The sequence below is a fragment of the Peristeroidobacter soli genome (assembly GCF_004138485.1).
GTDB lineage: Bacteria > Pseudomonadota > Gammaproteobacteria > Steroidobacterales > Steroidobacteraceae > Steroidobacter > Steroidobacter soli.
In genome coordinates this window covers 634,386-692,056 of the sequence record NZ_RYEV01000006.1, presented here as the reverse complement: position 1 = coordinate 692,056, position 57,671 = coordinate 634,386, and the positions used below count along the sequence as shown (strand labels likewise).

Here is a 57,671-nt window from a genome sequence, read left to right as displayed (position 1 = left end):
AGGTCGACATCTTCGTGGGGCGCAACTACATCCTCACGGTTCGCAGTCGTGCCGAACGCGGCTTTTCCGATGTGCGCGCCCGTAGTGAAAATGAGCCGCAGCTGCTCAAGAATGGCCCCGGATATGTGTTGTACGCGGTGCTGGATGCGGTCGTGGATCGCTACTTCCCGGTGCTGCATGAGCTGGAAAACGATCTCGAGCGCATCGAAGAACAGATCTTCGCGGATGTTTCTCCTCGCGCCAACATTGAAGCGCTGTACGCACTCAAGCAGAAGTTGATGATTTGCCGTCACGCCGTCGGTCCGCTGCTGGAAGCTTTGAGCAACATCACCGGCGCGCGCTCACCGGTCATCTGCACCGGCATGCAGGAGTATTTCAGGGACGTCTCCGATCACCTGCTGCGGTTGAGTCAAACGATCGAGTCGGTTCGCGACACCATCGCGACCGCGATCTCGGTCAACCTGTCCATGATTACGCTGCGCGAAAGCGAGACCATGAAGCGACTCGCCGCCTATGCGGCGCTGATCGCCGTTCCGACGTTGATCGCAGGCATCTACGGCATGAACTTCGACTACATGCCGGAGCTACGCTGGCGCTACGGATACGCTACCGCGATCGGCGTAATGACGGTCGTGGACAGTTATTTGTTCTATCGTCTACGGAAGGCGAAATGGCTGTAGCCGACTTCCTGTCCCCCGCAATTATCTCAGCCGGACCGCTCTTGGCCGAGCCGATCTTGTTCACGCGCGCGCCAACGAGTACTCGTGGTGCAGTCCTCGAGAGCACGATCGAATTATTGCGGACCACCATCGCATGCGACGCCGGTGCAAAGGCACGCTCATGAGATCGCACCGGGCGGGATGACTAGTGTGGTGAAGCGTGTCAACGTGGGTACACCGGCCGTCCAGCAAGTGAACAAGTACGATCAGGACCGCGAGAACATCGATGGCTCGTACGTCTTCTCACTGGCGGCGGGCAAGCATACGATCTCCCCAGCAGCGCCGACACGCCATAGCCAAGGATGCTCGCCACCGCGGTAGCCCAGACCCAGGGCCCCGGCAGCGCCAGAATCGACAGCGCGATCGGCAACAGGAACAGCGACGAGAATGGATTTTCGACGCCGCCGCTCCAGGCGATCATCCAGGTGAGCGAGCCGATATCGACCAGCATGTGCGCGAACACGACCGCGTCGCTCAGCTCCTCGCTCTGGCGCGCACGCCACGTCGCGTACACGTTGAACGCCGCCAGGGCACCGATGCCGGCCCACAACGGCACCTCCGCCAGAGCCAGCTGTAGCGGTCCAGTGACGATGAGCACGGTCAACACCTGACCGACGACCGCGAGCCAGCGAAGGTTCGCGAGCAATCTGATGAAGGAAAGCGAGGCTCGGTAATCCACGATGCAATTGCGGCGGCGGCCGCAGCGCCGGAGAGCGGCATGATGCTGCAACTTGCCGGGGTCCGGCGATGGCGTCAAATGGGCCTGCTGGGCAGCCGTCGAATTGCTGACGCCAGCGATAGCGGCCGGAGCCTCTTATCGCACTGCCGGCGCGACATTTTGTCGCAGGCGGCGGACCGTCCGATTCTCCGATAATCCCGGCCATGCTCAACCCGCACTGGCAAGCGCCCCCTGGCGCTCCTGCCGGTGCGATCGTGCGCCGTCATCGCGTCGTTCAAAGGCGAAGTACGAATGGATCGTGGCGGCACGCATCCCGCCGCCGAAGCGCACGACGCCCATGACGGGCCGGCGCAATCGCATTGAGAGAGCCGCGCGGCCATGTCTGTGAGATGACTCGATGAACGATCTTTCCGATCCGTCACGTTCGACCTCGCGCCTCTATGCACGGCTGTGGCGCTGGCATTTCTTCGCCGCGCTGATCGTGATTCCCTTCGTGTTGTGGCAGTCAGTCACGGGTGTGCTGTACCTGTGGCACCGGGAGCTGGCCAGTCTCACGCATCCCGAGTTGATCAGCGTGTCGGTCTCCGATGAGCGAGTGAGCTATGACCGACAGCTCCAATCGGTACTCGCACACGAGCCGCGCGAGCGCTTGCAGTCCATCGAGCTGAGCGACGATCCCGCACGCTCGACCGTGTTTTTCTTCGGCGACACGAATGGCCTGCCCTACCCGGCCTTCGTCGATCCCCACAGCGGCGCCTATCTCGGCCGCATCGAATCCACGCATTGGGTTCGCGGCCTGAGTCGAGGACTCCATGGTGGCTGGCCGATTCAACCCTGGGGTAGCTATCTGCTCGAACTGGGCGCGAGTTGGGCCATCGTCATGACACTCACCGGCGTGTTCCTCTGGTGGCCACGCAACGCGCAAGGTCTGGCAGGCGTGTTGTATCCGCGCCTGCGCAGCGGCTCGCGCATTTTCTGGCGCGACCTGCACGCGACGGTTGGCATCTACTTCGCACTCATCCTCATGGCATTTCTGATCAGTGCCATGCCATGGACGACGCTCTGGGGCGGCGAAGTGCTGGGAAGCATCCAGCAAGCGACGAATCAGCAATCTCCCACGAGGTTTTTCTTCGCCGGGGGCGGCGATCCCAATCACGCCGCTCATCACAACTCCGCGCACGAGCAGGTCGCCGGCTCAACGCAGGCACAACGTGGTGTCACGCTGGATCAGTTGATACAGAAGGCGCGTGCTGCCGGTGCCCGTGGCAATCTGGAATTGCACCCGGCGCAGCACGGCGGACCGGTCAACGTTCGCGACGACCATCCTCGTGCGTGGGACGAAGTGTGGCTGCAGCTCGATGGCAATAGCGGCGAGGTGCTGACCCGAGTCGTGTGGAACGATTTCCCGCTGCTGCCGAAGTTCGTCTCGCTCGGTATCGATCTGCACGAAGGGCATTTCTTCGGCCGCCTGAATCAGATCTTCAACACGCTCTTCGCCACCGCGCTCGTCTGGCTGTCCGTCACAGGATTCATGGGCTGGTATAAGCGCCGCCCGCGCGGCGGCCTGTCGGCACCGCCCAGGCGAGAGCTCCAGTTTCCACGCGCCGTCATCGTGACGAGCGTGATCCTTTGCATCGCTCTGCCACTGCTGGGCGCCTCGGTCCTGGTCATCGCCTTGCTCGACCGCGCGTTGGGTCGTGCGTTGCCGAATGCCGCCTGAACCGGCGCAGCTTGTTGCTCGCTTCCACAGGGAGAATCATATGAAACAACTTCAAGACCACACCGGCATTTGCGCAGCACCTCGCGCACGGCGCTCTGGACTCGTGGCATCGCACGTCGCGCTGGCCCTCGCGATGGCGCAGACCAACGCAGTGGCCGCCCCCGCCGACAAGACGCTCGAAACCGTGACCATCACGGCACAACGCATCCGCGAGCAGATCGAAACCGAGCAGGCGCTCACGCCGGGTGGCGTCACCGTCGTCGATGGCGAAACGTTGCAGGAACGCAGTGTCACCAACATCACGGACCTGTTGCGCTACGTGCCGGGCGTCTGGTCGCAGAGCGGCTGGGGTTCGGATGAGTTGTTCTTTTCCAGCCGCGGCTCGAATCTCGATTCCACCGACTACGACAAGAACGGCGTCAAGCTGTTCCAGGACGGACTGCCGATCACGACAGCGGACGGCAACAACCACAACCGCGTCGTCGATCCGTTGAGCGCGCGTTACTCCGTCATCGCGCGTGGCGCGAACGCGTTGACTTACGGTGCGAGCACGTTAGGCGGCGCATTCGATTTCATTTCGCCCACCGCGCGCAGCACCGATCCGCTTTCGCTCTACGTGACCGGCGGCAGCGACGGACTGCTCAGCGGACGCATCACCGCAGGCGGCGTCGCCGACGCGCTCGATGGTCTCATCACGGTCGAAGGCAAGTCCTACGACGGCTATCGTGAACACAGCAAACAGGAGCGTGAAGGCGCGTATGCCAATGCCGGCTGGCAGATGTCCGACTCGGTATCGACGCGCGTCTACGCGACCTACATCGACAACGACGAGGAGCTGCCGCGCGGCCTGACGCTCGATCAGATCGCCGAAGATCCCGACCAGGCGGCGGTCAGCGCCATCACCGGTGAAAATCGCAAGATCGTCAAGACGGCGCGCGGCGCCTTCAAGACCACGTGGCAGATCGATGCCGCGAGCTCGCTGCAATTCGGCTTCTCCTATGAGAAGCAATCGCTGTATCACCCGATCGTCGACGTGCGCGGCCCCGACCCGGACGGCGCCGGCCCGCTGCTCGGACCGCAGTTCTTCAGCCTGCTCATCGACACCGATCACCGCACGCTGGGCGGCATGGTGCGTTATGACCTCAAGGTCGGCGCTCACGACCTGCTGTTCGGAATCAACTATGCCGACACCGAAGTCAAGGGCGGCAACTATGGCAACCTGTTCGGACGTCGCAATGGGTTGATGGAACGGACCGAGGAATACTCCGACGGCTACGAGGCGTTCGCCATGGATCGCTGGCGCATCGCCGATGCCATCACACTGGTGTACGGCGCGCAGTTCGTCGACACGAATCGCGACGTACGCACGACCAATGCCGCCACCGGCGACGTGGTCAATCCGAAGGGTGACTATTCGGAAGTGAATCCGCGCGTCGGCGTCATCTACTCTCTCAGCGATAGCAACGAGCTGTTTGCCAGCGTCAGCCGCCTGTTCGAGGCGCCCACCACCTTCGAATTGCAGAACGATGTCTGCCAGTGCAATCGGCTGCTGGATCCCATGAAGGGCACCGTCGTCGAAGTCGGCACGCGCGGAGCAACGGCGCAGAGCGCAAGCACGCGCTGGCATTGGGATCTCGCCGTGTACTACGCCAAGATCGAAGACGAGATCCTGTCGGTCGACGAACTGGTACCGGGCACGAACATTCCCACCGGCACCAGCCTGTCCAAGAACATCGACGACACCGTTCATGCCGGTATCGAAGCGCTGGTCGGTGCGAGTTTCTCGTTCGGTGGCGACACGCACCGGCTCGAACCGCTGCTCAGCCTGACTATCAACGACTTCTCGTTCGACTCCGATCCCGACTACGGCGACAACACCCTGCCGGCCGCGCCGAAGTATGCGGCGCGTGGCGAGCTGATCTATCGGCATCGCAGTGGCATCTTCGCCGGCCCGACCTTCGACTTCATCGGCAAACGCTACGTCGACTTCAAGAACACCACGACCGTGGATTCGTATCAACTGCTCGGCTTGCGCGGCGGCTTTGCCGGCAAGGGCTGGGAGGTTTTTGGGGAGCTGCGCAATCTCACGGACAAGGAGTACATCGCGACATTCAGCGTGTTGAACCAGACGAGCGGCAATGACGCGATCTACCTACCCGGCGCACCGCGCTCGGCATATGTCGGCGCGCGATTGTCGTTCTGAGATCAAGCGACAGCTTCATGGCGAGCGCCAGCCGATTTCCGGGCCGGTCATGTGGCTCAAGCGCCGCAAGTCGGGCTTGGGCGCACCGGAGCCGGACCGCGGGCAAGGCGTCGTGTGGAGCATCGCGGTGCTTTTGATCGTGTTGGGTATCGTCTTTCCGTCGCTAGGCTGATGGACCCGCGACATCCGGTCGCATGGAAGCGGCGCGGCAGCGGCACTACCATGCGCCCCGATTGAATGTGAGACGAATCGATCATGCTACGCGCCCTTCCCTCGTTGTTCCTTTGCCTCGTCGTCGGCAGCGGCTTTGCAGCCCCATCTGCAACGCCGGCAGCCAATGTGTCCATCGAACTGCCCTGGGCCCGCGCCACGCCGCCGGGAGTTCAGGTCGGTGCCGCCTACGCCGTCATCGCGAACCAGGGACCGGCGACGGATCGCTTGCTGAAAGTAACCACGCCCGCCAGTGCCCGAGTGGAAATTCACAGCACGACGCAAGTGGCAGGTCGCATGCAGATGCGCCCCGTCACCGAGCTCGACGTGCCCGCCGGCGCCCGCATCACGTTCGGTCCGGGAGGCATGCACCTGATGTTGGTGGATCTGAAGGCGCCGCTGCGAGCCGGCACTCAGTTGGAACTGACATTCGTATTCGAGAAGGCCGGGGCGATCGCGGTTCAGGCGACGGTGGCGCCGATCGGCTCGAGCCTGCCGGCGGAAGAAGACGCCTCGCACCATGCGCATCACTGATCGTCGGCGTCTGTGGGCACTGGCGCTCGGAGTCGTCGCCTTCTGTGGCGGCTTGTGGGTCGCGCACTCGTGGTACTCGGCGCAGACGCCGGCACAACCGGCCTTCATGCTCCCGCCACTGGAGCTGCGAGCTCCGACACCTGATTTCTCGCTCACGGACGGCAACGGCCACGTGCAGACACTGAGCAACTTTCGCGGCCGGGTCGTCGTGATGTTTTTCGGCTTCACACGCTGCCCGGATGTGTGTCCCACCGAGCTCTTCAAACTGTCGCAGGTGATGCAATCGCTCGGCGAGGATGCTGAGCACGTGCAAGTGCTGTTCATTACGCTGGATCCGGAGCGCGACACCCCCGAGTTGCTGAGCAACTATACCGCGGCCTTCAATCCGAGCTTCCTCGGCCTCACCGGCACGAGACAACAGATCGACGCGCTCGCCAAGGACTACTTCGTCGTGCACGCCAGGGTGCCGGTCGGCGACAGTTACGTCATCGACCACTCGACCTTCACCTACATTCTGGACCGGCAGGGCCGCCTGCGCCTGCTGGCCAGAATGGACACGCCGGGACCGACGCTGGTGCACGACCTCCGCCTGCTGGTGCACGACGCCACCCGGGATTCGAACTCATGACGCCTGCCGCGCCGGCTCGCAAAGCAACGCTGTTGCTGCTGGTCCTGTTGCCCGGATTGTTATATGCGGGTCTCGCGACCTGGCATCACTTGCTGCCCTCCGGCACAGATCGTTCCGAATCTTCCAGAACGACGTTCTCCAATGTTCCCAGTCCTTCAATCGCCACGGTGCAGACGTCTGCCGGGTTCAGGATTTCGATAGTGCGATCGGCGGTGGAATTGGCGTTCGACATCGGCGTGGTTCCCGGCAATCAAGCGACGCGGCACTGGATGGTATCTCATCGGCCGCGCTCGGCGAATTGCAATGCACCGACAGCAGCATGCGAGCGCTGATTTATCGCAGTTATTGTCGATGTTATGCCCAGCTCGACTGCAACCGGCATAGAACTCGCTCATGCCCATGCATCCGAGCCCCTGAACGCCGATCAGGGGACCTCCAGCACCGAGCTCGAATTGGGTAAGGCAGGTACTGCGTGTCATCCAATCTCTCCGACGTTGACAAAGACACCTTATAAGTGCGGAGTGCACTCCAGACTCAAGGGGTGGACCGTGTTGATATCGGAATTTGCCAGGCTGACAGGACTTTCCGTCGACACCGTGCGCTTCTACATCACCAAGGGCTTACTCAGACCGGAACGCGCCTCCAAGGGTGGCAGGCGTCCCTATCAAGTCTTCCGCCAGGATGACGTAACCGCCGTGCAGATGATTCGGTTACAGCAATCGCTCGGTTACTCGCTGGCGGAATTCGGCGCGCTCAACGAGGAGTATAGGAAGGGGGCTCGCTCGCTGGAGCGGACTGCGGAAGTCCTCAGGAACCAGATCGATCGATTGGCGCAGCGTCGACTCGAGCTCGACCATGCACTCACGTTTCTACGCGAGAAGCTCTCGTGGGTGGAAGCCGGCAAACCGGGCGCGGCTCCGAATCTCGACAACTATCATTGCTGACAGCCACCGGACCTGCTGGTCGCTGCAAGCCTATGAGCTCACCCAATTCATTTCCATGGCACGCGCCCCCAGCAGCAGCGAAGCGCCGAGCCTCGCTGCGCTTTCGAGGAGTGGCTGAGCCGCGCGTCGATCCGCCGAATTGCGCCAGCGTAAGATATAACTGAACTGCGGCAAGTCCTCGCCTGTGATCGCTTCCGCCAGCCACAGCACGTCGGCGCCACTGGCCCGCAGTGCCGGTACATAGACATCGGCAAAAAACGCTTCGACCGCCGCCTTCTGGCCGATGGCAACACGCTGATCGACCAACTCGTGAACGCCGCCGCTCCAGCGACGTGAGTCCAGTCCGTCACAAGCCGCGCTCGGCGATAGAAATGACAGCCCGGTTCTTTCAATCATCTCCGAGCCGGCGTTGGTGGACGTGCGGACCCGCTGCCACTGAGGGTCGATGTAGAAGCCCGCCCACGCAGACTGCCTGGCGTCGAGCCGCTCGAAGCCCAGCAGGTAGACAAACGATGCGGAGTCCTCGCTGGCCGTCGCCGTCCAACGCCCCAGGACATTGAGATGATGCCGGGCGAATAGTGGCGGCAGATGCTCGACGAAACGGTCGCGCACATCCGGCAATCGTCCCGATGCAACACGATAGCGTCGTAGTTCGAAGATCAAGAGCGGCGGCCTCGGTTCAATCCTCGGGGGCCAGCGTGACTCGCAGACCACCGAGCTCGGGTTCGAATGCGATCTGGCAGGACAGGCGCGACGTTGGCCGACAATGCGACACTTCCGCGAGCAGGTCTCGTTCGTCGCCGCCGGGCGGAATGAGCCGGGGATACCACGCCTCATCCACGAATACATGGCACGTGGCGCACGCACAGATGCCGCCGCAGATCGCGGCGACGCCGGCATCGAGATTGCGCAGCGTCTCCATCAGACTCGACCCGGCAACCGCCTCGACCTCCCGCTCGATTCCGTTGCGATCGATCACAATGACTTTGCTCATGACTGCTTTCTCAGGCTGCGCCACGCACATCGCTGGCCACGCGACGTGGTGTGATCGGGTCGAACACCAGGGCGATATGATCGCGCTGGAACGTATCACTTACCGGCATCACCAGCGATCCGGAGTCGCGGCGCAAAGTGTCCATCACGTGTCGCGCAGCCCCCGCCATCACTTCATAAATGGTGAGATAGCGATAAGGGAAAGGCGGATCACGGCGCTGCTCGGGCGCGAGCCGGAAGCGTTGCGCGGCAATCACGCCGTCGACCTTCAGTACGTCGACGACGTGCTGATTGGTGTACCAGTCGTTGAACTCGTCGTCACACCCTTCAGCCGCGTTGGACAGCACAATGTAGAAGTATTTCTGTTCGCTCAACTCACACCTCCGTCATTCGCACCGTGGCCCTTCAGAGCCACCCCACTGTCTCACCGCCATCGCACACGAATTCCGCGCCCGTGCAGAAGCCGCTCTCGGCAGCCACCAGAAACAACGCCAGCCGGGCCACATCGAGCGACTCGCCGTGCCGGCCCACAGGGAGCGTTAAACCTCGGTCGCGCACCTTCTCCAGGCCGTAGCGACCGCGAGTCATGTCGGTATCGATCAGGCCGGGCACGATCAGATTCACACGTACGCCGTAGCGCCCGAACTCCAGAGCGGCGGATTGGGTCAGTCCACGCACGCCCCATTTACTCGCGCCGTACGCCGCCAGGTTCGCCCGTCCACGGATGCCGGCAATGGAAGAAACATTCACGATGGCGCCGCCATTCGCTTTCAACGCCGACACTGCCGTCTTCATGCCGAGGAAGACGCCGGCCAGGTTGATGGATTGCATGCGCATGAAGTCCTGCAGCGAAGTCTCCTCGATGGAGCCGACGCCGAGAGCCGCGGCGTTGTTCACCAAAATGTCGAGTCGGCCGAATCGACTCAGCGTCCGCTGCACGGCGGCCTGCCACTGCTGCTCACTGGAAACATCGAGATGCAGGTACTCCGCCCCAGCAATCTCCGCGGCGCGTGTCTGCCCTTCGGCATCGAGAATATCCGCTAGCACTACGCGTGCGCCGTGACGAGCGAACAGTTCGGCTTCCGCGGCACCCTGTCCTCGCGCTGCCCCGGTAATCAAAGCAACTTTGCCCGTCAAGTCGAGCATGGATTTTCACTCCTCCTCCGGAATCGTCGCGGTCAAGCCATCGAGCGCTTCGGTCACGACGATCTGACAGCTCAGCCGGCTGTTCGGCCGCTTCGGTGCACGGGCGTATTCGAGCATGTCGATTTCGCCCGGCGTCGGCGCCGTGAGCCGAGGCAGATCTTCCTCGTTCACATACACATGGCAGGTCGCGCAGGCCATATTGCCGCCGCACTCGGCGAGAATTTCGTAGATCTGATTCTCGACCGCGCCACGCATCAGGCTCGCGCCCACCGGCACCTCGACTTCGGCGTTCGGCTTTCCGGACCGCAAGAACACAACCTTCGGCATGACAGTGCTAACCCTGTGCCGACGGGCGCACGCGTCGCGGCGTCAGCGGCTCAAACATCAATTGCAAATATTCCGGGGCGACCGCATCGCTGACAGGCAACGCCGGCGTTCCTGTATCGCGTCGTAACCTGGCCATCACGCCGGCCGCCTTCTCGGGGTCGATCTCATAGATCGCAAGATAGTTGTATGCGTGCGGCGGATCGGTTCGCTGCACAGGCGCCAGCCGGAACCGTTGAGCCGCAAGGACACCGGGAATGCGCAGTACGTCGGGCACATGTCGATCCGAGTACCACTCATTCAACGCGTCGTCCCGGCCCGGCAGCGCCGAGCACAGGACGATGTAGGTCCAGTGCGTCACCACGCCACCGGCAGGCGCCGCACGCCCAGCACTTGCCCGCTCTCGATGAACTCGATCTGCTCGAACGGACAGGCGAGTCGAAACCCGGGCAAGCGCCGCCACAGGGTCGAGTGCGCGATCTCCAGTTCCACCTTGGACAGGAAGGCGCCCAGGCAACGATGCGACCCGGTGCCGAACGTCATCAGATTGCGCGCGTTCTTGCGCTTCAGGTCGAGCTTCGCGGCTCCATCGAAGATGCGCTCGTCGCGATCCGCGATGTTGGTCAGGATGATCACGCCTTCGCCGGCGCGGATCAGCTGTCCATTGATCTGGACATCGGCGATCGCCACGCGACGGCGGCCCGTATGGGTGACGGAAAGATAACGAAGCAGCTCGTCGATCGCATTCGACAGCGTCGCCGCGTCCGTACCCGCGCGCAGGATCTGCGCTTGATCCGGGTTGATCAGCAATGCCAGCGTGCTCAGCGCGATGGTGTTGGCGGTCGTCTCATGACCGGCGATGAGAATCAGACGAGCGAGTCCGACCACGTCTTTGCGAGACAGCGCGCCGGTGCGCAGCTGCTCGACCACGAGCCGGCTCAGCAAATCGTTTTCCGGCGCAGCTTCCTTTACGTCGAGCAGACGGTCGATGTACTCGGACAGATTGCGTCCGGCGGCGGCGCCCTCCTCGGCCGGATGATCGGAGGACAGACAGATCGCCGTCTGCTCGGCGAAGTAGTCGCGGTCGACGTATGGCACGCCAAGCAGTTCGCAGATCACCATGGTCGGAATCGCCAATGCGAAATCATGCACGAACTCGGCCGGCGGACCTTTGGCAATCATGTCATCGAGCAACTGGTCCACCTTCGCCTGGATCGCGGGGCGCAGCTCATTCACACGCTTCACCGAGAAGTCCTGCAGCAGCATGCGTTTCTGCACGCCATGCTCGGGCTCGTCCATGGTCCGGAGGTTGTGATCCTGGCCGACGGTCGCACCGTATGCCGCGCTCTTCTCGGGATATCCGGGCTTGCGCGGATCGGCGCTGAAGTTCGCACTGTTGAGGACGGATCGCACATCCTCGTAGCGCGCGATCAGCCATGCATTGACGCCATCCCATTGCCGGATGCGTACCAGCGGTTGCGAGAGCAATGCCAACAGTTGATCCGGCGGATCGAACGGCCGCGCCGAATTGCGTTTGGGCGGAAATTTCGTCGACAACTCCGCGGAGAAATCTGTGCTCATGAGTGATGCCCCCTATCGTCGTGAGTCGTTACCCGCATCGCGCTCAACGCACCGGCGGCCAGATGCGCTCGCCGACGAAGGGCGAGCCCGGCGGATACACCGCGTTGGACGTGATCTTTCCAGTCCACGCCTGCGGGTCGAGCGTCTTCGATTCATGCGGCTGCTCGTGATCGGCGAGCCGGTCGGCCAACGAGGAGAATTCATACAACACACCATGCTTGGCCCAGCCGGCGACGCTGACCAGCTTGCGCGTGCGCACGCAACTCTTCATCCGGCTCATCAGCGGCAAGCGCTGTTGCGAGTACCAGCGGCTCAACTCCAGCTCCGCCTCGACGGTCCGCATGCGATAGGCGCCGAACTGGATCGCCGGCGCACTGGTGGAACCGGGGAATCTGTGCTCGATGGCGCAACCGTCCACGCGCGTTTCCTCGACATAGAACTCGTGGCGCAAACCTCGGCGCTTCGCCAGCCGCTGCCCATCCTCGGCCGTCTCCTGCATATCCAGCACATGTGGATTGAAGAATGTGTGCGGCGAAGGTGCGCCGACCAGTAACAGGAACGCGCAACCCTCGGGCACCGCTTCGTCGGGACGTGCGGCTACTCGATGCAACTCACGCATCGATTCGCCGCCCCCGGTGTTGCGATAGTGGGCTGCCCAGGCGATGCCCGGCCGCTGCAACAGTTTCGGCAGATAGACGTCGTGCAGCCACGCGAGCCACTCCGTCTCGTCGGCCGGATCGATGTCGTACCAGCTCGCCCAAAGCCCATTGTCCATTCAACGCTTCCCCCTGCCGGCAGTGATCTCGGCAGGCGCGGCTCCGGCCGACTGCGCCTGCGTGAACGAGGGATAGCGACCGAGCGTCAGCACGCACGGCCCACCGATGGCGAAAAGAATCGCGGCGAGCGTGAAACTGGCGTTGTAGCTCCCGGTCATTTCATAAACGTAGGCGAACGCCGCGGGACCTATGCCCGCCGCGACGGCGACACCGGCGTACAGAAGACTGTAAGTGCGAGCGTAACTACGCAATCCGAAGTAACGCGCAGTGAAGAATGCCAGCAGATCGAGCTCGGCCCCGGCCGCCATCCCGGCCAGCAATGCGGCGAACAGATAAGCCGCGTACGGAACGTCATTGAGGAAGATGATGCAGGCGACCACCGGCGGCGTCAGCACGGCCGCCGCGACAGCGGGCGCCCAATAGCGGTCGATGAGCCAACCGACCAGCAGCCGGCCGAAGATCACGGCGAGACCGAATACGCTCTGCACGGCAGCCGCCGCCGATGGCGAATAGCCGCGATCCGTGAGTGCCGGAATGAGATTGGGAATGATGCCGGTGATCCCCAGGTACATGGCGATGATCGACAACATCAACACCCAGAAGCGATATGAACGTAGTGCTTCGAGTGCCGTGAGGCCCGGCTGCTGCGTGGCCTGCACGCCGCTACCTGGCTTTGGCATCGCGGTATCGCGCGGACGGAAAAAGAGATAGGCGATCGGCAATGCAATCGCCACCGGCAGCAGCGACAGGCCGACGAACCCGATGCGCCAGCCAAAGCTCTCGATGAGCGAGACTACGTAAGGCGGCACGAAGATGGCGGAAACGCCCGTGCCTGACAACGCCAATCCGAGCGCGAGTCCGCGCGACTTCTGAAACTGACCGGCGATCGCGCGTGTCCACGACACCGGACCGCTGCCCGCGCCCAAACAAGCCACCAATGCGTAAGCGAGATAGAACGTCCAGATCGACGACGTGGCCCACGCCGCGCTGAGAAAACCGATGCCCGCGCCGATCAATCCGGTGAGCGCGATGAGCCGCGCACCGAAGCGATCGATGAGCATGCCCGCGAGCGGTGCCGCGATGCCGCCGAGTCCCATGCTGAACAGAATGGCTCCCTGCACGTCCGCACGGCTCCAGCCAAACTCGGCTTCCAACGGCTTGACGAAGGCTCCGATGGAATACGTCGCGAACCCGATCGACCCGAAGGCCACGCCGGCGACACATGCGAGTAGCAGGCGCCAGCCGCCGATGAGCTCGGCCTGCTCCGCCGCGACTGTCGCGTGCGGCGTGTGGGCCTCGGGCGACGCTGTCGGCAGCGGCCGCCCGAGCTCGCAAGTGCCCACACTAGAACCTGACTGTGACATCGCCACCGACCACGCGCCCCTTCACCGGGAAATTGACGTTGCCGCCGCTCGGGAACGCGAGCGGACTGTTGTTGCCAGTATTGAACTCGTCCAACAGGTTCTTGCCATACACCGTGAACTTCACCGACTCCATGCGCGCCGGCGCGAACGACACGCTCGCATACAGGTTGTCGACCGCGGGCAACGGTCCAGTGTTGGCATCGTTGAAGAAGGACGCATCGCGGTGATCGAGCGAGAGCTGCAGACCGAGGCTGCCGGCATTCAACTCCCGATCGAAATAGGCGCCGATGCTGTAAGTGAGCGGCGCTTGGCGCGGCAGCTTCAATGCCTTGTCGTTGCGATCGACGACACCGTCGCGATTCAAATCGGCGAAGACGGTGACGTAGTCGGCGTCGGTCTTGCCGACCGAACCCTTCAGCACCAACCCGCCGCCCGCGGAATAGGTGACCTCGGCTTCGATACCCTGGATACGCGCATCGGCTGCGTTACCGATGATGGTCACCTGCCCCGTTGGCAGCGAGTAGCTGGTCTCGCGCTGCAGGTTGCCGATTTCCTGATAGAACACGCCAATGTTCAACAGCAGCCTGCGGTCGAGCAGCGCGGATTTGAAACCCACTTCGTACGCGTCCGACTTCTCGTCGTCGAACGGCCCCGGCGGCGCCGCGGTCTGGCTACGGATGTTATAGCCGCCGCTGCGGTAGCCCTTGGTGTAGGAAACATACGCATTGGAGTCGTCGTTGATCTCGTACTTCAGCATCACGCGCGGCGTGAAGCTGGTGAATGTCTTGCTGTCCTGGAACGGATAGGCACTACAGGTACGCGTATCGAAATCGCAAAGGCTGTTGGCGAAGTTACGCGTGTTGACTTTGACACTCTTGCGGTCGCTCGAGTAACGGCCGCCGAGGCCGAGCGTGTACTTGTCGGCGAAGCCGATATCGGCATTGACGAATACGCCGAAGGACTGCTGATCCTGATGGCCGCCGTAGTCGCCGACCAGACCGGACTGATCAACCGTGGTGCGCTCTATATATAAGAAGTCCTGCTCGAAGTAGTACAGGCCGGTCACCAGGTCGGTGCTGCCGAAACGGCCCGCGTAACGCAGCTCGTCGCTGAACTGGTCCTGCTCCAGCGAATTGCCCAGCGTACCGTACGCGGTGGGCACGCCATCGATATCGAACAGCGACTTGTTGTCCACCTCGCGATAGCCGGCGATGTTGGTGATGCTGCCGTCGCCGAAGCCGACATTCACCACCGTTTCGGACACCACGGAACTGGCGGTGAGATCGCTGAAGCCGACCTCGCCCGAGACCGTTTCGAACTTCGAGGCGTAGCGTGGATTCCGATTGACCGGGCCATCGCCGGTCATATCCGAGTGCTCGACGATCAACGTCGTGGTGATGTCATCGGTCGGCATGAACACCAGCGTCGGACGCACGAACCAGGTTCGGGTCTCGCCATCGTCGCGGCCGGTGAAGCGGTTCTTGAAATAGCCCGGATCGTCGTTGTAGTAACCGGTGAGCTTGGCGAGCAGCTTCGGGCCGCCGAGCGGACCCTCGATCGAGCCTGACGCCAGCACGTTGCCGTAATCCTCGTAGCCGAGCCGACCGTTGATCGCGAATTCATCGCCGGGCCGCCGCGTGCGGATCGAGACCGCGCCGCCGGTGACATTGCGACCGAACAGCACGCCCTGCGGACCGCGCAACACTTCGATGGCTTCCAGATCGAACGTGTCGACGACCACGCCATAGTTCGTGCCCATGTAGATGCCATCGACGAACGTACCGACCGCCGGCTCGATGGAGGGAATCGAACTGTTCACGCCGAGGCCGCGAATCGAAAAGCTGGCGACGCCCTTCACCGTACCGAGCGCATCGAGCGCCACGTTCGGCATCGAGAAGGCCAGGCTCTCGATGTTTCTTACTTGCATGGCTTCGAGCTGAGCGGCGCCGAACGCCGAGATGCTCGCCGGTACCTCCTGCAGATCCTCGGCCTGCGTCTTTTTCGTGGCGGTGACCACCACGCCCTCGAGCAGCGCCGAGACCGGTGCCGTTTCGTCGGCACGCGCTTCAGTGGACTGTGCCACCGCAGGCTGTGTGACGAATGCGGCGCAGGTCAACCCCATCATCGGCATCATTCTGATCTTATGCATACATCCCCCGTCGATCGTGCTGTGTTCGTGCGCGTGTCTCGCAATGTTTGCGGTGGGTTCCTCAGCTCATGCGGCGTGCAGCCGCAACGGCAGCCGGTCGAGCGTGCGCAGTGTGTTCACCAGGCGATACTCCGGCTCTCCGGCCGGCTCCATGCGGGCCACTTTCCGTGTCAGCGCCCCCAGCACGCTGTCGGCTTCGAGCTTGGCAATCAGCTGCCCGATGCACATATGCGGCCCACCGCCGAAGGCCAGTTGCGAGCTCAGGCCTCGGCGCGTCATGTCGTAGATATCCGGATCCAGCCACTTGCGTGGATCGCGATTGGCGGCGCCAACGAAGTACGCAACTTTGGTGCGTGCACGCAGGCGGATGCCGCCCAATTCGGTTTCCTCGAGCGTGGTTCGGAACAGCACCTGCGCCGGCGATTCATGCCGGATCGCCTCATCGAAAGCGTTGCGCGAACGATTGGGCTCAGCGCGCAGCAGATCCCATTGCAGCGAGTTGCGCGCCAATTGATTCAGCGCGAAGCCGATGCCTGAAATCGTCGTGTCGACTCCGCCGCGCAGGAAACTGCGCACGTGCGCGGTCGCCGTTCCCGGCAGCAGCTCACCTGCGTCCTCAGCCTCGAATATCTGCTGGCCGAAGCCGCCGGGAATCATGCTGGCGCGCTGAAAACTCTGTTCGTACCTGGCGAGGTACGGCTGCGCGTTCGCGACCGACGCCTGAGTGCGCTCGTTGTTCGGCCCGAGCTGATTGAAATTCATGTCACCGATCGCGATGAACAGCTCCGGCGAAACGTCGACACCGAGCACTCGCGGAAACACGCTCAGTACGAAGCGCTCGCAGATGTCCTTGATGCCGTCCACCGTGCCGAGCTCGACGGCGCGATCGACGACTTGCCCGGCCTCCTGCTCGAACGCGTGTTGCCACTGACGGATCACACTGGGCGACAGTATTTTCGCGAGCGCCTTGCGCACACGGGTATGCACGGGTGGATCGATCTCGCTGATGGGACTCGCGGTCCGCCACGCACCGGGCTCCTGAATATTACTCATCCCCATGCCATAGGAAGAAACGAAACGTTCCGGGTGGGACACCAGCTCGAACGCTTCTTTGTATCGCCCCACCGCGTAGCAGCCGTACGTCGGCAACGTGACAACCGGGGCAAGCTCGCGCAGCTGTTCGAAGAACGGATACGGATCGCGCAGCACCGGGTCGGAGAACGGATCGATGTTCAAGTCCGGGGCTGTCATCACTGCATCCTCAATCCGCCATTGACGTCGAGCGTCGCTCCAGTGACGAATGCGGCTTCCTCGGAAACGAGATACGCGGCTGCCGCAGCCACTTCCTCGGGGCGTCCGATCCTGCCCACCGGCAACATGCTCAGGCGCGAAAAGCCTTCATCGCCGGCCGACTGGCCGCGGGCCGCATGCAACATCGGCGTATCGATGGGACCGGGAGCGATGGCGTTGACGGTGATGCCGTATTGAGCCAGCTCGCGCGCCGCGCCTTTAGTCAGACTCAACACGGCGCCCTTCGACGCGATGTAAGCAGCGTTCGCCTGATAACCGCCGAGCTGCGCCGCCGCCGAAGAGATCGTGACGATGCGACCGTGCGGCACCGGGGTCGCCTTGCGCCGGCGCGCCATCTCTCGAATGACTAGAAACGCACCGCGCGCGTTGATTGCGAACACGTGCTCCCAACTCTCCAGGTCATATTCGTCGATGCCCGGTCGCGGCTGATCGAGGCGCTGGCCAAGCACGCCAGCGAAATGAGCGAGCACGGCGATGGGCCCGAGTCGCCGTTCCACTTCATCGAATGCACTCACCACGCTCTGCCCGTCGGACACGTCTATGCGCACACCGATGTGTTTCGAACCTGACAGCTTCGCCGCCGCGACACACGCGTCCGAATCGAGATCGGCGAGCGCGACCGTCATGCCGGCCTCGGCAAAACGGCGTGCCGTTGCCAGCCCGATGCCGCCCGCGCCACCCGTGATGAGAGCGATCCTGGTCATGGTGTTACTTGTAACGTTGACGCTGCTTGCGGATGAACGCGACCAGCTCGGCGGTTACATCCAGACCGCCGCGCTGAGCCGCTTTCTTGGTGTCGCACCAGGCCTTCAGATCGGCCTGACCTTGCGCGGTGTGGAAGTTCCAGTCCTTGTCCAGCGGCGTGGTGATCTCCAGGCGAATGCCGTTGGGATCGTAGAAATAGATGCTGTAGATGAGCCCCTTGTGATCGGTGGGACCGACCACCTCGACGTCGTTGCTCACCAGCCAGGCGTGCCAGCGATCCACTTCGGCGCGATCTTTCGCCTGCATCGCGAAGTGATCGAAGATGTCGTAGGCCGGATGGGTCACGGCCGGACGCTGCGGCAGTCCCGGCGCCTCGAAGAAGGCGATGGTCGAGCCGTCGGCCATGCGGAAGAAAATATGAAAGTAAGGAAACGGATCGCCGGTGGACGGCACGCGGTCGTCGTACACGGTGCTCGCCAGTTCCATACCCATGACGCGCGTATAGAACTCGGCGGTAGCTTCGACGTCGTGCGTCACCCAAGCCGCGTGATTGAGCATCAGCGGCGTCAGCCCCGGATTGGCGGACCGCGCCACGCGTGCTACTGGTTGTTCCTTCGTTGCCGACATACCCAAGCCCCCTCTCGTCTGAGCCATTCGCTGTTTCAGGTGATAACGTAACCACGTTGGACCGCGACAGCTGTCCCCGTGCGATGGGACCGCTGCCCAGCCGGCTGCTGCGGCATCATCGATCCCAGGCCTGCTTCACGGAATTCGCCATGAACGACATCTCTCTGCGCCGCCTGTTCACGCTGACAGCTCGAGTCACCGACCCGCCCGTGCTCGTCAGTCCGACGGCGATGGGCTACCAGCGCCGAATCATGCGCGTCAGCGGCGGCGAATTTGCCGGCGAGCGTTTGAGCGGCATCGTATTGAGCGGTGGCGCCGATGCACTGATGATCCGGCCCGATGGCGTGCTCGCCCTCGACGTGCGCTTGATGCTGCAGACCCACGACGGTGAAGCGATCTATTTCACTTACACCGGACGGCGCGGCGGCTCGCCTGAAGTCGTGGCGCGCATTCATCGCGGCGAGCTCATTGCGCCGGGCGAGGACTACTACCGTATCGTCGGTTCGTTCGAAGCGCCGACCACGACGCTGGGCTGGCTCAACGACATCATGGTCGTCGGCACCGGCCGGCGCGAACGCGATGCCGCCGTCTACGAGATCTACGAAGTGCTGTGAGCGGCGAGCCCGCGGCCCCCGATCAACTCTCGGCTTCCGCACGCCACGCATCTGCATCCTCCAACCGGCCGCGCAACACACCAAGGAAACGCGCGGCCAACGCGCCGTCGACCAACCTGTGGTCGGCGGTCAATGTCATTTTCATGAGCATTCGAGCGACGAAGCCATCGCCGTGCGGAACCGCCGTCGACACCACCGCGGCCACCGCCAGAATCGCGGACTCGCCGGGATTGACGATGGCGCAGAACTGATCGACGCCGAACATGCCGAGATTGGACACGGTGAAGGTGCCATCCGACATGTCCGCCGCCGAAAGAGTGCGCGCTCGCGCGGCTTCCGCCAGCCGCCGCGCTTCGGCACTCAGCTCGCGCAATGACAACCGCTCGGCCTGGCGGATCACGGGTACCAGCAACCCGCCGTCGACGTCCACCGCCACCCCGATATTGACCTCGGTGCGAGGCCAGATCGCCCGCCCGTCGGTGTGTGCATTCAACATCGGGAATTCGAGCAGCGAGCGGGCAACCGCGGCGAGCACGAAGTCCGTGATGCTGTAGGCACCGCCGGCACGCTCCTTCGCTTCAGCTCGCAGTTGCAGGAGTTGCGTGACATCCGCGGCGACAGTGACGGTGAACTGCGGCACCGTGGTCGCACTCAGGGTCAACCGTTCCGCGATGGTCCGACGCAGCCGGCTCATAGGAATCGCGGTGACTGCCGACATGTCGCTCTTGTTCATCAAGACTTCACCAGTCCGCGAACGGCCGAGACCACCGCCGCAACGTCGGGTATGACGCGCTTCTCCAGATCTTCCGCATAGGGAATCGGCGTGCGTGCGCCACCCAGTCGTTGTGGCGGAGCCTTCAACGAGCGCCACAGCCGTGACGCAAGCTGCGCGGCCAACTCCGCACCGAATCCATACAGCAGCGGCGCTTCATGAGCGATCAGCACGCGCCCCGTCCGCGTGACTGAAGCGGCGATCGTTTCCATATCCAGCGGATAGAGCGTGCGCGGATCGACGACTTCGATCTCGATCTGTTCGGCAGCGAGGATCTCCGCCGCTTCGAGCACTCGCTTGCGCATCAGCTGAGTCGCGATCACTGTGACATCTTTACCTCCGCGCACCACCGACGCACGACCTAGCGGAATCGGCTCCGAAGCAACCACACCGCGCTCGTTGTACAGGGCCTTGTGCTCCAGGAAGATCGTGGGGTTGGGGCTCGCGATGGCCGATAGCATCAGTCCATAAGCATCCGCCGGCGTGCCCGGCACCACGACTTCCAGCCCCGGAATGTGCGCGAACAACGTCTCGAGCGATTGCGAGTGCTGCGCGGCCTTGCCGATACCGGAACCGCCGTTGGTACGAATCACCAAAGGAATCTGGAACTGACCGCCGAACATGTACCGTGCCTTGGCCGCTTGGTTCACGATGGCGTCCATCGCGAGCAACATGAAGTCCGAGTACATGATCTCGACGACCGGCCGCACGCCGCGCGCAGCGGCGCCGACTGCGGCCGCGACAATGGCCTCTTCGCTGATCGGCGTATCGCGCACCCGCGCGGCACCGAATTGTTCGAGCAAGCCCTTCGTGACTCCGTAGATGCCTCCGCCCGTCCCCCAGCGCGTCAGATCTTCGCCCATGACGAAGACGCTTGCATCGGCGCTCATCGCATCGCGCAGCGCTGCATTCAAGGCGCGCCACATCGGCACGGGACGGCTGCCGGCGGCAGCCTGGGACACATCTACAGCTGCAGCAGCTACTACGCTCACGCAACCACTCCTTCCGCCGCTTGCCAGGTATCGACATCGGTGAACGCCCACTGCGCCGACGGCACCGGCGACTGCCGCGCCATGTGTTCGGCATCATCAACCTCACGCTTTGCTTCGGCGCTCATCTCATTTCGCTCCTGATCCGAGAGCAGGCCCGCGGCGGTGAGTGTGTTTGCCAGCCGATCGATGGGACATTTACCGCGCCACTCATCGACTTCGACGAGTGCGCGATACATCTGCGTGTCGTCGGCCATGTGACCTAGGAAGCGATAGGTGTCGGCGACGATGAGCGTCGGACCGCCTTGACTTCTCGCGCGTGTAACGGCCGCTTCCGCGGCGTCGTAAACCGCCGCCACGTCCATGCCGTCTACATCGACAGAAGGAACGCCATAGGCGGGACCGCGCTGACTGATCTGCGGCTGCGCGAACATGCGTTCGATGGCCGAAGATTGTGCGTAATGGTTGTTCTCGCAGACGAAGATCACCGGCAATTTCCAGATCGCCGCGAGATTCATGCTCTCGGCCAGCACCCCCTGGTTGGATCCGCCGTCGCCGAAATACGCGACCGCGACTTCGTTCCGGTTGCTCACCGACGCCGCAAGCGCCGCGCCCGTCGCTAGCCCGATGCCCGCGCCGACGATGCCGTTGGTACCGAGAATTCCCAACTCCTGCACGCCAATATGCATGGAGCCGCCCTTGCCTTTGCAATAGCCGTCGGCGCGTCCGAAAATTTCCGCGAGCGTGCGTCCTGGATCGGCGCCACGCGCCAGACAGTGCGCGTGGCCGCGATGATTGCTGGCGATGCAGTCGTTCGGGCCCAGCGCCATCGATACGCCGACCGCCACTGCCTCCATGCCCACGGAGGGATGCGTCGAACCGCGGATCAATTTCTCGTCGGCGAATCCCTTCAGACGCTGCTCGAATTCGCGGATCAGCAGCATCATTCGCAGCGCCATCCGACCGTGTTCGCGTAAATTCATTCGGACGTTCTCCTGTCAGGCGACGCGTGCGATCACGGCATTCAGCTCGACCACGGAGCTGGGTCCGACGAGGATGCTCACGGTGCCCGCGGCGGGCGACTCGATCTGCACACGCACCTTGGCGGTTTCCAACTCCGCGATGGGCTGCCCGGCCTGCACGCTCGCGCCGTCGGCAACCAGCCACTCGACGAGGTCGGCCTCACTCTCCTCGCCCAGCACCTGCTCGGTGACAATTACATCCACGCTTGCGGTCCTCTCAATTGCGATCAACTGCCGACATCGAAGCCGCGCGCGCCCGACCAGTCGAAAATCTGGCGCATGGCCTGTTCGAGCTGTTCCGGCTGCCCGGCGTAGTAATGGTTCGCCCCTCGAATCACGGTGAACGTCTTGTCCTGTGTCGTCGCCGCGTCGAACAGCATGCGCGAATGTGGCTGCGGCACGGCGTCGTCCGCCGAGTTCTCCATCACCAGCAACGGCACACTCACGCGCTTGGCGCACGCACACGCGTCTCCGCGACTGTCCTCGATGGACCATTGCGACAGCCACGAGCGCAGCGTCGTGAAGCGCGCCAGGCCCACCGGCCCGTTGTTCACGGTCTCGGGCACACCGAGGTAGCACCACTTGGGACGGCGATCGTTCGGATCCAGCGTGCTGTCGAGATAGCGTGGATCGGCCATCGTTCGATGAGTGATCAAGCCACGCTCGACTTCGCCAGTGCCACGGCTCCGTAGATCCGCAAGCGTCTGCTTCACACGCGCCGTGATTGCTCGCATGCGACGTAGCTGCGCGGCGCGATACGCGCGGATGAAATCCGCCGAATACGGCGGCTGATTGGGATTCTTCGGATCGTAGATATCCAGCTCGGCATTACGCCGATCGGGGTCGTTCTCATCGAGCACCGACGGATCGATACAGTCGAGCAGCAACTGCGCGCGCGATACGTGCGCGGCTTGGAAGATCACCGCATCGGCTGGAATCAGACGCGCGGAACGCAGATCGATTGCATCTCCCGCCGGCGTGCGTTCGATACTTGGCTGCTCGGCCTCGGCCTGATAGCACATCGCGAGCGCGCCGCCGCCGCTCCAACCCGCCAGCACGATCTTCTCGTAACCCAAAACTTCGCGTGCGTAATGGATGTAAGCCCCGAGATCGACCAGCACGTTCTCCAGAACGCCCGCGGTATCGTTGCGCGCGTATCGGCTACCCGCGCACAGAACGTGAGCGCCGCGCTTGGCGAATGCACGTGGCACAGGCAACAGTTGCAGTGTGGATGACGGATGCATGAAGACATGCAACGTCCGGGACGGCCGATTGCGAGGACGGATCAGCACGCCCTCGAGGTTGACGACGTTCTGGCTGCCCGAGAACCCGTAGGTCTCCACGAAGGCCGGCGTGCCGCCGTGCGTGACATGCACCCAGTCGAATTGCAGCTCGCTGTCGGCATGCTGAGTCGGCGATGTGGGGATGTTGAGCATGGCGCAACCTTAGCCGCCACCACTGGACACTTCCGTCCCCATCCCAAGGGACAGCCGGCCTGGACGGCAATCAAGCGTCGTGCCGCTCCACGCGTACCGCCGCCAACCGCGCCGCTTGAGCCGGCAGAGAACTCCACAGTGCGAGATACCACAACAGCAGCTCGCGATGACTGCCGAGCTGCAACCGCTGGTACGCGCGCTTGCGGTACGTCATCACCGTCTCCTCGCCGATGCCCAGGTCGAGCGCGATGCCAAGCGAGGTCATGCCGTACAGAATGCGCGCGCACACTTCGGCTTCACGCCGAGGAAACTGCTGTGGCGCCTTGAGAAGGCAGGCTTCGATCTCGGCCAGCGAAGTGAGCGCGCTCGCCAGGCTGGATTTCTGCCAGCGCACGCCAGCGTTCTTTGCGATCAGCGACAGCAGCGTGCCGGAGACGCCACCCAGCTCTTCGATCTGACCCGCATCGAACGGGCCGCGTCGGTCGGAGCGCAGAATGCTGACGCCGAAGGCCATGCCGGCCGACGCGCCACAGACCAGCAGGCGATCGCGAATGTGAGTGCGGCCGTAAAGGATGTCGCGCAGCTCGAGGTCTTCCAATGTGCGCACGTCGAGACGCACTAAACTCGGCCGTGGAGCGTCCAGCCCACGCTGAGCTTCGCGAAATGCCGGGTCGCGACGCCACCATTCACGGCCAATGTAGATGCTCGCCTGACGGCGTGCTGTGTCGGTGCCGTCGAGGCTGACAGCGGTGAACTGCACCGGCTCCTCGGCGGAGCCGAGTTGGAAGATGGAGCAGTGTTCGGCACCACAGAGGTGATGCAGATAATCCATCAGGCGAGGTTCGAAAGCAGGCTCACCGATGGAGCTGATGAGCTGCGACAAATCTCCCGCCGCGACTGGCGCGGCGGCATGATCGAGCGAATGCGGATTCGCCGCCATACTTCACCCCCTTGCCCGTGCGGCCCTATGAAGGCCCGCCGGATGTCTCACAATATGAAACACTTTACTTCGCGCCTGCTTTGACAGGTCTACGGTACCGACCATATGCTGAGTTCGCCGCGCTGTAAAGCACGCGGCGAGGGGATTCATGGGTTCCATGAATTTGTTTCCTAATGTGGAACACACACGAGGAACATCGTGGCGGGGAAGCCTCGGGGCGGCCGTTCGCAAAGTCTGGGTCGGGCAATCCTGCTGTTGCGGCTGGTGGCGGCGAACGCCGCACACGGCGCACGCCTCAGCGATCTGGCGCGGCGAGCAAAGCTGTCCAAGCCGACAGCGCATCGGCTCCTTTCGGCGCTCGAACGGGAGGGGCTGATCCACCGCGACGGGGATTCGATGAGCTATCACCTCGGCCCGGAAGCATTCGTACTCGGCACGCTCGCAGCCGAGCGTTATGGCATCCACCGTACGGCGCTGCCGGCACTGTATCGGCTTTCCGCAGTCTCCGGGGATACCAGCTTTCTGACAGTGCGGCGAGACTGGCAGTCAGTGTGCCTGCACCGGGAGGAAGGCGCGTTTCCGATCAGGACGCACGCGCTGAAAGTCGGTGACCGATTGCCGCTCGGCATTGGCGCGGGCGGCATGGCTATTCTGGCCGCATTGTCAGACGAGGATGCCGAGGCGGCGATCGCGGCGAACGCTGCCGAAATTGCGACTCGTTATCCAGGGTACTCGCCCGCCGTCCTTCGCAACGATCGCGAGCTCGCACACCGTCACGGCTTCGCATTCAATCCCGGTCGCCTGACCGCCGGCAGCTGCGGTGTCGCCGTCGCCGTGCGCGATGCGCATGGCGAATGCATCGGCGCGTTGTCAGTCGCCGCCATCGAACAGCGCCTGGCCGCTGAACGCCGACAGGAGCTGGCGACGATGCTTCGCACCGAAGTAGAACGACTGGAGTCGCAACTCACGCGCCCGGAAGGGGCGAGCCAGATTCCGGCGCCGCGCTCCGAACGCGAGCACGGCGCCAGCGCGCCTCAGCGTCGTACTTGATCCAACTGTGCTTTGGAATAGCGGTCGCCCGCCGTTCCACCGACAGGCGCGGCAGTTTCGAGCTTACGAATATCCAGCTCGGTCAGCTGCACGTCCACCCCGCCGAACGTGTCTTCCAACTCGACCAACTTGCGGACGCCAGGGATTGGAATGATGTCGTTTCCTTTCGAGAGCAGCCACGCGATGGCGATGCGTGCTCCGGTGGTCCCGTGCGCGCGCGCCACATCGAGCACGGCTTCGACCATCCGATAGTTCTTCTCAAAGTTGCCTTCGTTGAAGCGAGGGTCGAATCCGGAACGGCGCAAGTCGCGCTCGCCGAGATCCTTGGTCGAAGTGATGGCACCGGTGAGAAAGCCGCGACCCAGCGGAGCGAACGGCACGAGCGCGACGCCCAGCTCACGCAGCGTCGGCAACACGTCCACCTCGACGCGCCGCTCCCACAAGGAATATTCCGACTCCACGGCGGCGATCGGATGGATGGCATGCGCACGACGCAACGTATCCATGCCCGGCTCCGAGAGACCAAGGTAGCGAACCTTTCCTTCACGAACCAGCTCGGCCATCGCGCCCACGGACTCCTCGATGGGCACCTTCGCATCGACCCGATGCAGATAATAGAGATCGATGTAATCGGTACCGAGCCGCCGAAGCGCCTCTTCGCAGACGCGCCGGGCGCTCGCAGCGCTGCCGTCCTGCCCAGTTACGGAACTGCCATCCTTCGCGAAGGTGAAGCCATACTTGGTGGCGATCACCATCTGCTCGCGCTTGCGCCCCTTGAGCGCGCGACCGATCTGCTCTTCGCTGCGCCATGGGCCATAACATTCGGCGCTGTCGAACATCGTAACGCCCATATCCATGGCCCGATGCATGATCGCCAGCGCAACGTCATCCTCGACGTAGCCGTAGTCCCCAAGGGGCGTGCCGGACAGTGGAGAGCAGCCCAGCCCCAGCGCCGATACCTGCAGTCCCTGCCCCAGCGTTCGATATTTCATTGAGCCCCCTCGATGGCGTCGACCGTCGTTTGAAAAATCCGGCGCCTGTCCGACGCCGCCAGGAATGGATATCACATTCGTAACCGGGCTCGCTGTCCCTGCGGCACGGGACGCCGTGCGCGGGCGCTGAATCCGCGTCCCCCGCCCCGGGGACTGTGGCACACCATACTCGCCGGATAGGCTGACACTATCAGGAGTAACAGGAATGAGCGTGGACGATTCGAGCGCATTGCCGCTCAGTGGCATCACCGTCATCGAACTCGGTTCGCTGATCGCCGGGCCCTACGCGGGCTCATTGTTCGCGCAGTTCGGCGCGGAAGTGATCAAGATCGAACCGCCGGGCGGCGATCCGCTGCGCACGTGGCGCAAGCTGCACAACGACACGTCGCTGTGGTGGTATGTACAGAGCCGGAACAAGAAATCCGTTGCGCTGGATCTCGCCGGCGTCGACGGCCAGGCAGCGTTGAAGAAGCTGGTCGAGCGCGCGGACGTGGTCATCGAGAACTTCCGGCCCGGTACCCTGGAACGCTGGGGGCTCGGCTGGGATGAGTTGTCGCGAATCAATCCCAGGCTCGTGATGCTGCGAGTCTCGGGCTACGGACAGGACGGCCCGAAACGCGACCAGCCCGGCTTCGCCGCCATTGCCGAGGCCGTCGGCGGCCTGCGCTACGTCACCGGTTTCGCCGATCGGCCGCCGGTGCGCACTGGCGTGAGCCTCGGTGACACGCTTGCAGCGCTGTACGGCACGATCGGGACGATGGTCGCGCTCCATCACGTCAAGAACGGTGGCGCGGGACAGATCGTGGACATGGCGCTCAATGAAGCCGTGTTCGCCGTCATGGAGTCCCTGGTCCCGGAATATTCCACCCTGGGCTTCGTCCGCGAGCGCAGCGGCGCAAGCCTGCCCGGCATCGCTCCTTCCAATACCTATGAATGCGCCGACGGGCGGCACGTGGTGATCGCAGCGAACGCCGATTCTCTGTTCCAGCGACTGATGATCGCCATCGATCGAGAGGATCTGGCCAAGGACCCCGACTTGCAGCGAAACGACGGTCGCGTCGCCCGCGCCGATGAGCTCGACGCGGCCATCAATGCCTGGACGGCCCGAATGCCCATCGACGAAGTCGTGCGACTGCTGGAACTCGCTGCCGTGCCCGCGAGCAAAATTCATTCAGCCGCCGACATCGTCAACGATCCACAACTGCAGGCGCGTGGCATGCTCGAATCGACGCAGCTGCCCGATGGGTTACGCATGACGATTCCCGGCATCGTACCCAAGCTTTCGGCGACCCCGGGCCGAACACGCTGGCTCGGACCGCGGCTCGGTGCGCACACGGAAGAAATCCTGGGCGCCGCGCCGCCCGCCTCCACAACAAAATGCACCTGAGACTGTCGTGCTCGACTTGTCGCCCAGATACATTCACATCCAGGACGTCGCACCTCGAGACGGGCTGCAGATCGAGCCGAGACAGATCGCCACGCACGAGAAAATCGAGCTCATCAACGCGCTGTCGCACGCGGGCGTGCCGAAGATAGAAACAACTTCGTTCGTTTCGCCTCGTGCCGTGCCCTCGATGGCGGACGCGGAAGCTGTGTTGACCGGTATCGATCGCGTGCCGGGCGTCGAATACGCCGCCCTGGTGCCGAACGCTCGCGGCGCCGAGCGCGCGCTTGCCTGCGAACTGGACGAACTGAATCTGGTCATGTCGGCCAGCCGCACCCACAGCCAGGCGAATCTTCGGATGGCACCCGAGGATTCGTTGTCCGAGTTCGCAAAGATCGCAGCCGTGGTCCGCGATCGAGTGCCGCTCAATGTTTCCATCTCCACCGCATTCGGCTGCCCCTTCGAAGGCCGAATCGCGGCGGCGGACGTTTTCTCTCTGCTCGATCGCATCGCTGCGCTCGGCATGGAACGCGTCACGCTGTGCGACACCACCGGCGTTGCCAACCCTGCGCAGGTCTTTTCGATGAGTCAAAGCGTGCGGCAGCGGTGGCCGTCGCTGCGATTGACGCTGCACTTCCACGACACGCGTGGCATGGGGCTCGCGAACGTGCTCGCGGGCATCGCCGCCGGCGTCGATCGCTTCGATGCTTCGCTTGCCGGGCTCGGCGGTTGTCCCTTTGCGCCGGGTGCCAGCGGCAACGTATGCAGCGAAGATGTCGTCCACATGTTGCACGAGATGGGGTTCACGACCGGCATTGATCTGGCGGCACTGCTGCGCCAGGCGCAGGCCATGCCGGCTCTAGTGAGTCATGACGTCGCCGGTCAGGTCGCGAAAGCCGGACCGGCGAACCGACGCTATCCCCTGCCAGCGACTGACCAGAGTTCAGCATCATGCAACCCACCGTAGCGATCGTTGGAACGGGCCACGCGGGTTTGCAAGCCGCGGCGTCTCTACGGGAACAGCAATACAGCGGACGTATCGTAATGATCGGAGCGGAACCGTACCCGCCCTACGAACGTCCGCCTTTGTCCAAGGGATATCTGCTCGGACACACGCCCACACCGCGACTCGCATTGCGGCCTGCATCGTTCTATGCGGATAGAAACATCGAACTGCTATCTGGCAGGCCTGCCGCCGAGATCGATCGACTCCGCCGCGACGTCATCCTCGACGACGGCGGAATCGTTGCTTACGAACATTTGATCCTGGCCACGGGCGCACGCAATCGCCCGCTCACAATTCCTGGCGCGGATCTGGAGGGCGTCTGTTACCTGCGCACGCTGGCCGACGCTGACATCCTGCGCGGGCAGATGCAACCCGGCAAACATGTGGTCGTCATCGGTGCCGGGTTCATTGGCTTGGAGTTCGCAGCCTGCGCGACACAACTCGGCATGCGCGTCAGCGTGCTCGAGCTTGCCGACCGTCCGATGGCTCGCGCGGTGTCGAGCAGCATTGCCAGCCTCTGTGTGGCCGAGTACGAAAAGCTCGGCGTGCAGCTGCGGTTCAACACCGCAATTACCGGCATCATCGGTTCGAACGGGCGCGTCGGCGGAGTGCAGACGAAGGACGGTGAAACTTTCGCAGCTTCGCTGGTGCTGATCGGCGTGGGCGTCATGCCCAATTCAGAGCTTGCCGCGGCCAGCGGCCTGGCGGTGGACAACGGCATCGTCGTGGACGAGCACTTGCGCACCTCGGACCCGCACGTGAGCGCCATCGGCGACGTTGCCGCCCATCGCAGCGACCATGCGAACGGCGCATTAATCCGCATCGAGTCGATTCAGAATGCGTCGGACCAAGCGCGCTGCGTAGCCGCGGCGATCGCAGGTCGGCCGCAGCGCTATCGTGCTGTGCCCTGGTTCTGGAGCGACCAAGCGCACTTGAAACTGCAGATCGCCGGTCTGGCGCTCGCGAGCGACCAGACAGTGATTCGCGGCGACTCGAACGGCGCCAGCTGCAGCGTCCTGCACCTGCGCGACGGCCGCCTGGCTTGCGTGGAAACGCTCAATCGTCCGGCCCTGCACTTGCTCGCTCGGAAGCTGATCGCTCGGAATATCGAGCTGACCCCACAGCAAGCCGCGGATGAGCGCTTCGACCTGAAGACACTGCTGCCAACGTGACCGAGAGCCCGCTGCACTCCCGCCGGTCGGCGACCGGCGGGAGCCGCGAACGTTCGTGCTGCTTAGAAGTTCCAATTTCTCCGGCCCATTGGAGTTGCTCTCAACGCGCGTTCAAGGTGCTCGTCGGCAAACGATGTTGCCGCCAGCGCGCTGGTATGAAACAGACTCAAGCCGAGCTCGTAGTACCGTTGCGCCGGTTGCACTGTGGTTGCATCGATGATCGCGCTCATGCGATCGCCGTACGGGACTGGAAATCCCCCGGAATAGAACTCGATATTCTCGATCAGGCGCGAGTCGAGCAGGCTGACGGGGCTGTAGAAGTTTTTTTAAATGAAACGGTTCATACAGGCGCAGGCCGTTCAGGATAATTGCCGTCTCATCAGGCTCGCCGCCGCGCACCGCCCCGAGGCTGGAGATACCGTTGCTCGCAGTGCCCGGCAGCCGTTGCACGGCTCGCAATGTTTCATCCGCCAGACGCGGCATCGCCTGCGGAGCGGCAACGACCGCATAGACTCTCGGCGCCGCTTCGGACAATCCGAGCCCAGGCGGCGTGGCAGATCAGCGTCCCCATCGACAGACAGGCCGCACGCAGCAGCGCTTGCTTCATTTTTTTCCCGCTCAGCGACACTTGCAGCATACTGCCTTGTCGCGCCAGAGTACGCGCCCCGGGTGGCAGGTGACTAGCGCAGTGGCCCTCAGCACGGCTTCGGCGCCGAGCCCGCACCGTCAATGATCAGATGAAGGCGTTCTCCCTAACAATAGTCGACTCACCCCTTTGATTCCGCAGGCCGGCTCCCCTGACTCTCAATCAGTTGGTTATAGGTTCGAGTCGCGTCGTCGCGATCCGTCACCCGTCTCGGGTCGAGGATTCCGATCCAGGCTGCCACCGCAACGATGCGATGAGCCCTTTCATATCATCGCTGTCCGCAACTCTGGCAGACCGCGGCGTGTGGTACTGCCGCGAGACGCTCAGCAGCGATTTGCTCGCCACACATCGTGCAGACTCCGTACGATCCCTGCGCCACTCTGGCGAGCGCCGTGTCGATGGCCTCGAGTTCACTCCCGGCCGCACGATCGATGGCCTCGAGCGACTCGTCATTCTCGAGCTGGATGGCCCGATCGCTGGAATCGTTACTGAGCGGCTCGTATTGCCGCGAGAGATCCTGGCCGATTCGTTGCTGGCGCTGCTGCAACTCGGTGCGCCGGGCGAGCAACCGGGTGCGGATCTGATCCAGAGGTGTAACGTCGGTACTCATGATATGTGCTCTACGCAGCGCCTTCGACATCCCGAAGAGTAATGCCGCTCATCTCGCAGCTGACCAACGTTCCCGCCTCGCCGTCGATCATGTTCGCGGCAGCTTCGAGAGAGCCGATATAAGCTCGGCGTACGCCTGACTCGGCGAAACGACAGGCGGCTGCGACCTTCGGCCCCATGGATCCGGCGGCGAAAGTCAGCTCGCGCAAGGCCGATGGGCTCGCGGAACGAATCTCACGTTGTGTTGGCTGGCCCCAGTCGAGATACACGGCCGATGCGTCGGTTAGCATCATGAATACATCGGCATGGAGCTGCTCCGCGACCAGTTCGGAAGTAAGGTCCTTGTCGACGACGGCATCCACGCCTGTGAGCTCGCCGGTGCTGGCATCGCGTGCCACTGGAATACCGCCTCCGCCCGCACAGATCACCAGGAAGCCACCTGCCAACAGGCGATCGATAGCAGCCACCTGGCAAACGCTCCGCGGCGCCGGCGATGGCACGACGCGTCGCCAGCGCGTTCCATCCAGAGCCATGCTCCATCCATTCAAGCTCGCCAGACGTTGTCCCTCTGCTGCTTCGTAGACGGGCCCGATGAATTTCGTCGGCGCCTTGAACGCCCGATCCTCGAGATCAACCTCCACCTGCGTCAACAACGTCACCGCGCGAGACTGCTGCAGGAGGTTGCCGAACTCGCGCTCGAGCCAATAGCCGATCATGCCATCGGTTTGAGCGCCCAACACATCGAGGCCAGGCAACGGTGTGCCGCTGGCGGCCGACATCTGCAGAGCCAGCAGTCCAATCTGCGGGCCGTTGCCATGCGTGATCACCACTTCGTTTCCCGGCAACAATGCGGCTACCGAGCGCACGGCGGCGCGGACGTTGCGGCGCTGAGTCTCGATATCCTGCGGCTCGCCGCGTTTCAGCAATGCGTTGCCCCCCAGGGCGATGACGATCCGCATCGTCAGGTCGCCTTGCGCGGCATTGGCTGTTGCTGAGTGATGCAATGAATGTTGCCGCCTCCCAGCAGAATCTCCCGAGCCGGGACCGTGACGATCTCGCGACCGGGATACAACTCGCGCAACGTGACCTGAGCGTCCGCATCCCGGGGATCACCGAAGCCAGGCACGACGATGCCGCCGTTGCAGGTGTAGTAATTGACGTATGAGGCCGCCATCCGATCGCCACACTTGCGCGGCAACGTACCGTTGACGGCATCTACGCCGTCGCTCTCGGCTTGCGAAATGATCACCGGTTCCGGGATGTGGAGCTTGACCACCTCGATCCTGCGCCCCTTCGCGTCGGTCGCCCTGCCAAGACGCTCCAAGGCATCGCGTGAAATGGCGTGCTGAGGATCGGCAGTGTCATCGGTCCAGGCCAACGCCACGACACCCGGACGTACCGGGCAGACCAGATTGTCCACATGCCCGTCGGTCTCGTCGTCGATGAACCCCTGCCCCAGCCAGATGACTTTGCGGATGCCGAGATAGTCGCCAAGCAAGCGCTCGATCTCGGTTCGCGACAACTGCGGGTTACGGCTCGGGCTCAGCAAACATTCCTCGGTCGTGAACAACGTGCCCTCGCCGTCGACGTGAATGGAGCCGCCCTCGAGCACCAGCGGCGCATCGTAACGATCCAGCCGCTCGATCTCGAGCGCCTTGACCGGCACCGCGTCGTCCAGGTCCCAGGGGAAATACAAACCGCTGGTCAACCCGCCCCAGGCGTTGAACTGCCAGTTCACCCCGCGCACGCCGCCGCGATCGTTTACAACGAACGTCGGTCCGCAATCGCGCATCCACGAATCGTTGTTCGAGATTTCCACGACCCTGACGTCCGGCGGCAGGAGATTTCGCGCGTTGTCGTACTGGCGATGATTCACGCCGACGGTCACCGGTTCGAAACGTGCAATGGCGCTCGCCACCGCCACGAACGCACGTTGCGCAGGCTTACCGCCCAGTCGCCAGTTGTCGGGACGTTCCGGCCATAACATCCACGTGCCGGCGTGCGGCTCGAACTCGGCCGGCATCCAGAACCCGTCCTGGCGCGGTGTCGACTCGATCAGACGGCTCATGCGTGCTGCTCCCGTTCCACGATCCGCGCTGACTTCACAGTGACGCGTCCACGCTGCGCAAGATGGATCAACCACTCTCCTGCCAGCAGCGTGACGATCACACCGATGACAATTGCCAGCGTCTTCTGAGTCGTCTGCTCGCCGCCGGGCGGCCAGATGAAAAGGACGATGGCCTGCAGCACAAAGAGCGAACACAGGATTGCGCTGCCCCACATTCCCACCGCGCCGCCCGGCACGTGGTAGGGCCGCTGGCGCTCGGCATCACGGCGCCGCAATACCACGAATGCGGCGAACATCGGCAGATAAGGCAGGAGGAAGACCACCGAGCTGAAGGCGAACAGCGTCCAGAACAGATCTTCCGCACTCCCGGCCATGAGCCCGTAGAGCACGATGACGACCGTGGAGACGATTCCGGTGATCACCGCTGCGTTGGCAGGCGTCTGATATTTCGCGTGCAATTTTCCAAACACCGGCGGCAGATCGCCGCGCTGCGCGGCCTCGGCCGCCGAGCGATTCGCGCCCATGGTCCAAGTCACCATGTTTGCCAGGAACGTGAACAGAGCCCCCACGCCCAGCACAGTGACGATGGCCGCCCCGCCAGGCAAGGAGTCGAAGATTTTATGGAGAGAGTCGAGCATGCCCTCAATCAAGCCGATCTGCTCGACCGGCAGCGCCATCAGCATGCCGACGGTTGCGAGCAGGTAGAACACCGCGATCAGCACGCCGGCGGTGACGATGGCGACCGGTACGTCGCGACGTGGATTGCGCATCTCCTCGCTCGCGCCGGAGATGAGCTCAAACCCCATGAAGCAGTAAACGATCACCGGCAGGAAGGCGAGCCCGGCGTCCCAGGTAGGTGCGAGGTTGCGCAGGCTCAGATCGTTTGCGACACCGTGATGCGCGGCGAACACGAAGCCGCCGACGCCGATCGACAACATGATCGCCGCCTTTACGACTGCACCGACGTTCGGTACCCATTTGCCCAGCGTCAGAGCGATCACATTGATGAGCACCGTCACCCAGGTCATGCCAATGCCGATGGCGATCTGCATCCACAACGACATTTCGGGCATGAACATCTGCGCCAGCATGCCCGCAAACAGTACGTACACCGACGGCATCCACAGTGCGACATTGATCCAGTACAGCCACGACGCCCGGGCGCCCCAGCGGGGACCGAATGCCCGGCGCACCCAGGCATAGATGCCACCTTCCTCCGGATAGGTCGTGCCGAGCTCCGCGGAGATCAGGCCGTATGGCACGAAGAACAGAACGAGCGTCGCGATCCACCAAAAGACCGCTGACGGACCGATCGCCGCGGCCGCTGCGAGCTGGTCGATGACGAGGATGGCGCACACGCTGAACAGCGTGACATCGAGCGCACGCATCACTTTCGGGAGCGTGCGCGGCGCGGTTTTATCGACCATGTCCTTCTCCCAGAGCGAGCTCGCTGGTGCGACTCATGAACGATTCCAGTTGCCCGCGATAATGAGCTTTGAGCGCCTCGCTCGGCCGCTTCAGTCGCGGATAGACGAACCAGACCAGCAAACCCTTTTCGGTGTGCAACCGGTTTTCCGCCTGATCGAAGATGATGGATTGCGGCGAATCCAGAACTTCGTCGGTGGCCTCCACGCCCCGCGAGGCCGGCAGGCAGTGCATGACCCGGCAGTGCGCCGGCGCCTTCGAGAGCAGGGCGCGATTGAGTTGATAGTCGGGCATGAATGCGCGGCTGCGCTCCGGGATCTCGCTCTCCTGCCCTACCCACCACCACAGATCCGTATATAGGAAATCGGCCTCACGCACGGCCGCGTTCACGTCGTCGGTGGCAGTCCAGGACCCGCCGGACAGTTTGCAGTTCTCCTCGGCGAGGGCTCGCACCTGTTCGCCGATCTGGTAGCGCTTTGGCGCCGCATGCGTGAAATGCATGCCCATGCGGGTGCAGATCGCCGCCAGCGAGTTGCAAACATTGGTGGCGTCGCCGACGAACGTAACGCGAACGTCCTCGAGCCGCTTGCCCGCCGGGGCGTGCTCCATCATGGTGAACACGTCGCAGAGCACCTGCGTGGGATGGTTGTAATCGGTGAGACCGTTGATGACCGGCACGTCCGCCTGGCGGGCCAATCCCGTGACTGTCGAATGCTTCAAGGTGCGCGCTTCGATCACATCCACCATGCGCTCGAGCACATCGGCGGTGTCGTTCAGGGATTCCCGCTGTCCCAGGTGGATTTCCCCGGGTTTCAGATACAAGGCATGTCCGCCCAGCTTGGTCATCGCCACTTCGAACGACACGCGCGTGCGCGTCGACGGTTCCTCGAACAGCATGCCGAGCGAGGCTCCTTCCAGCAGCTTCGGGCAGGCCCCGGCCGCGTCCGCCTCCTTCAGCTGACCGATCAAGCTCATGAGGGTCAGCAACTCGTCCTTGCTGAAGTCCTGAGTATCAATGAAATGGCGGATCGGGTTCACGATGGGCTCGCTGAGTCGATTTATCAGGCGACCCCACAGTAAGGAAAGCGCTGCCACCCGCCCAATCAGGTGAACCACTGCGCGCTTGCGGGATGTTCCTTAACTGCCATGGACTCGCGCAGTGCTCTAATTCAGGCACGTTCTGCAGCACTATGGAGTCGGCAATCATGAATGTCTCTTGCTCATGCGCAGCGAGCGCCACTCCTCGAACAGGGCACGAGGCGTCGGTGCCGTTTTCACTTCGCAACGTGCTGGTTGCCGTCGATCCGTTGGCGGATCAGCATCCTTGTATCGACAAGGCGGTGCGCCTCGCCGTTCGTTACGGCAGCGCCATCGAGCTATTCATTTGCGACACCGATCAGTCGCTTCACGAAGGCGGAGGCTCGGCCCTCGCCGCGTACGAACATCGTCAGCAAGCCCGGTTGCGCCGACTGGAAATGCTCGAAGGTCTGGCAGGCCCCCTGCGCGCGGCCGGGCTCAATGTCAGCACTGCCGCAGCCTGGAACAGCTCGCTTGCCACCGGCATCACCGAGCACGCCCTCAGAACGAGTGTGGACCTCGTGGTGAAAGACGCGCACCGCCACCTGCCGGCACCGATGTGGGCGACATCGCACACCGATCCCAACTTGATCCGTGAAGTCCCCAGCGCGCTGCTGCTGGTTCATCCGAACAACTGGTCGAGCACGCCAAAGCTCGCTGTGGCCGTCGACCCGTGCCACCCGGTCGAGCGCTCGCCGCAACTGGACGGCAGATTGATGGAGGTGGCACGCTCGCTTTCGACCCGACTCGCAGGGTCTCTAGAGGTCGTACATGTCGTCGGCACGCCGCCGCATCTGCCAGATGTTGCCGTCACCGACGAAGCACGCGCGGCGGCCGAAGCCAAGGCATTGGTCGAGGTGCGCGCTCTCTTAGGTACCGCTGACGTTGAGTGCCCCATCCATCTCGAGCACGGCCCCGTCGCTAAGACACTGCTGTCATTCACCGCGAGACACCATCCCAACATTTTGGTGATAGGCGCGCCGGCGCGCCCCCGCCGAGACGAGTTGCTCGCCGGGGGGGCCGCCGCCCAGCTGCTGGACCACGTCGACTGCGATTTGCTCGTGATCAAACAACCGGGCTTCGTCAGCAGCTTGCTGATCACCGACTAGCTCAAAGCGCGACGTCGATAAACCCACGGCAGGGCCGACCTCCTCGAGGAACATTGAAGGTGAATTCCACTTCGTCAGCACTGACCGGGGAACGGTCGAGTGAATTGCATCGTCCGCCGCCGAGCGAAGATGAAACCATCCGTCGCTTGTGGAAAGCGCGCTGGCGTATCCTGGGCTGGGTGACGCTCCTCGGCGTGGCTGCGATCGGGGCCTGGCAATGGTGGCGTGCGAGCACCGTCGAAGCCCCCCTCGCGTTTGCCAGCGGCAACGGGCGCATCGAAGCTATCGAAGTGGACATCGCAGCGAAAGCGCCCGGTCGTATCGACAGCATCCTGGTCGACGAGGGCGACCCGGTCGCGGTCGGTCAAGTGCTCGCCACGATGGACACCGCGACTCTGCAGGCGCAACTGGCGCAAGCGGAAGCGCAGCTCAGACAGGCCGAAGACGCCGCGCTCACCGCGTCCGCGGTGGTGAAGCAACGTGAAAACGAGCGGGCCGCGTCTCGCGCCGTACTCGCTCAACGACAGGCGGATCGCGACTTGAGCGCCAAACGCTGGACACGCTCGGCCAATCTGCTGAAGCAACGAGCCGTTTCACAACAATCGAATGAGCAAGCGGAGGCGGAGTATCGCAGTACTGAAGCTGCGGTCATCGCCGCGACCGCTCAGATCGCCGCGGCGGACGCCGCCGTCGTTGCGGCGAAGGCGCAAGTCACACAAGCGCATTCCGCGGTCGAGGCCGCGCGCGCGACGGTCGCTCAAGTTCACACGACGATCGAGGACAGTACACTGCGATCACCGCGCGACGGTCGCGTCCAGTATCGAGTGGCACAGCCTGGAGAAGTGCTGGGCGCGGGCGGCAAGGTTCTCAATATTGTCGATCTCACCGATGTGACGATGAGCTTCTTCTTGCCGGAGACAGTCGCCGGTCGGGTCGCCATCGGCAGCGAAGTTCGGCTGGTGCTCGATGCCGCGCCGACGTATGTCTTCCCCGCGCGAGTCAGTTATGTTGCCAGTGTCGCGCAGTTCACGCCCAAGACGGTCGAGACCCAAAGCGAACGGCAGAAGCTGATGTTTCGGGTCAAAGCACGTCTCGACCCCCAATTGCTGAAGAGTTACGCGAATCGGGTCAAGACCGGCCTGCCCGGGGTGGCGCACGTCAAGCTCGATGACACCGCGCGCTGGTCACCGGAGCTCGAGGTGAAATTGCCGTGAGCGCCCAACGGGCGGTGGCGCAGCTCGATGCAATCACTCATCGCTACGGCAAGACGGTCGCGCTGGATGCGGTAACCCTCGACATCCCTGCCGGGTCGATGGCTGGTTTGATCGGCCCGGACGGTGTGGGCAAGTCGACGCTGCTTGGCTTGGTGGCGGGTGCACGACGCGTGCAGACCGGAACGGTGCGGGTGCTCGAAGGAAACATGTCGAGCGCAGCTCATCGACGCGATGTTTGCTCGCGCATCGCCTATATGCCGCAAGGGCTCGGCAAGAATCTGTATCCGACGCTTTCCGTCAACGAAAATCTGCAGTTCTTCGGCCGCCTGTTCGGACAAACCCGGCAGCAGCGACAGCAGCGCATCAGCGAGCTGCTGGAGGACACCGGCCTTGCGGCCTTTCGCCAGCGGCAAGCCGGCAAACTCTCCGGAGGCATGAAACAGAAACTGGCGCTCTGCTGCGCGCTCATACACGACCCCGACCTGCTGATCCTGGATGAGCCCACCACTGGCGTCGACCCCCTGTCCCGCCGTCGCTTCTGGGATTTGATCGACCGCATTCGGGCGCGACGCCCCGGGATGAGCATTCTCACGGCCACCGCGTACATGGAAGAAGCCGAGCGATTCGACTATCTCGCCGTGATGGACGCAAGCAAGGTCCTCGCCACCGGCTCTCCCGCCGAAATCCGCGCAGCCACTCGGACTGAACGCCTCGAGGAGGCATTCATCGCGTTGCTGCCTGCCGAGCGCCGCGGCGGGCATCGCGAGCCGGTCATCTCGCCGCCAACGTCGAGCACTTTCGATGCGCCCGCCATCGAGGCACACGGACTCACCAAGCGCTTCGGCGACTTCGTTGCCGTCGATCACGTCGATTTCTCGATCGGTACCGGTGAGATCTTCGGCTTCCTGGGTTCCAATGGCTGTGGCAAGACCACGACCATGAAGATGCTGACCGGCCTGACGCCGGCGAGCGAAGGAACGGCTCGGCTGTTCGACAAGCCGGTGGCGGCGAACGATCTGGATACCCGCCGCCGCGTCGGCTACATGTCGCAATCGTTCTCCTTGTACACGGAGCTCACGGTTCGGCAGAACTTGCGCTTGCACGCCAGATTGTTCGAAGTGCCCGCTGAGCACATCAATGCTCGCATCGCGCAGACGGCCGGGCAGTTCGGGCTCACCGAACAGTTGGACGACTTGCCCGAGACCCTGCCCCTCGGCATGCGTCAACGCCTGTCGCTGGCCGTCGCCGTCATCCACCGGCCCGAAATCCTGATTCTCGACGAACCCACCTCGGGGGTGGATCCGGTAGCGCGGGATCGATTCTGGGAATTGCTCATCGACCTGTCACGACGAGAGCGCGTCACCATCTTCATTTCCACGCATTTCATGAATGAGGCCGAACGCTGCGACCGGATCTCATTCATGCACGCCGGGCGCGTTCTCGCAAGCGGCGCCCCACGAGAGCTGATCAGGGCGCACGGCGGCGGCACGCTCGAAGACGCGTTCGTCAGCTGTCTGGAGCAAGCCAGCGAACCCGCATCCGAGCCGCTGTCTGCTGCCAGGCCGGCGCCAGCACAGCCCGTCCCCAGCGACCGGCGCCATCTCTCCGCCAGCCGCTTCAGCCTGCGTCGACTGCTGACCTATGCTCGTCGCGAGAGCATGGAGCTGCGGCGGGATCCGGTCCGATTGACCCTGGCGATGCTCGGCACTTTCGTGCTGATGTTCATCATCGGCTATGGCATCAGCATGGACGTCGAGGATCTGCGTTTCGCGGCGCTGGACCAGGATCAGACGGTCGCGAGTCGAGACTACTTGCAACAGTTCTCGGGCTCGCGCTATTTCAAACAGGCCGCTCCGATTGCGAATCACGCCGACTTGGATCGGCGCATGCGCAGCGGCGAGCTGTCTCTTGCCATCGAAATTCCGCCGGGCTATGGACGTGAATTGGATGCGGGTCGCACTCCGCAAGTCGGTGTCTGGGTCGATGGCGCCATGCCGCTGCGCGCAGAAACCATCCTGGGCTACTTGCAAGGTCTGCACATTGGTTACCTGGTGGAGCTGGCGCGACGCCAGCCCATCGCGGCGGCCTCATCGCCCGCCAGCGTGGCAACGCGTTATCGCTACAACCCGGAAGTGCGCAGTCTCGATGCCATGGTGCCGGCCGTCATTCCGTTACTGCTCATCTTCATTCCGGCGATGCTTTCAGCGCTGGGCGTAGTGCGGGAGAAGGAGCTCGGCTCCATCCTCAACTTCTACACCACGCCCGTGACCCGGCTGGAATTTCTGGTCGGCAAGCAACTGCCGTACATCGGGCTCGGTCTATTCAATTTCGGGATGATGGTCCTGGCGGCGGTGACGGTGTTCGCCGTGCCCATGAAAGGCAGCGCTCTGGCGCTCACTCTCGCGGCCGTTCTGTATATCACCTGCGCCACCAGCTATGGCTTGCTGATCTCCGCATTCACCAACAGCCAGATCGCCGCAATCTTCGCCGCCGCCCTCGGCACACTGATCCCGGCGATTCAGTTCGCCGGCCTGCTGAATCCCGTGTCCTCCCTGCAGGGGCCGGGCGCGGTGATCGGGCAGCTCTATCCCACGACGCATTTCCTGGCGATCAGTCGCGGCGTGTTCTCGAAGTCGCTCGGGTTCGCCGATCTGCGCGGAGAGTTCATCGCGCTCGCAGCGACGCTGCCGTGCATCGCCGTGCTCTCTGTCGCACTGCTGAGGAAACAAGCCAAGTGATTGCACGGACGCTTCGAAATACGTGGCAGCTCGGCCTGAAGGAATTTCGGAGCCTGTATCGCGATCGAACGCTGTTGTTCCTGATCGCGTGGGCATTCACGGTCGGGATCTATACCGCGGCGCGCGCGCAGCCGGAGACGCTGAACGCCGCGCCTCTGGCCATCGTCGATGAGGACCAGTCACAGCTGTCCTCGCGCATCGTCGGAGCTTTTTATCCACCGTATTTCCGCAGCCCCGAGATGGTCTCGATGCACGAGGCCGACCGCGGCCTGGATAGCGGCAACTACACGTTCAGCCTCGACATCCCTCCGCACTTCGAACGCGACGTGCTGGCCGGTCGCAACCCTGCCCTGCAGCTCAACGTGGACGCGACGCGGCTGTCGCAAGCACTGGTCGGTACGGGTTATGTCGAAGCCATCGTCGACCGTGAGGTGATGGAATTCGCGAAGCGGCAGCAACTAGCCTCGACGCCGCAGATCGATCTGGTGCCGCGGCTCATGTTCAATCAGATCGGCTCCCACGTCTGGTTCGGCTCCGTGATGGAGCTGATCAACAATGTGACTTTGCTTTCCATCGTGCTCGCGGGCGCCGCGCTCATCCGCGAGCGCGAGCATGGGACCGTCGAGCACCTGCTGGTGATGCCGCTGCGGCCCCTTGAAATCATGCTTGCCAAGGTGTGGTCGATGGGCCTGGTTGTGCTCGTCACGGCGGCCCTCTCGCTCTACCTGATCGTGCAGGGCCTGTTACAAGTGCCCATCTCGGGCTCGGTGCCGTTGTTCCTGGCCGGTACCGCCTTGCATCTGTTCGCCACAACGGCGCTCGGCATCTTCCTCGGCACGGTTGCACGCTCCATGCCCCAATTCGGGCTGCTGATGATCATGGTGCTGCTGCCTTTGCAGATCCTGTCCGGCGGCACCACTCCCCGCGAAAGCATGCCCGACGCCGTCGCAACTTTGATGCTGGCCGCGCCCACCACTCATTTCGTGGAAATGGCACAAGCGATTCTGTATCGGGGCGCGGGCCTCGATGTTGTGTGGCGACCGATGTTGTGCATCCTCGCGATTGGAGGCACGTTCTTCGGGATCGCGCTGAGCCGGTTCCGGCGATCGATTGCCGATATGCAGACATAGGACCGATCTTCACGCGGTCCTATGTCGGCAGATGGAGCCTGTCCGCTCCCAACCGTGCTTGCTGAGGAACTGCCGTCATGGTCGCAATTTGCGCCAGCGCGCATATTGTGCAGCCTTGGCCTGGTCCGCGTCTTCGCGCTGACGCAGCCAGAAGTCGAACCAGTCCAAATTGCGATCGTAGATGGCCAGCCGATGCGCGGGCTGCCACTTGTTGTGAAACTCGCCGGGGAAAACATACATGTCGACCGGCTTTTTGAACTCACGCAGCGCCATGAACGTTTCGAGCGCAGTCACGGTCTCGGCATCGGCGACCTGAATCAGTAACGGCGTATGAAACGTTGCGGCATTTTCTGAGAGAGCGAGACTCTTCCACGGCGAGAGGTCGCCGAACGCCGATGGAAAGCCGGCTCGTCGCCGCTCCTCGGCGACGGCCGTGCCGCCATAGACCATCATCGCCCGCACGTCGAAGCAGCAGGTGCTGATCGCAGCCGCGGCGAACATGTCCGGCCGATTGACCAGCGCGAAGCGGGTCGACGTGGCACCTTCGCTGAGACCGGTGATCCCGATCCGGCGCGGATCGATTACACCACGCGCCTGTAGCAGTTGCACGCCGCCTTCGATTGCCGACAGAACGTTGCGACGGTCGTTCCAATTTTCTTGGTTGAGGGGATCGGCTTCGTTCCAGCTCGACCAGGAACCTTCCGGAATCGACTCAAAATAGGGCGGCGGCCGGTCGACGCTGAGAACGGCATAGCCCCGCGCAGCGAAGACATGAATCGGATATTCGTCGCCGGTCCCGCCGCGAAGAAAGCCGCGCGTGCGGTACTGGACAATGATCAGCGGCAGTTTCTCATCCCGCTTTCGGTCCCGCGGCAGGATCAGATCGCCGAAAATCTCAAAACCGGCCGCGTTCTTCCAGTGCAGTCGCTCGACCTTGCCCAGACGCGCCGGCGTAACCTCGGGGTTGGGATCGAACAGTAGCTGCGAAGTGCCTCGCGCGAGATCGATCGACTCGAGATGGCGCGGCGTTGTGGAGCCTTCCCGCGCGCACAGCATGCGGTCTGCCGACAACTGACAGCCGGTGAGTATGTCCTCCGTGCGCAGGATCGAACGCGGCACGTTACCCGGCACCCAGCGATAGAGAACGAGCTCGCTCCGCCCCCATCCTTCGCGCACAAAATAGAGCAATCCGTCGCCGGCCGGATCCCACCAGATCCGTTCCAGGTCATGATGATCGAACCGGCACGCGTCGCATTTGATGCGTTGGCCGTCGCGCCCCGTGACCCACAGTTCCACCGGGCTCAATATACGCGCCGGATCCTGGCGCTGCGTCCAGGCAATGCGACCGTCGGCTCCGCGCATCGCACTGAGCGCATGCGCCGGACGGCCGTCGCTCAACGAGCCGGTAAGAAGATCCCGCTCGTCCGTAGTTGCGACACGTGTTTCACCGGTCGCGATGTTCAACGCCAGCTGAACCATCTTACGAGACCGCATTGAAGGCTCTAAAGCCCGGTTGAGACCGAAGCGCTCGTCATACGTGAATCCCTCGCGTGCCTCCTGCGCATAGGCTTGTTTCTGGGCTTCCAACCCGGCGCGAGTGGCATAGAGAATTGCATCGCCCGACTTGCTCCAGACGAAGGATTCGACTTCCGCCGCGCCAGTAGTGAGGTAACGGGCAGCTTCGCGGCCGTCGGCGGCAACACGCCATACCTGCATGACCCCTTCCCGTTGTTTCAGGAACGCCAGCCAGCGCCCGTCCGGCGACCATTGAGGCGTCGCGCTGCGGGGCACGCCGACAGGAATCAATATGCCGCGTACATCTTGCGTAACCACGCTCAATGCGCCTCCGTCGGCGATGACTTGCGGCCGCGCGCCCGGCCGAAGCTCGAGTGTCGCCAACTGTTGGCAATAGTCGTTGGTGACGGGATCGGCTCGGGTCAACATGAAGGCGATACGTCTCCCGTCCGGGTCGACGGTGAATGGTGTTGCACCGGAGATACTGTTACTGAAACCAATGTCGCGCAGCCTGACCAAGTCGCCGGCCGTAACCGGCTGCGACGTCATTTCAATCGCCGCGGCATTGGGAAACATGTTGCCGCAATCCGCGGCCCGTGCCGGCATAGCGGCGGCAACCCATCCAAGGCTGATGGCGGCAAGCGAGTGGAAGGAAATTCTCATCATGGCGGTACTCACCAGCGCTTCGCGATCGAGAGGTCGATGAAGCGTCCCACCGGCGAATAGTTCGTCGAGTCGTACGGCATGTCGAACCCCACACTGGTGCTGATGACGTCCGGCCTGGCGTTCAGCAGATTCTGTACCGAGAGTGTGAAATCCATGTCCGAGAGAAGGCCGGTGCCCGCTCCCAATTGATGGCGCAGCGTCATATCCCACGTCGTCATGCCGCTGACTTTCGTAACCGTCGTTGTGCGCGCATCGGTGACGCCGCCGATATAGGTCACGAACGAGCTCACCGTGGTTTCGCCATTCTCCCAAGCGAAACCGGCGCGGCCGCGATAGTGCGGTGGATTGAACAGGCGGCCTGCGAGCTGCACGACCGGTTGCCGGCTGCTGAGCTGCTGCTTGCTGCGAATGAAACTGGCATTTGCGACCAGGTTCAGCGTACCGGCGCCGCGCAGATCCCACGGATAGCTCGTCGACAGGTCGAACCCATGCACCGTGAGATTCGCGGCGTTCAGGTTGCCGTTGTTGATGATCGCGATCACGTTTGCGGGATTGTATGGAACGGTGAGCGTGTTGCTGAATGTACCGCCCGCGATGGCCGCGGCCTTGTCGGCGTCGGTTGGAGCGAAATTTACCTGATCGCCATAGATCGGGTTTCTCAGCGCCTGCGCCGTGAAGGTAATCGGTGCGACGATGCGGTCCTTGTAGCGGACGTCGTAATAGCTCAGTTCAAACTTCGCTCCGTCGAGCACGCGAGGCTGGACAGAAATCGTCGCCGACCAGGTCGTCGCACGCTCGGACTCCAAGTCGGGATTACCTCCCGTGATCATTAGCGCGGTGGCAGTTGATGGATAGCCGACACCACCGCGGCTCGCGGCGCTGTACAGCGTGACGCCGCGCACATTGTAGAGCTGAAACAGGGTCGGCGTTCGGAACGACTTCCCCCAGGACGCTTTGAATTCGAAATCACGTGACGGCGCGTAGATGAGCCCCAGCTTGGGCGTCGCAACCTGATCGACGTCCGCATAGTCCTCGTACCGGATTGCGGCGCTGAAGTTCATTTCGCGTATGAAAGGGACATTCTGGCTGGCGCTGATCAACGGCAGACTGAGCTCCGCGACGCCGAAATAGGCGTTGGTGGTCGCATCGATCGGCGCTGCCGTCGACCGGATCGGAACCAGCCGGAATTGATTGCTACGATAGCCGGCACCGAGCGCGACCTTGGCGTCGCCCGCGGGCAAGGAGAAGAGCGGCCCATCCGCGGTGAGTTCGAGCGAGCGCGCATTGTTACAGTAGCAGGCGTAAATCGACTGGGCGAGACTCGCGGCCGCGTACTGATCGCTGCCGAAATGCGTTCGGTCGACGCCATACATTCCCGACATCGAGGCACGCCAGGCGTTTCCGAACGTATATTTCAGCGCCGGCGCGACCGCGTAGGATTCGACTTCGTAGTAGTAGCGCGCGCCGCTCAACATATAGTTCCCGGCGCTGTTCAGCGCATAGGTATTGTTGGTCCAGCGCTTGTTGTACATCGCGTCGAATTCGGCGACGAGGTCGGGCGCAATCTCCTGGTGCCCGGCGACGATCAGGTTGTGATGCTTCAGTTCCGGAAACAATGTCAGACCCGGCGAACGCGTCGCGGCGTAGGAACGCTGATCGGCCGTGATCGCCGTATCGTGTTCGAATTCATAGGCGGCCATGAATCCACCGCCGTCCCAGGTCTTGCCGCCGATCGCGCTATATTGCTGTTGGCGGTCGCCGCCGTCGGTGGCAAAGCCGTAGCGAGCCGACGCACCGAGACCATCATAGTCGCGCTTGAGCACGATGTTGGCGACGCCCGCGACGGCGTCCGACCCATACAGCGCCGAGGCACCGTCGGCGACGATCTCGATACGATCGACGGCGATGACTGGGATCGAAGAAATATCCACCGACTGCCGCGAACTGCTGTAGCTGAGGCGATGACCGTTCAACAATGTCAGCGTCGCATCGGAGCCGAGCCCGCGCAGATTGATGCTGGAAGCACCACCGAGATTGACGCCGCTGCCCGACGGGACGTTGAATCCGACGCCGGGATTCTGCCCGCCGCCGAAATTCTGCGGAATCGCTCGCACCACGTCGGCGAGACTGTTCTGCCCGGCATCGAGCATCTGCTTCTGATCCAATGAAATCACCGTCGAGGCGGTGGGGGCGCCACGAATATGGCTTCCTGTCACAACAACCTCCTCGCCCCTGCCTACCCCAGAGGGATTCGTCTGGCTGCTGGTTTCCTTATCTGAAGATCCCTCACTCGAGGACGAGCCCCCACCCACCGGAACGATGGTGATCGCCTGATCGCCGAGGACGCGATACGTGAGCCCCGTGCCATCCAGCAGCGCTCGCAACGCTTCATCGGTACTGAACTCGCCTTGCAGCGGACGGCTACGCAATGTACCGACAATCTCGGTTCGATAGAGCACCTGAAAGCCATGTTCCTTCGCCAACATTTCCAACGCCGGACCCAAGCCCTGGGCCTCAACGTGTGTCGAGCGTTTGATCTCGGCCCAGCTATCGGCCGCGAACGAAAAACCGACGACCGACAGTAACAGCACACCCACGCTTGCCGATTTCACGAGCACTCCCCGCCTTCTGAGTAGGCTTTGAATTACCGCCACCAACCACGACGGTGGCGTTTCAGCAAACATAGGGTGCTCGTCGACGAAGAATGGCTACCGTGAGATTGCAATTACCGAGCGCCGATCACGATGGTCGACTCCGTTTCCTCAACGCTCAACGCAGGTTGCTCGCGCAGAAACCGCACGAGCAGTGCCGGATCGGTCGAAGCGTATACGCCGCTGATCCGCATATCGGCCAGGGAAGGCTCGCCGATGACGAGCTGCCGCTCGTTGTGACGGTTGAACTCTTCCACCACATCGGCGAGCCTCGAGCCGGCGAACACCAATGAGCCCTGCGTCCACGCCGTGGCAGCGGCAACGTTCGTGGGCGAAGGTTGAGTTGTGCTGCGGTCATGGGTCTTCACCTGCTCACCCGCGGCCACAAATACTTGCGGCGCGGGGACATCGATAACAGACGGTCCGGACATCTGCGGCCGCAGACTGGCGGGCGAGCTGACGGCAACTCGTCCCTCCAGCACGGTGACTGTGGTCGCGCTCTGCTTGCGATCGACATCGAACACTGTACCGACTGCACGAACCGAGAAATCTCCGCTTCTGACGATGAACGGGCGCCTCGGACTTTTAGCCACTTTGAATAGCGCCTGTCCTTGTTGCAGCTCGATGTCGCGGGCATGCTCGGTAAAATGCACTTTGATGCGCGTACGCGAATTCAGCTGCACCCGACTGCCATCCGCAAGCACGATGCTTCGCTGCTCACCGATTCCGGTCGAATACGTGGGCTCACGCCACATTTGATATCCCACGGCCAAACCGATCGCCATGAACGCAATCGTCGCGGCCGCGACGAGGCCAACCCGCGCACGCGGTGGCGGCAACGAGCGGATGGGTGCCGCCCCCCCGGACTTGCCACTGAGCGTGACAATGTCAGCCCCCGCAGTCTGCGCCCGATCGATCAAGTCCGCGGAATTTGCAGTACGAGACGAATCTACCAGGGGCGCGTCATCCCAGATCTCGCTGATCTCGAGGTAGGCGCGCAAATGCTCGGGGGACTTGCGCACCCAGGCATCGAAGCGCTGTTTCCCGGCTGCGTCGACATCGCCCGCACGCATATCGATGAACCAATCGCAGGCTTCCTCATAGATCTGACTATTGAAGCCCGCGGACACGGTACGTTTGCTCATACCCGATCCCTCACTCCTTCTTCTCCAGCCGCTGCCGACAATGCAACAAGGCTTTCGCGAGGTACTTCTTGGCCATGGGCCGCGACACCCCGAACTGCTCCGCAATTTCCTCGATCGAGAAACCGTCGCGACGGTGCAGGACCAACGCGGCCTGCGCTCTTGGCGAGAGTTGGGTCAGCGCAAGCTCCAATTCCTCGACCCGCTGCTGGGTTTCAGCCTGTGCCGCCGGGTCGCTCTGCGGCATGGTCTGCACCTCAGCCAACACCTCGAGAATGTCCACGGCGCTGGTCTTTGCCTGCCGCAGGCGGTGCTGATAAAGCACATGATTGGCGAGTGCAAACACGTAGGCCTCGGGCATGCGAATACTCTCGTGATCCTCGACCCGCAGCAGTCGTAAGAAAACCTCCTGCACCAGATCCGCCGCATCCGCTGCGCTCCGTACGCGCGCCAACAGGAATCGGCGCAGCCGCTTCCCGTGCTGCGCCTCAACGGCTGCCACAAAGGCTTGCTTTTCTTCCAAAGTCACGCGCTGTCGCTCCACGGACATTCCGCTCCCTGAAGCCTAGGGTATTCGAAACGGAAAAATGGATACCTATCCGAATTGGGGTAGCCACAGACCTGGACGCCTCCCCCATGGCAAGAGGCGGCGGAAATAGCGCAGCGGATGATTCGCTTTGCGGGGGTAACCTTCCATGCCATCGCCCGCACCAGGCCTGCTTTCGGGGCGACCTCTGGCAATGGTCTCGATCACCGATGGGCAGCACCGACGGGTGCGCGACGCCCGGTGGCAATTACATTATTTGAGGATCAATCCCGCCTTGCCGCCGTCGCAGCCGAGTCGACTGTCGGCGTCACTTCCATCGAGTACAGCGCCCGATGAGTGAGGATGAACAACGTCTGACGATTCGCGCCACCAAAGATGAGCTGCAACGGACGTTCCGGCACCTCGATGCGTCCGAGCTCCTTGCGATCGGCGGCATAGACGAAGATCTGACCATTCGCGACGTAGACTCGACCGGCGGCATCGGTCACGACACTTTCGCCGCCACGTTCGGCGAACACTTCGAGATTCTGTAGGGCACCTGTTGGCCCGACGGTTGCGGAATAAGTCCGTGCCTCGGATCCGTTGCTCACGTAGAGCCGCGTTCCTGGCTTTGCAATAGCGAAACCGTACGTATCGAGTGAATGCGAGAATCGCCAGCCGCGATAGTCCGGCGGTCCTTGATGGAAAACGCGGAAGGCCGGCAGCACCAGACTCTTATCCGGCGACACATATTCGCGGGGTGCTCCCGGAGCAACCTCGCGAGCAAACAGCTCGGCAAGCGTAGTGAACTCGTCGCGTGCGGGGTCATACTGATCTCTGAACTCCCCATTGGCCCACCAGTTGACTGGCATCGCGATATCGGCGTTCGGATGCGAGCCCGCGGGTTGCGGTTCGAGGCGAGTGACAACACCATCCAGTCCCTGCGGATCGAGGCTATACACCGAAGCGTCATGGCCATCCGAAGACAGCACGAGCAGATGATCCGAACGATCCACGGCGAGATTGACGGGATCGAGCGAATGGCTGCTGACGATGCCCAGCCCGGTCTCCGCGGACCAGCTATGGATGCGCCGGAAGATGCGGTCGACGAAATACAGCGTGCCGCGCGAATCGACGATGCCGCCGCCCAGCGCCCCAAACCCTCCAACCAGCTTCTTCACCTCGCTTGCTCGCGGTGCAGTCCCCGCCACCGGCGCCACGCCTGGGCTGGAAACATCGAGACGCGCGAATTCCCGCTCACGGACGACGAGCCCGCTGGAAACATCTTCGATCGCATTCTCGAAGGGATATTTGCTGAGCCGGAGGAAGGTCGCGCAGTCATCGCCATCGCAAGTCGCGAAGCCGCTCTCGGCATTTACGTGAACGTTGCGAAAGCGTATGTCACGAACGTTGTAGAGTCGCACCGCTGCAGGGGCCGGCCCGAGCGTGCGCGTCACTCGATAGCCGTGATAATTGGCAATAAGGAGGTCTCGGGAATCGCGGATCTCGAGAGATACAGCATCCCTGCCCTCGCCATACTCTTCCTCCGTCTGTGGAGCGAGTAGCTCCCAGTTGGCGACGCGATTCAGCACGATCTCATTGCGCACGTGATGCTCGACGGAAATCTGGTAGACGTGCCCGGGTATGTTGGTGTCCGAGACGTACAGCCCCGCACTCGCGTAGGTGTTCGGGCTCCAGATGCCGTTGAAGGTTCCACCGCCGCCCCGCACCCACAGGCTCGGATACTGACCGTCCCAGCGTCGTGCGGGATCGGCATCGCCGCTGTGGTTGGCATTGTAGCCATTGGCTCTCACTCCGGTCGCGAGCGCCGGCCCGCCGTGGCCACCTTCGAATCTCACATCGTCGACGAGAGAGTTCTCACCTGCACTCCACAGCAGCGCGGTCGCGCGTGGATTGATACCGCCCGTGAACAATCCGACGCCGGAGACGATTGCGTCGCCGCCCTCGGCCGATTGAACCAACGCCTTCGGTCCACCGACTCCCTGATAAGCCGGCGTGTTGTCCGCGAGAGCAATTTGCGTGAGACTCGGATGTAAAGCGATCAACACCGAATCTGGCCGCAACCGAATCGTGTCGGTGACTTTGTAGACGCCAAGCGGCAGATAAACTGTTTTATGCGAGTCGATTGCGCGCTGCAGAGCCGCGGTGTCGTCTGCTTGCCCGTCCCCCACTACACCCGACTCGCGCGCGTTCGTCCACTGCGACACCGGTGGTAGCAATCGAATGGCGGATGCTTTGCGCTTCGGCAACCTGTCGACTGGCTCGATATTGGCCTCGGTTGCGACCTGGCCGAGCTGTCCGAGCGCCGGCACTGCCAGTCCGTGACTGAACGCAGTCACGCGATAGCTCCGCCCCTTACCGGCGACGGTTCGTTTGCTATCTCGAAATTCTGCGAACACCGGCGTGTCGCTCGCGAGCGCGTCATCGAAGCCAACCTGCGTATAGACATTGTTCTCATTGGAGATCACGACAGCGGCTCGTCTGACGCGCTCGAAGCGAACATCCTTGCCCCACAGCCAGTCGCCGTAACCCCGATCGATCTCGATACCCACGGGCACATCGCGCACCGAGACGTTGACCAACGTCAGCCCCGCTTCGTGCTCGCGGATCGCCGCACTCCTTTGGCCTTCGAAGGTCGAGTCGATCACCGTGAATGGCCAGGCCGGCGACGGCTTCTCCGTCACGATGCCGTAGCGGCCACCGAAAAAGCGCAGGTGCTGGACCACGTTACCGGCTTGATAGATGCCGGCAAAGCCCGAGCCCAGTCGAAAATCCATGTGGCTCAGGAAACCATGCTGGGCGATTCGAAACCGAATGCCCGTGGCCGCCGGATTGCCCGCACCGATCTCGATGTCGACATTGCTCATCGCCGAGTAAAACGTGCTGGGATTCGCGTCCCATAGCTTCGGATCGAACGGCACGACGGTCGGCGGCGGAAACGGCACGCGGGGCAATTCGATACGACCGATATCGCCTCGCGCGTTGTCTCCCCGCCGCGCACCGGTGAAGACCACCATGCTGCCGATGCCCGTCTGGAAGCCTGGCGTGTTGTCCCCGAGCAGGAGCGTCGGGCGCGTGCGTCCGGTACCCAGCAGGCGCACCGACGGCCATACCAGGATCGTGCGACTGATCCGGTAACGACCGGAGGGAAGAAATACGATGCCGCCGCCCGGCGACTCGGCGACTTTGTCGAGCGCGCGCTGGATGGCATCCGTGTCGTCGGCTCGGCCGTCACCCTTGCCCTGGACAGTGACTGCGCGCGGCTCGGTCGGCGCCACTTCGAAAACCGAGGTCGCGGCAAGCGCCGGCGATCTCGCCACAGTCAGCGCGGCAACGCATAACAGTGCGCACCCGATCCGACGTAGAGCCGTCACTGCGTATGCCTCTTCATCCATGGTCGTCATGCCGCACTCAGAAAGTTACAACAGGGTCGCGAGGGCTGCAGTCGCCTGCAGCCCTCGCGCGGTGCTAACGGCCAAGCTCGAAGCGCACGCCGAGTCGATACACACGACCGAGCATGTCGAACAGCGCGGGGTTGGCGAAATTCGGCACCCGCCCCGGCTCCTCGTCGAGCACATTGTCCACCTTGAAATACGCGGTCGCACCCGACCGGAGCTCGTACGATCCACCGACGTCGATGTAGAGAGCCCCATCCACGTGGTTGTTGTCGATGGTCGGCCGATTCACGGTCGAGACCGGGCAGGTGCCGGGCTGACATTCGATGTACTTGTTGCCCAACACACCATCGCTGATCCAGCGCTCCTGAATCAGGAACGAGAATTTGTCGGTCTCGTAGCTTTGGACGGCGAGCACTTTCCAGTCCGGAATGTTGCCGGTGTTTTCACCGGCACTGTCGGCCGGAATCGTGCCCGACAAGCCGTTGTCAGTCAGATATTCACTAACGTGTGTGGCCAGTGCGCGCACGGTGAAGGTCCCGGCCAGACCGAACAGCTGCGGCCAGCGATAGCTCGCTTCGATGTCGTAGCCGTCGGTCTCGATCGAGGCGAAATTGAACGACTGCACGTTGATGAAATTCGGCCCGTTCGGGTTGTTGAGATTGAATGAGTTGCAGGTCTGCGGCAGGGCGCCGCTGAAACAGAAGTTGACGATGTCGGCCGCGCTCAGGCTGGAGACCACGTCGTCGATCTTGATCTTGTAATAGTCCACCGACACGCTGAAATTCGGCAGCCACGACGGCTCGGCGAGCACGACACCGAACGAAGTGTTGCGGGCGATCTCCGGAGTGAGGGCGGGGTTGCCGACCACGTTCTGGATCGCGAGCACGTTGACGTTACGGAACGGATCCAGGAAGTTCGGCAGCGTCGTGGTGACGGGCGCGGCGAACAGTTCGGAGAGATTCGGCGCACGTACGTCGCGCGACGTGGTGGCGCGCAGGCGCAACCCATCGAGCGGAGTATCCCAAGTGCCGCCGACCTTCCAAACATCGATCGTCCCGGACGTGCTGTAGTCGGTCACGCGGTAGGCGGCGTTCAAGTTCGCGCGACCCGCGGCCTGCGTCTCGAATAGCGGCAGGTCGAACTCCAGATAGGCTTCCTTGACGCTGTACTCGCCCTCGCCATTTTTATAATTGCCTGCAAACCAGTTGTTGCCCGCGGTCAGCAGCACCGGATCCGCCGGATAGACGGAGCTGTAGGGCGTGCCCTCGATACCCGCTTGAGTATTGATGCCGTTGCCATAGGGATCGGCGCGGACGCGGTACTCTTCCTTGCGATATTCGACACCGAAGGCGAGCGCGAGCGGCCCCGCCCACAACTCGAACGGCGAGCCGGACACGTTGAAGCTGGCCACTTCCTGATTCTGTCGCGTCCGCTGATAGGGACCCTTCGAGGGCAGGATGTACTCCAGCGCCTGGGCCGATAGCGGCGTGCCGCCGAAGATGTTGATGGGAACGCAGCCATTCGCTCGTGCCGTCGCGTCGGCGCAAACGATACTGCCGTTCAACGTCGTCGCGTTGATCGCCTGGTCGAAGCGACGCGACAGCATGATGCTCTTGACATCGACATCGCTGAAGTTGACGCCATGCTCGTAGTAGCCATTGTAGTTCCAGTCCTTGCCGATCAGCGAGACACCGCCCATCGCGCCCAACACGAAACGATATTGACGGCGATCGGTGTACACCTGGCTGGGCGGCAGGATCGCGTTGCTGGTGCCAAACTGGAAACTGGTGATACCGGCATTCGCGCACATCGTCTGGACCGACGCCGGCAAATAGGCGTTGCTGCATTGGATCGTGAGGTTGGGACGAGCCATGCCGTTGATCGGCTGGTTGTGAGTCTGGACCTGCGCCAGGTTGGCCGTTAAATAGATTTCGTCGTCGTCCGCGAACTGGAAGCCGACGCGGCCGTAGCCGTTGACTCGTTCGAGATCGGACTGGAGTGAGCGGCCGGCGTCGACATTGCCGGAGACATCCCCACCGACGCAGAACCCCGGTAAGCAGCCATTGACGGTGCCCGCTGCGTTTCGTGCGGGTGTGCCGTTCGAGCCGTACTGAAACTGGAACGGATTGCCGTTCTGGTCGAAGGCAATGCCCTGCAACGGCCCCGCCGTGATCAGACCGTACTTGGTGTAGTTGTAGGGCTGCGCGTAGTCGATCACGTTGTACTGCGGCGAGCCGTCGTTCAGCACGTTGCGATTGACGAGCACCCGCTGCGTGAACCAGTCGCGACCGTTCGCGAGGCCGATACCCAACGGGCCCGGTCCCACGCCATCTTCGTCGTGATACTCGACGCTGCCCAGGACATGCAGGCGACCGTCGAAGAAGCTGCTGCCGGCCGCGAGCTGAGCGACGACTGTATCGTTGTCCTCATAGTTGGTCGTCGCGCCCTGGACGTTTGCTTTGATACCTTCGAAGCGCGTATTCGTGACGAAGTTCACGACGCCGCCGACCGCGTCGGAACCGTACGAGGAAGAGGCGCCGCCGTTGACCACGTCGACACGCTCGACCAGCAACTGCGGAAACATGCTCACGTCCACCACGCCAGTCACGTTCGCGCCGACCACACGCTGACCGTCGAGCAACGTCAGTGTGCGAATTGCCGTCAAACCGCGCAACGAGAACGAGCTCAAGCCCTGCTGTCCGCTGGACGTGCTGAACGTATTCACCTGCGTGCCAGTGGAGCCTTGCAACGAAGGCAGCTGCGCCACCGTGCTGAAGATGTTGGGCTGCGCATTGGCGACGACTGCGTCGGCAGTGATGACCGACGTCGGCGTCGGCGCGTTGTAGCCATCCGTCATGATGCGCGTACCGGTGACCATGATTTCCTCGAGCCCTACCCTGGCGTCACTGTTCTGCGGCTCGGGCGACGTCCCTTGCGCCTGTACTGCCAGCGGTATCAGCAGCCCGCAAGCCGCCAATGTCTGAAAGCCCGCCAACGTCCTCTTCACGGCGTTGGAAACGTCACTGCTATGATTGTTCGACATCGCTCCCCCTGTTTGATAGAACCTACTTTCCGTTCAACTCACTCAGCCCGCTGCTGTTTGAGATAGGCAATCACGTTGGCAACGTCCGCGTCGCTCGCCAGACCGGGAAACATCATCTTGCTACCGGGCACGAGCTGTTCCGGACCCTTGAGATATTGTTTGAGCGTCGCCTCGTCCCAGGTGAGGCCGGATCGCTTCATCGCGGCTGAATAGCGGTAACTCGGATAGGTGCCCGCGGCCCGGCCGACGACGCCGTTCAACACCGGGCCGACGCTGTTCTGAGCGTTCGCGCCAACGGCATGACATGCCGCACATTGCGCAAACACCGTGGCGCCCGCCGACACATCGCCATCGGCCGCGGCTCGAGACATCACTGCCAGCGCAGCCAGACCGGTGATCGCAACCAGTTTCACTTCGAACCTCCGTCAGACAGTCACCAGGCGTTCCGGCCGTTTCAAATACCGATCCTTGAGGGTATCGGCGAGCCGGTACGCCAGAGCCCCCACCGGCCCGGTCGGATTGCGCCCCGCGTTCTGGGGAAACGCACTCGACCCCACCACGAACACATTGGAAACATCCCAACTCTGCAGATGTTTGTTCAAGGCGCTGGTGCGAGGGTCGTCGCCGAACACAGTGCCGCCTGTGTTGTGCGTCGTCTGATACGGAACGATGGAATATCGTCCGCGCTCTCGTCGACTCAACACCTGTTCCGCGCCCATCTCCTTGGCGATGGTTGCGCAGATACCGCGCGCGAACTCCATTTGCCGGAATTCGTTCTCCTGCCAATCGAACGTGAGCCGCAGCATCGGGCGGCCGAAAGAGTCGGTGTAGGTCGGATCGAGATCCAGATAATTCTGGCGATAACTCATCACCGAGCCTTGGTTGCCCACCGTGGTCATGCGGTGATACGTCTCGACGATCGCCTTCTTCCATCCCTTGCCCCAGCGCGGCGACCCGGGCGGCGTGGGATGACGCTGAATCGGTGCGCCACCGTTGCTGCCGCTGCTGATACCACCGCCACCGATGAAGCCCAGCTTGGCGAAGTCGGGGTTGTCGCTGTTGAAGTCGTCGATCCAGGTCCCCAGCGCGCCCGAGCCCATGAAGGGATTGAAGTAGGTGTCCTTGGAGAACAAAGCCGCCACCCCGCCCATCGACTGATAGGCATAGTTGCGCCCCACCACGCCGCTGTTGCGCTGGAAGTCGTAAGGCTTGCCGATCCTCGAATGCAACATCAGATGCACGTTGCCGAAGACGTACGCCGCCAGGATCACGAGGTCCGCGGGTTGCTCGAACTCACGCCCGCCAGCGTCGAGGTAGGTGACGCTCACCGCGCGCTTGCGCCGTGAATCGAGATTCACCTTCATCACATAGGAATTGGTTCGCGCTTCGAAGTTCGGGTTCTTGTAAGCGAGCGGAATGACGGTGAAATGCGGGCTCGCCTTGGCATTTGCTTCGCAGCCGAAGGCCGTGCAGAAGCCGCAATAGTGACATTGGCCCAGCGCCACTCCATCCGGGTTCACATAGGCGCGCGACGCGTTGGAGGCCGGCACCGGGAACGGGTGATAGCCCAGATTGCGCGCGGCCTTCTCGAACAAGACCATGTTATGCGACTGAATCAGCGGTGGATTCGGAAATTCGTTGGCACGCGGCGCTTCGAAAATATTGCCGCCGTCGATCCTCTTGCCTTGCAAGTTGCCGGCTTTGCCGGAGGTGCCACAGACTTTTTCGAACTTGTCGTAGTACGGCTCGAGCTCGTGATAATCGACCGGCCAGTCTTGCAGGTTCATGTCGGCCGGCACGACGCTCTTGCCGTGCTTCGCGACGGTGCCCGAGTACATCTTGTGCTCCCACTCCGTCCAGCGCCAATGCAGTCCGGACCAGTGCGTGCCCGCGCCGCCGACACCTTCGCCGGGCAGAAACGAACCGAGCTGGCGCATCGGCAAGCCTCGCTGCGAAGGGTCGTTGCGGAAGGTCAATGTTTCCTTGCGCAGATTCTGGATCAGCTCGTGGCGACGCGAATAGCGCAGCTCGTCATGAACCTGCGGAGCCAGAAAATCGGGATTGGTCGCACGCGGCCCGCCACGCTCGAAGGCGACTATCTTCAAGCCGGTCGACGCGAGTTCCTTGGCAAGGATGCCGCCGGCCCAGCCCAGACCGACGATGGCGATATCGACAGGTTTCAGCTTGGTGACCATCGTCACAGCAGGTCCTGAATGCTCATGGGCCCGGTCATGTATTTCTTGTTGCGCCAGGCCTCGATCTTGTCCGCATACATGCCGCCGATCCCGGGAAAGCCGAGCATCTTCCACGACGCCTTGCCCTTGTTGCCGCCATGGAGGGGATCGGCGAAGTAGCCCTGCATGGTGAGGTCGTACAGCAGACTGAAGAAGATCACGGTGGGCACCGTGGGCAACTGAATCTCGTGCTTCTCGAGTTGCGTCAGGACGACGATTCGATCCTCTTCGGAGAGCGCATCGAATGTGCGCTTGTATTGGTCGCGCACGTGCGCGTTGACGTCCATGATGCCGTTGCGAATCAGCTCGCTCGGTGTCATGCGCAACTGATAGCCCTGCTCCGGCGTGCCTTCGATGAACGGCCCCTGCAGATACATGCGATCGCCGCGGCCGAATCCGGAGTTCAATTGCCGATCGATGAACACGGCCACGCCCAGCTGCAAAGCCCCGGGGCCCAGCTCGTCCGCCG

Annotated in this window: 52 protein-coding genes (2 of these 52 cut by a window edge); 16 read left to right on the top strand and 36 right to left on the bottom strand. The window is 62.8% G+C overall.

The window, feature by feature from the left end; all coding sequences use genetic code 11:
• On the top strand, positions 1 to 680 hold the 3' portion of the coding sequence (gene corA / locus EKO19_RS29265) for a magnesium/cobalt transporter CorA (RefSeq protein ID WP_129780996.1). The gene continues 286 nt to the left of window position 1, outside the view; 680 of the gene's 966 nt are visible here — the last part of the coding sequence; its start codon lies beyond the left edge, outside the window; the stop codon is at positions 678 to 680.
• Positions 681 to 882: 202 nt separating this feature from the next.
• Here the strand turns inward: corA and EKO19_RS29260 are convergent, their stop codons facing one another.
• On the bottom strand, positions 883 to 1,398 hold the full coding sequence (locus EKO19_RS29260; RefSeq protein ID WP_129780914.1) for a hypothetical protein: 516 nt from the start codon (positions 1,396 to 1,398) through the stop codon (positions 883 to 885).
• Positions 1,399 to 1,795: 397 nt separating this feature from the next.
• Here EKO19_RS29260 and EKO19_RS29255 point away from each other — a divergent pair, with 397 nt between their 5' ends.
• The 6 genes from EKO19_RS29255 (at position 1,796) to EKO19_RS29225 (ending at position 7,637) form a co-directional block, all read left to right on the top strand.
• Positions 1,796 to 3,118 carry a PepSY-associated TM helix domain-containing protein gene (locus tag EKO19_RS29255; RefSeq protein ID WP_129780913.1) on the top strand — a complete coding sequence of 441 codons (1,323 nt, stop codon included), beginning with the start codon at positions 1,796 to 1,798 and terminating at the stop codon, positions 3,116 to 3,118.
• Between the two features lie 40 nt (positions 3,119 to 3,158).
• Entirely contained in the window at positions 3,159 to 5,321 is a 2,163-nt protein-coding gene (locus tag EKO19_RS29250) for a TonB-dependent receptor family protein (protein ID WP_175597241.1), read from the top strand.
• A gap of 255 nt (positions 5,322 to 5,576) precedes the next feature.
• The gene (locus EKO19_RS29240; RefSeq protein ID WP_129780910.1) at positions 5,577 to 6,065 is read left to right on the top strand and encodes a copper chaperone PCu(A)C; all 489 of its coding nucleotides are present in this window, start codon (positions 5,577 to 5,579) and stop codon (positions 6,063 to 6,065) included.
• Complete coding sequence (locus EKO19_RS29235; protein WP_129780909.1) at positions 6,052 to 6,693, top strand: SCO family protein; 642 nt, start codon at positions 6,052 to 6,054, stop codon at positions 6,691 to 6,693. The genes EKO19_RS29240 and EKO19_RS29235 overlap by 14 nt, the downstream gene beginning before the upstream one ends.
• The gene (locus EKO19_RS38450) at positions 6,690 to 7,025 is read left to right on the top strand and encodes a hypothetical protein (RefSeq protein ID WP_157995488.1); all 336 of its coding nucleotides are present in this window, start codon (positions 6,690 to 6,692) and stop codon (positions 7,023 to 7,025) included. The genes EKO19_RS29235 and EKO19_RS38450 overlap by 4 nt, the downstream gene beginning before the upstream one ends.
• A gap of 216 nt (positions 7,026 to 7,241) precedes the next feature.
• Entirely contained in the window at positions 7,242 to 7,637 is a 396-nt protein-coding gene (locus EKO19_RS29225) for a helix-turn-helix domain-containing protein (protein ID WP_129780907.1), read from the top strand.
• Positions 7,638 to 7,667: 30 nt separating this feature from the next.
• On the opposite strand, the gene EKO19_RS29220 is transcribed toward EKO19_RS29225, so the two are convergent.
• The 13 genes from EKO19_RS29220 to EKO19_RS29160 all read right to left on the bottom strand — a co-directional run bounded on the left by EKO19_RS29220 (position 7,668) and on the right by EKO19_RS29160 (position 18,613).
• A complete protein-coding gene (locus EKO19_RS29220; protein ID WP_281281127.1) occupies positions 7,668 to 8,351 on the bottom strand; it encodes an NIPSNAP family protein in 684 nt (227 codons plus the stop codon).
• Positions 8,317 to 8,631 (bottom strand): 2Fe-2S iron-sulfur cluster-binding protein, encoded by a 315-nt coding sequence (locus EKO19_RS29215; RefSeq protein WP_129780905.1) that lies wholly within the window; start codon positions 8,629 to 8,631, stop codon positions 8,317 to 8,319. Before EKO19_RS29215 ends, EKO19_RS29220 begins: the two co-directional genes overlap by 35 nt.
• Before the next feature lie 10 nt (positions 8,632 to 8,641).
• On the bottom strand, positions 8,642 to 9,004 hold the full coding sequence (locus tag EKO19_RS29210) for a DUF4286 family protein (protein ID WP_129780904.1): 363 nt from the start codon (positions 9,002 to 9,004) through the stop codon (positions 8,642 to 8,644).
• Positions 9,005 to 9,035: 31 nt separating this feature from the next.
• On the bottom strand, positions 9,036 to 9,776 hold the full coding sequence (locus EKO19_RS29205) for an SDR family NAD(P)-dependent oxidoreductase (protein WP_129780903.1): 741 nt from the start codon (positions 9,774 to 9,776) through the stop codon (positions 9,036 to 9,038).
• A 6-nt stretch (positions 9,777 to 9,782) separates the two neighbouring features.
• Complete coding sequence (locus tag EKO19_RS29200; RefSeq protein ID WP_129780902.1) at positions 9,783 to 10,103, bottom strand: 2Fe-2S iron-sulfur cluster-binding protein; 321 nt, start codon at positions 10,101 to 10,103, stop codon at positions 9,783 to 9,785.
• Positions 10,104 to 10,110: 7 nt separating this feature from the next.
• Positions 10,111 to 10,461, bottom strand: a complete 351-nt coding sequence (locus EKO19_RS29195; protein ID WP_129780901.1) for a DUF4286 family protein — start codon at positions 10,459 to 10,461, stop codon at positions 10,111 to 10,113.
• Complete coding sequence (locus EKO19_RS29190) at positions 10,458 to 11,681, bottom strand: cytochrome P450 (RefSeq protein ID WP_129780900.1); 1,224 nt, start codon at positions 11,679 to 11,681, stop codon at positions 10,458 to 10,460. Before EKO19_RS29190 ends, EKO19_RS29195 begins: the two co-directional genes overlap by 4 nt.
• A gap of 43 nt (positions 11,682 to 11,724) precedes the next feature.
• The gene (locus tag EKO19_RS29185; RefSeq protein WP_129780899.1) at positions 11,725 to 12,456 is read right to left on the bottom strand and encodes a hypothetical protein; all 732 of its coding nucleotides are present in this window, start codon (positions 12,454 to 12,456) and stop codon (positions 11,725 to 11,727) included.
• Positions 12,457 to 13,800 carry an MFS transporter gene (locus EKO19_RS29180; protein WP_217705684.1) on the bottom strand — a complete coding sequence of 448 codons (1,344 nt, stop codon included), beginning with the start codon at positions 13,798 to 13,800 and terminating at the stop codon, positions 12,457 to 12,459.
• Position 13,801: 1 nt separating this feature from the next.
• Positions 13,802 to 15,970: a TonB-dependent receptor gene (locus tag EKO19_RS29175; RefSeq protein ID WP_129780897.1), complete on the bottom strand. Its 2,169-nt coding sequence runs from the start codon at positions 15,968 to 15,970 to the stop codon at positions 13,802 to 13,804.
• A gap of 66 nt (positions 15,971 to 16,036) precedes the next feature.
• The gene (locus EKO19_RS29170) at positions 16,037 to 17,221 is read right to left on the bottom strand and encodes a cytochrome P450 (RefSeq protein WP_129780896.1); all 1,185 of its coding nucleotides are present in this window, start codon (positions 17,219 to 17,221) and stop codon (positions 16,037 to 16,039) included.
• On the bottom strand, positions 17,221 to 17,985 hold the full coding sequence (locus EKO19_RS29165) for an SDR family NAD(P)-dependent oxidoreductase (RefSeq protein WP_129780895.1): 765 nt from the start codon (positions 17,983 to 17,985) through the stop codon (positions 17,221 to 17,223). Before EKO19_RS29165 ends, EKO19_RS29170 begins: the two co-directional genes overlap by 1 nt.
• Positions 17,986 to 17,989: 4 nt before the next feature.
• Positions 17,990 to 18,613, bottom strand: a complete 624-nt coding sequence (locus EKO19_RS29160; protein ID WP_217705683.1) for a VOC family protein — start codon at positions 18,611 to 18,613, stop codon at positions 17,990 to 17,992.
• Positions 18,614 to 18,762: 149 nt separating this feature from the next.
• Here EKO19_RS29160 and EKO19_RS29155 point away from each other — a divergent pair, with 149 nt between their 5' ends.
• Positions 18,763 to 19,227: a DUF3237 domain-containing protein gene (locus EKO19_RS29155; protein WP_157995486.1), complete on the top strand. Its 465-nt coding sequence runs from the start codon at positions 18,763 to 18,765 to the stop codon at positions 19,225 to 19,227.
• Between the two features lie 22 nt (positions 19,228 to 19,249).
• Here the strand turns inward: EKO19_RS29155 and EKO19_RS29150 are convergent, their stop codons facing one another.
• The 6 genes from EKO19_RS29150 to EKO19_RS29125 all read right to left on the bottom strand — a co-directional run bounded on the left by EKO19_RS29150 (position 19,250) and on the right by EKO19_RS29125 (position 24,386).
• Positions 19,250 to 19,960: a 2-oxo acid dehydrogenase subunit E2 gene (locus EKO19_RS29150; protein ID WP_129780893.1), complete on the bottom strand. Its 711-nt coding sequence runs from the start codon at positions 19,958 to 19,960 to the stop codon at positions 19,250 to 19,252.
• Complete coding sequence (locus EKO19_RS29145) at positions 19,960 to 20,925, bottom strand: alpha-ketoacid dehydrogenase subunit beta (protein ID WP_129780994.1); 966 nt, start codon at positions 20,923 to 20,925, stop codon at positions 19,960 to 19,962. The genes EKO19_RS29150 and EKO19_RS29145 overlap by 1 nt, the downstream gene beginning before the upstream one ends.
• Before the next feature lie 62 nt (positions 20,926 to 20,987).
• Positions 20,988 to 21,971, bottom strand: coding sequence for a thiamine pyrophosphate-dependent dehydrogenase E1 component subunit alpha (locus EKO19_RS29140; RefSeq protein WP_129780892.1), 984 nt, complete (start codon positions 21,969 to 21,971; stop codon positions 20,988 to 20,990).
• A 15-nt stretch (positions 21,972 to 21,986) separates the two neighbouring features.
• Positions 21,987 to 22,214 (bottom strand): biotin/lipoyl-containing protein, encoded by a 228-nt coding sequence (locus EKO19_RS29135; protein ID WP_129780891.1) that lies wholly within the window; start codon positions 22,212 to 22,214, stop codon positions 21,987 to 21,989.
• A gap of 23 nt (positions 22,215 to 22,237) precedes the next feature.
• Positions 22,238 to 23,446, bottom strand: a complete 1,209-nt coding sequence (locus EKO19_RS29130; RefSeq protein ID WP_129780890.1) for an alpha/beta hydrolase — start codon at positions 23,444 to 23,446, stop codon at positions 22,238 to 22,240.
• Between the two features lie 70 nt (positions 23,447 to 23,516).
• Positions 23,517 to 24,386, bottom strand: coding sequence for a helix-turn-helix transcriptional regulator (locus EKO19_RS29125; protein ID WP_129780889.1), 870 nt, complete (start codon positions 24,384 to 24,386; stop codon positions 23,517 to 23,519).
• 198 nt (positions 24,387 to 24,584) lie between these two features.
• Here EKO19_RS29125 and EKO19_RS29120 point away from each other — a divergent pair, with 198 nt between their 5' ends.
• Positions 24,585 to 25,436, top strand: coding sequence for an IclR family transcriptional regulator (locus tag EKO19_RS29120; RefSeq protein ID WP_129780888.1), 852 nt, complete (start codon positions 24,585 to 24,587; stop codon positions 25,434 to 25,436).
• Here the strand turns inward: EKO19_RS29120 and EKO19_RS29115 are convergent.
• Entirely contained in the window at positions 25,421 to 26,428 is a 1,008-nt protein-coding gene (locus EKO19_RS29115) for an aldo/keto reductase (protein WP_129780887.1), read from the bottom strand. The genes EKO19_RS29120 and EKO19_RS29115 overlap by 16 nt on opposite strands.
• A gap of 205 nt (positions 26,429 to 26,633) precedes the next feature.
• Here EKO19_RS29115 and EKO19_RS29110 point away from each other — a divergent pair, with 205 nt between their 5' ends.
• From EKO19_RS29110 to EKO19_RS29100, 3 genes are read left to right on the top strand one after another with little or no spacing between them, the layout of a single operon-like run.
• Complete coding sequence (locus tag EKO19_RS29110; protein WP_129780886.1) at positions 26,634 to 27,815, top strand: CaiB/BaiF CoA transferase family protein; 1,182 nt, start codon at positions 26,634 to 26,636, stop codon at positions 27,813 to 27,815.
• A 16-nt stretch (positions 27,816 to 27,831) separates the two neighbouring features.
• Positions 27,832 to 28,779: a hydroxymethylglutaryl-CoA lyase gene (locus EKO19_RS29105; RefSeq protein ID WP_129780993.1), complete on the top strand. Its 948-nt coding sequence runs from the start codon at positions 27,832 to 27,834 to the stop codon at positions 28,777 to 28,779.
• Positions 28,764 to 29,990: an NAD(P)/FAD-dependent oxidoreductase gene (locus EKO19_RS29100; protein WP_175597240.1), complete on the top strand. Its 1,227-nt coding sequence runs from the start codon at positions 28,764 to 28,766 to the stop codon at positions 29,988 to 29,990. The genes EKO19_RS29105 and EKO19_RS29100 overlap by 16 nt, the downstream gene beginning before the upstream one ends.
• Positions 29,991 to 30,052: 62 nt before the next feature.
• On the opposite strand, the gene EKO19_RS38445 is transcribed toward EKO19_RS29100, so the two are convergent.
• The 6 genes from EKO19_RS38445 to ptcA all read right to left on the bottom strand — a co-directional run bounded on the left by EKO19_RS38445 (position 30,053) and on the right by ptcA (position 35,776).
• The gene (locus EKO19_RS38445; RefSeq protein ID WP_157995485.1) at positions 30,053 to 30,220 is read right to left on the bottom strand and encodes a hypothetical protein; all 168 of its coding nucleotides are present in this window, start codon (positions 30,218 to 30,220) and stop codon (positions 30,053 to 30,055) included.
• Positions 30,221 to 30,904: 684 nt separating this feature from the next.
• Positions 30,905 to 31,246 (bottom strand): TraR/DksA family transcriptional regulator, encoded by a 342-nt coding sequence (locus EKO19_RS29095; RefSeq protein WP_129780884.1) that lies wholly within the window; start codon positions 31,244 to 31,246, stop codon positions 30,905 to 30,907.
• A 10-nt stretch (positions 31,247 to 31,256) separates the two neighbouring features.
• Complete coding sequence (arcC, locus tag EKO19_RS29090) at positions 31,257 to 32,204, bottom strand: carbamate kinase (protein WP_129780883.1); 948 nt, start codon at positions 32,202 to 32,204, stop codon at positions 31,257 to 31,259.
• Between the two features lie 2 nt (positions 32,205 to 32,206).
• Positions 32,207 to 33,313: an agmatine deiminase gene (gene aguA / locus EKO19_RS29085; RefSeq protein ID WP_129780882.1), complete on the bottom strand. Its 1,107-nt coding sequence runs from the start codon at positions 33,311 to 33,313 to the stop codon at positions 32,207 to 32,209.
• A complete protein-coding gene (locus tag EKO19_RS29080; RefSeq protein WP_129780881.1) occupies positions 33,310 to 34,740 on the bottom strand; it encodes an APC family permease in 1,431 nt (476 codons plus the stop codon). Before EKO19_RS29080 ends, aguA begins: the two co-directional genes overlap by 4 nt.
• Entirely contained in the window at positions 34,730 to 35,776 is a 1,047-nt protein-coding gene (ptcA, locus tag EKO19_RS29075) for a putrescine carbamoyltransferase (protein ID WP_217705681.1), read from the bottom strand. Before ptcA ends, EKO19_RS29080 begins: the two co-directional genes overlap by 11 nt.
• A 152-nt stretch (positions 35,777 to 35,928) precedes the next feature.
• On the opposite strand from ptcA, the gene EKO19_RS29070 reads away from it, so the two are divergent.
• The 4 genes from EKO19_RS29070 (at position 35,929) to EKO19_RS29055 (ending at position 42,006) form a co-directional block, all read left to right on the top strand.
• Entirely contained in the window at positions 35,929 to 36,924 is a 996-nt protein-coding gene (locus tag EKO19_RS29070; RefSeq protein ID WP_175597239.1) for a universal stress protein, read from the top strand.
• Between the two features lie 146 nt (positions 36,925 to 37,070).
• Positions 37,071 to 38,138: an HlyD family secretion protein gene (locus EKO19_RS29065; RefSeq protein ID WP_407676671.1), complete on the top strand. Its 1,068-nt coding sequence runs from the start codon at positions 37,071 to 37,073 to the stop codon at positions 38,136 to 38,138.
• Positions 38,135 to 40,876 carry a ribosome-associated ATPase/putative transporter RbbA gene (gene rbbA / locus EKO19_RS29060; RefSeq protein WP_407676669.1) on the top strand — a complete coding sequence of 914 codons (2,742 nt, stop codon included), beginning with the start codon at positions 38,135 to 38,137 and terminating at the stop codon, positions 40,874 to 40,876. Before EKO19_RS29065 ends, rbbA begins: the two co-directional genes overlap by 4 nt.
• Positions 40,876 to 42,006: an ABC transporter permease gene (locus EKO19_RS29055; protein WP_129780989.1), complete on the top strand. Its 1,131-nt coding sequence runs from the start codon at positions 40,876 to 40,878 to the stop codon at positions 42,004 to 42,006. The genes rbbA and EKO19_RS29055 overlap by 1 nt, the downstream gene beginning before the upstream one ends.
• Positions 42,007 to 42,081: 75 nt before the next feature.
• Here EKO19_RS29055 and EKO19_RS39330 read toward each other — a convergent pair whose 3' ends face one another.
• From EKO19_RS39330 to EKO19_RS29010, 9 genes are all read right to left on the bottom strand, one after another.
• Entirely contained in the window at positions 42,082 to 44,070 is a 1,989-nt protein-coding gene (locus tag EKO19_RS39330; RefSeq protein WP_246038990.1) for an Atxe2 family lasso peptide isopeptidase, read from the bottom strand.
• A 125-nt stretch (positions 44,071 to 44,195) separates the two neighbouring features.
• Positions 44,196 to 46,799 (bottom strand): TonB-dependent receptor, encoded by a 2,604-nt coding sequence (locus tag EKO19_RS29045; RefSeq protein WP_175597238.1) that lies wholly within the window; start codon positions 46,797 to 46,799, stop codon positions 44,196 to 44,198.
• Between the two features lie 113 nt (positions 46,800 to 46,912).
• Complete coding sequence (locus EKO19_RS29040) at positions 46,913 to 47,983, bottom strand: FecR family protein (protein WP_129780877.1); 1,071 nt, start codon at positions 47,981 to 47,983, stop codon at positions 46,913 to 46,915.
• Positions 47,984 to 47,993: 10 nt separating this feature from the next.
• Positions 47,994 to 48,509, bottom strand: coding sequence for an RNA polymerase sigma factor (locus EKO19_RS29035; RefSeq protein ID WP_157995484.1), 516 nt, complete (start codon positions 48,507 to 48,509; stop codon positions 47,994 to 47,996).
• A 281-nt stretch (positions 48,510 to 48,790) separates the two neighbouring features.
• Positions 48,791 to 51,922: a glycosyl hydrolase family 28-related protein gene (locus tag EKO19_RS29030; protein ID WP_129780988.1), complete on the bottom strand. Its 3,132-nt coding sequence runs from the start codon at positions 51,920 to 51,922 to the stop codon at positions 48,791 to 48,793.
• A 73-nt stretch (positions 51,923 to 51,995) separates the two neighbouring features.
• Positions 51,996 to 54,968 carry a TonB-dependent receptor plug domain-containing protein gene (locus tag EKO19_RS29025; protein ID WP_129780875.1) on the bottom strand — a complete coding sequence of 991 codons (2,973 nt, stop codon included), beginning with the start codon at positions 54,966 to 54,968 and terminating at the stop codon, positions 51,996 to 51,998.
• A gap of 38 nt (positions 54,969 to 55,006) precedes the next feature.
• Entirely contained in the window at positions 55,007 to 55,381 is a 375-nt protein-coding gene (locus EKO19_RS29020; protein ID WP_217705678.1) for a c-type cytochrome, read from the bottom strand.
• A gap of 12 nt (positions 55,382 to 55,393) precedes the next feature.
• Complete coding sequence (locus tag EKO19_RS29015) at positions 55,394 to 57,163, bottom strand: GMC family oxidoreductase (RefSeq protein ID WP_129780874.1); 1,770 nt, start codon at positions 57,161 to 57,163, stop codon at positions 55,394 to 55,396.
• 2 nt (positions 57,164 to 57,165) lie between these two features.
• Positions 57,166 to 57,671: the 3' portion of a gluconate 2-dehydrogenase subunit 3 family protein gene (locus tag EKO19_RS29010; RefSeq protein ID WP_129780873.1), read on the bottom strand. The gene runs 244 nt beyond the window's last position; only the last 506 of its 750 coding nucleotides appear in the window; its start codon lies off the right edge, out of view; it ends in the stop codon at positions 57,166 to 57,168.

Bases quoted from the DNA above. Each gene is read 5' to 3' on its own strand.
- EKO19_RS38450 (WP_157995488.1), top strand. From the start codon at position 6,690: ATGACGCCTGCCGCGCCGGCTCGCAAAGCAACGCTGTTGCTGCTGGTC.
- EKO19_RS29165 (WP_129780895.1), bottom strand. From the start codon at position 17,985: ATGACCAGGATCGCTCTCATCACGGGTGGCGCGGGCGGCATCGGGCTG.
- EKO19_RS29160 (WP_217705683.1), bottom strand. From the start codon at position 18,613: ATGTCGGCAACGAAGGAACAACCAGTAGCACGCGTGGCGCGGTCCGCC.
- EKO19_RS29145 (WP_129780994.1), bottom strand. From the start codon at position 20,925: ATGTGGCGCGCCTTGAATGCAGCGCTGCGCGATGCGATGAGCGCCGAT.
- EKO19_RS29130 (WP_129780890.1), bottom strand. From the start codon at position 23,446: ATGCTCAACATCCCCACATCGCCGACTCAGCATGCCGACAGCGAGCTG.
- EKO19_RS29125 (WP_129780889.1), bottom strand. From the start codon at position 24,386: ATGGCGGCGAATCCGCATTCGCTCGATCATGCCGCCGCGCCAGTCGCG.
- EKO19_RS29240 (WP_129780910.1), top strand. From the start codon at position 5,577: ATGCTACGCGCCCTTCCCTCGTTGTTCCTTTGCCTCGTCGTCGGCAGC.
- aguA (WP_129780882.1), bottom strand. From the start codon at position 33,313: ATGAGCCGTCTGATCGAGTCGACACCGCGCCAGGACGGGTTCTGGATG.
- EKO19_RS29110 (WP_129780886.1), top strand. From the start codon at position 26,634: ATGAGCGTGGACGATTCGAGCGCATTGCCGCTCAGTGGCATCACCGTC.
- EKO19_RS29215 (WP_129780905.1), bottom strand. From the start codon at position 8,631: ATGAGCAAAGTCATTGTGATCGATCGCAACGGAATCGAGCGGGAGGTC.
- EKO19_RS29080 (WP_129780881.1), bottom strand. From the start codon at position 34,740: ATGGTCGATAAAACCGCGCCGCGCACGCTCCCGAAAGTGATGCGTGCG.
- EKO19_RS29140 (WP_129780892.1), bottom strand. From the start codon at position 21,971: ATGAATTTACGCGAACACGGTCGGATGGCGCTGCGAATGATGCTGCTG.
- EKO19_RS29190 (WP_129780900.1), bottom strand. From the start codon at position 11,681: ATGAGCACAGATTTCTCCGCGGAGTTGTCGACGAAATTTCCGCCCAAA.
- EKO19_RS29095 (WP_129780884.1), bottom strand. From the start codon at position 31,246: ATGAGTACCGACGTTACACCTCTGGATCAGATCCGCACCCGGTTGCTC.
- EKO19_RS29185 (WP_129780899.1), bottom strand. From the start codon at position 12,456: ATGGACAATGGGCTTTGGGCGAGCTGGTACGACATCGATCCGGCCGAC.
- EKO19_RS29030 (WP_129780988.1), bottom strand. From the start codon at position 51,922: ATGGATGAAGAGGCATACGCAGTGACGGCTCTACGTCGGATCGGGTGC.
- EKO19_RS29155 (WP_157995486.1), top strand. From the start codon at position 18,763: ATGAACGACATCTCTCTGCGCCGCCTGTTCACGCTGACAGCTCGAGTC.
- EKO19_RS29115 (WP_129780887.1), bottom strand. From the start codon at position 26,428: ATGAAATATCGAACGCTGGGGCAGGGACTGCAGGTATCGGCGCTGGGG.
- EKO19_RS29200 (WP_129780902.1), bottom strand. From the start codon at position 10,103: ATGCCGAAGGTTGTGTTCTTGCGGTCCGGAAAGCCGAACGCCGAAGTC.
- EKO19_RS29040 (WP_129780877.1), bottom strand. From the start codon at position 47,983: ATGAGCAAACGTACCGTGTCCGCGGGCTTCAATAGTCAGATCTATGAG.
- EKO19_RS29015 (WP_129780874.1), bottom strand. From the start codon at position 57,163: ATGGTCACCAAGCTGAAACCTGTCGATATCGCCATCGTCGGTCTGGGC.
- EKO19_RS29175 (WP_129780897.1), bottom strand. From the start codon at position 15,970: ATGCATAAGATCAGAATGATGCCGATGATGGGGTTGACCTGCGCCGCA.
- arcC (WP_129780883.1), bottom strand. From the start codon at position 32,204: ATGCGGATCGTCATCGCCCTGGGGGGCAACGCATTGCTGAAACGCGGC.
- EKO19_RS29170 (WP_129780896.1), bottom strand. From the start codon at position 17,221: ATGACAGCCCCGGACTTGAACATCGATCCGTTCTCCGACCCGGTGCTG.
- EKO19_RS29205 (WP_129780903.1), bottom strand. From the start codon at position 9,776: ATGCTCGACTTGACGGGCAAAGTTGCTTTGATTACCGGGGCAGCGCGA.
- EKO19_RS29025 (WP_129780875.1), bottom strand. From the start codon at position 54,968: ATGTCGAACAATCATAGCAGTGACGTTTCCAACGCCGTGAAGAGGACG.
- EKO19_RS38445 (WP_157995485.1), bottom strand. From the start codon at position 30,220: ATGAGCGCGATCATCGATGCAACCACAGTGCAACCGGCGCAACGGTAC.
- EKO19_RS29250 (WP_175597241.1), top strand. From the start codon at position 3,159: ATGAAACAACTTCAAGACCACACCGGCATTTGCGCAGCACCTCGCGCA.
- EKO19_RS29100 (WP_175597240.1), top strand. From the start codon at position 28,764: ATGCAACCCACCGTAGCGATCGTTGGAACGGGCCACGCGGGTTTGCAA.
- EKO19_RS29255 (WP_129780913.1), top strand. From the start codon at position 1,796: ATGAACGATCTTTCCGATCCGTCACGTTCGACCTCGCGCCTCTATGCA.
- EKO19_RS29070 (WP_175597239.1), top strand. From the start codon at position 35,929: ATGGAGTCGGCAATCATGAATGTCTCTTGCTCATGCGCAGCGAGCGCC.
- EKO19_RS39330 (WP_246038990.1), bottom strand. From the start codon at position 44,070: ATGACGTCGCAGCCGGTTACGGCCGGCGACTTGGTCAGGCTGCGCGAC.
- EKO19_RS29235 (WP_129780909.1), top strand. From the start codon at position 6,052: ATGCGCATCACTGATCGTCGGCGTCTGTGGGCACTGGCGCTCGGAGTC.
- EKO19_RS29150 (WP_129780893.1), bottom strand. From the start codon at position 19,960: ATGAACAAGAGCGACATGTCGGCAGTCACCGCGATTCCTATGAGCCGG.